The organism is Verrucomicrobiota bacterium (assembly GCA_016200005.1).
GTDB lineage: Bacteria > Verrucomicrobiota > Verrucomicrobiia > Limisphaerales > PALSA-1396 > PALSA-1396.
This window is the reverse complement of record JACQFP010000057.1, coordinates 1-57,671: the sequence shown is the minus strand read 5'-3', so window position 1 is coordinate 57,671 and position 57,671 is coordinate 1. Positions and strand designations below refer to the sequence as shown.

General features: G+C 55.7%; 52 protein-coding genes and 1 pseudogene (1 of these 53 running past the window's edge). 43 read left to right on the top strand and 10 right to left on the bottom strand.

Going from position 1 to position 57,671, the window contains the following annotated elements; genetic code table 11:
- The 3 genes from HY298_20095 to HY298_20085 all read left to right on the top strand — a co-directional run.
- Nucleotides 1-1,697: the 3' portion of a PD-(D/E)XK nuclease family protein gene (locus tag HY298_20095; GenBank protein MBI3852566.1), read on the top strand. It extends 868 nt beyond the left edge of the window; only the last 1,697 of its 2,565 coding nucleotides appear in the window; its start codon lies beyond the left edge, outside the window; its stop codon occupies nucleotides 1,695-1,697.
- Complete coding sequence (locus tag HY298_20090) at nucleotides 1,694-4,756, top strand: UvrD-helicase domain-containing protein (protein ID MBI3852565.1); 3,063 nt, start codon at nucleotides 1,694-1,696, stop codon at nucleotides 4,754-4,756. The genes HY298_20095 and HY298_20090 overlap by 4 nt, the downstream gene beginning before the upstream one ends.
- An 85-nt stretch (nucleotides 4,757-4,841) precedes the next feature.
- Nucleotides 4,842-5,675, top strand: a complete 834-nt coding sequence (locus HY298_20085; GenBank protein MBI3852564.1) for a GIY-YIG nuclease family protein — start codon at nucleotides 4,842-4,844, stop codon at nucleotides 5,673-5,675.
- Between the two features lie 6 nt (nucleotides 5,676-5,681).
- On the opposite strand, the gene HY298_20080 is transcribed toward HY298_20085, so the two are convergent.
- From HY298_20080 to HY298_20045, 8 genes are all read right to left on the bottom strand, one after another.
- Nucleotides 5,682-6,557, bottom strand: coding sequence for a ParB N-terminal domain-containing protein (locus HY298_20080; GenBank protein MBI3852563.1), 876 nt, complete (start codon nucleotides 6,555-6,557; stop codon nucleotides 5,682-5,684).
- Entirely contained in the window at nucleotides 6,554-7,444 is an 891-nt protein-coding gene (locus tag HY298_20075) for a ParB N-terminal domain-containing protein (protein ID MBI3852562.1), read from the bottom strand. Before HY298_20075 ends, HY298_20080 begins: the two co-directional genes overlap by 4 nt.
- Entirely contained in the window at nucleotides 7,441-9,003 is a 1,563-nt protein-coding gene (locus HY298_20070; protein MBI3852561.1) for a recombinase family protein, read from the bottom strand. Before HY298_20070 ends, HY298_20075 begins: the two co-directional genes overlap by 4 nt.
- Before the next feature lie 3 nt (nucleotides 9,004-9,006).
- Nucleotides 9,007-9,189 carry a recombinase family protein gene (locus HY298_20065; protein ID MBI3852560.1) on the bottom strand — a complete coding sequence of 61 codons (183 nt, stop codon included), beginning with the start codon at nucleotides 9,187-9,189 and terminating at the stop codon, nucleotides 9,007-9,009.
- A 198-nt stretch (nucleotides 9,190-9,387) separates the two neighbouring features.
- Complete coding sequence (locus HY298_20060; protein MBI3852559.1) at nucleotides 9,388-9,936, bottom strand: hypothetical protein; 549 nt, start codon at nucleotides 9,934-9,936, stop codon at nucleotides 9,388-9,390.
- Between the two features lie 10 nt (nucleotides 9,937-9,946).
- Nucleotides 9,947-10,465 (bottom strand): DNA-binding protein, encoded by a 519-nt coding sequence (locus HY298_20055; GenBank protein ID MBI3852558.1) that lies wholly within the window; start codon nucleotides 10,463-10,465, stop codon nucleotides 9,947-9,949.
- Nucleotides 10,462-13,785, bottom strand: a complete 3,324-nt coding sequence (locus HY298_20050) for an Eco57I restriction-modification methylase domain-containing protein (GenBank protein MBI3852557.1) — start codon at nucleotides 13,783-13,785, stop codon at nucleotides 10,462-10,464. Before HY298_20050 ends, HY298_20055 begins: the two co-directional genes overlap by 4 nt.
- An 8-nt stretch (nucleotides 13,786-13,793) precedes the next feature.
- Nucleotides 13,794-17,204 (bottom strand): DEAD/DEAH box helicase family protein, encoded by a 3,411-nt coding sequence (locus HY298_20045; GenBank protein ID MBI3852556.1) that lies wholly within the window; start codon nucleotides 17,202-17,204, stop codon nucleotides 13,794-13,796.
- 590 nt (nucleotides 17,205-17,794) lie between these two features.
- Between HY298_20045 and HY298_20040 the strand changes: the two genes are divergently transcribed.
- The 3 genes from HY298_20040 to HY298_20030 all read left to right on the top strand — a co-directional run bounded on the left by HY298_20040 (nucleotide 17,795) and on the right by HY298_20030 (nucleotide 20,831).
- Nucleotides 17,795-18,538 (top strand): type IV toxin-antitoxin system AbiEi family antitoxin domain-containing protein, encoded by a 744-nt coding sequence (locus HY298_20040; GenBank protein MBI3852555.1) that lies wholly within the window; start codon nucleotides 17,795-17,797, stop codon nucleotides 18,536-18,538.
- Nucleotides 18,538-19,455 (top strand): nucleotidyl transferase AbiEii/AbiGii toxin family protein, encoded by a 918-nt coding sequence (locus tag HY298_20035; protein ID MBI3852554.1) that lies wholly within the window; start codon nucleotides 18,538-18,540, stop codon nucleotides 19,453-19,455. Before HY298_20040 ends, HY298_20035 begins: the two co-directional genes overlap by 1 nt.
- Nucleotides 19,456-19,943: 488 nt before the next feature.
- Nucleotides 19,944-20,831 carry a hypothetical protein gene (locus HY298_20030; GenBank protein MBI3852553.1) on the top strand — a complete coding sequence of 296 codons (888 nt, stop codon included), beginning with the start codon at nucleotides 19,944-19,946 and terminating at the stop codon, nucleotides 20,829-20,831.
- Nucleotides 20,832-21,187: 356 nt separating this feature from the next.
- Here HY298_20030 and HY298_20025 read toward each other — a convergent pair whose 3' ends face one another.
- The gene (locus tag HY298_20025; GenBank protein MBI3852552.1) at nucleotides 21,188-21,427 is read right to left on the bottom strand and encodes a hypothetical protein; all 240 of its coding nucleotides are present in this window, start codon (nucleotides 21,425-21,427) and stop codon (nucleotides 21,188-21,190) included.
- Nucleotides 21,428-21,479: 52 nt separating this feature from the next.
- Between HY298_20025 and HY298_20020 the strand changes: the two genes are divergently transcribed.
- The 19 genes and pseudogenes from HY298_20020 (at nucleotide 21,480) to HY298_19930 (ending at nucleotide 35,759) form a co-directional block, all read left to right on the top strand.
- Nucleotides 21,480-21,968, top strand: a complete 489-nt coding sequence (locus tag HY298_20020; GenBank protein ID MBI3852551.1) for a hypothetical protein — start codon at nucleotides 21,480-21,482, stop codon at nucleotides 21,966-21,968.
- 109 nt (nucleotides 21,969-22,077) lie between these two features.
- Nucleotides 22,078-22,611, top strand: a complete 534-nt coding sequence (locus tag HY298_20015) for a hypothetical protein (GenBank protein ID MBI3852550.1) — start codon at nucleotides 22,078-22,080, stop codon at nucleotides 22,609-22,611.
- A gap of 533 nt (nucleotides 22,612-23,144) precedes the next feature.
- Complete coding sequence (gene wecB, locus HY298_20010) at nucleotides 23,145-24,230, top strand: UDP-N-acetylglucosamine 2-epimerase (non-hydrolyzing) (protein MBI3852549.1); 1,086 nt, start codon at nucleotides 23,145-23,147, stop codon at nucleotides 24,228-24,230.
- Nucleotides 24,231-24,293: 63 nt separating this feature from the next.
- A complete protein-coding gene (gene asnB / locus HY298_20005) occupies nucleotides 24,294-27,605 on the top strand; it encodes an asparagine synthase (glutamine-hydrolyzing) (protein MBI3852548.1) in 3,312 nt (1,103 codons plus the stop codon).
- 871 nt (nucleotides 27,606-28,476) lie between these two features.
- Complete coding sequence (locus tag HY298_20000; GenBank protein ID MBI3852547.1) at nucleotides 28,477-29,301, top strand: ABC transporter permease; 825 nt, start codon at nucleotides 28,477-28,479, stop codon at nucleotides 29,299-29,301.
- Between the two features lie 266 nt (nucleotides 29,302-29,567).
- Complete coding sequence (locus tag HY298_19995; protein MBI3852546.1) at nucleotides 29,568-29,828, top strand: DUF433 domain-containing protein; 261 nt, start codon at nucleotides 29,568-29,570, stop codon at nucleotides 29,826-29,828.
- 133 nt (nucleotides 29,829-29,961) lie between these two features.
- Nucleotides 29,962-30,207: a hypothetical protein gene (locus tag HY298_19990; protein ID MBI3852545.1), complete on the top strand. Its 246-nt coding sequence runs from the start codon at nucleotides 29,962-29,964 to the stop codon at nucleotides 30,205-30,207.
- Nucleotides 30,208-30,486: 279 nt separating this feature from the next.
- Entirely contained in the window at nucleotides 30,487-30,858 is a 372-nt protein-coding gene (locus HY298_19985; GenBank protein MBI3852544.1) for a hypothetical protein, read from the top strand.
- A 178-nt stretch (nucleotides 30,859-31,036) separates the two neighbouring features.
- Nucleotides 31,037-31,360 carry a hypothetical protein gene (locus HY298_19980; protein MBI3852543.1) on the top strand — a complete coding sequence of 108 codons (324 nt, stop codon included), beginning with the start codon at nucleotides 31,037-31,039 and terminating at the stop codon, nucleotides 31,358-31,360.
- Between the two features lie 437 nt (nucleotides 31,361-31,797).
- A complete protein-coding gene (locus HY298_19975; protein MBI3852542.1) occupies nucleotides 31,798-32,340 on the top strand; it encodes a hypothetical protein in 543 nt (180 codons plus the stop codon).
- Nucleotides 32,337-32,735 carry a hypothetical protein gene (locus HY298_19970; GenBank protein MBI3852541.1) on the top strand — a complete coding sequence of 133 codons (399 nt, stop codon included), beginning with the start codon at nucleotides 32,337-32,339 and terminating at the stop codon, nucleotides 32,733-32,735. The genes HY298_19975 and HY298_19970 overlap by 4 nt, the downstream gene beginning before the upstream one ends.
- Nucleotides 32,736-32,836: 101 nt before the next feature.
- Nucleotides 32,837-33,040: a hypothetical protein gene (locus HY298_19965; GenBank protein ID MBI3852540.1), complete on the top strand. Its 204-nt coding sequence runs from the start codon at nucleotides 32,837-32,839 to the stop codon at nucleotides 33,038-33,040.
- The gene (locus tag HY298_19960; protein ID MBI3852539.1) at nucleotides 33,037-33,345 is read left to right on the top strand and encodes a nucleotidyltransferase domain-containing protein; all 309 of its coding nucleotides are present in this window, start codon (nucleotides 33,037-33,039) and stop codon (nucleotides 33,343-33,345) included. The genes HY298_19965 and HY298_19960 overlap by 4 nt, the downstream gene beginning before the upstream one ends.
- A gap of 93 nt (nucleotides 33,346-33,438) precedes the next feature.
- The gene (locus tag HY298_19955; GenBank protein ID MBI3852538.1) at nucleotides 33,439-33,687 is read left to right on the top strand and encodes a DUF86 domain-containing protein; all 249 of its coding nucleotides are present in this window, start codon (nucleotides 33,439-33,441) and stop codon (nucleotides 33,685-33,687) included.
- 23 nt (nucleotides 33,688-33,710) lie between these two features.
- Nucleotides 33,711-33,920, top strand: a complete 210-nt coding sequence (locus HY298_19950; protein ID MBI3852537.1) for a hypothetical protein — start codon at nucleotides 33,711-33,713, stop codon at nucleotides 33,918-33,920.
- Nucleotides 33,921-33,979: 59 nt separating this feature from the next.
- Nucleotides 33,980-34,501, top strand: coding sequence for an ABC transporter ATP-binding protein (locus HY298_19945; GenBank protein ID MBI3852536.1), 522 nt, complete (start codon nucleotides 33,980-33,982; stop codon nucleotides 34,499-34,501).
- The gene (locus HY298_19940) at nucleotides 34,498-34,734 is read left to right on the top strand and encodes an addiction module protein (GenBank protein ID MBI3852535.1); all 237 of its coding nucleotides are present in this window, start codon (nucleotides 34,498-34,500) and stop codon (nucleotides 34,732-34,734) included. The genes HY298_19945 and HY298_19940 overlap by 4 nt, the downstream gene beginning before the upstream one ends.
- Nucleotides 34,731-35,033, top strand: a complete 303-nt coding sequence (locus HY298_19935) for a type II toxin-antitoxin system RelE/ParE family toxin (GenBank protein ID MBI3852534.1) — start codon at nucleotides 34,731-34,733, stop codon at nucleotides 35,031-35,033. Before HY298_19940 ends, HY298_19935 begins: the two co-directional genes overlap by 4 nt.
- A 336-nt stretch (nucleotides 35,034-35,369) precedes the next feature.
- Nucleotides 35,370-35,759, top strand: a pseudogene (locus HY298_19930) (ABC transporter ATP-binding protein).
- Nucleotides 35,760-35,994: 235 nt separating this feature from the next.
- Here the strand turns inward: HY298_19930 and HY298_19925 are convergent.
- On the bottom strand, nucleotides 35,995-36,375 hold the full coding sequence (locus HY298_19925; GenBank protein MBI3852533.1) for a hypothetical protein: 381 nt from the start codon (nucleotides 36,373-36,375) through the stop codon (nucleotides 35,995-35,997).
- 1,449 nt (nucleotides 36,376-37,824) lie between these two features.
- Between HY298_19925 and HY298_19920 the strand changes: the two genes are divergently transcribed.
- From HY298_19920 to wcaF, 18 genes are all read left to right on the top strand, one after another.
- Nucleotides 37,825-38,334 (top strand): YdcF family protein, encoded by a 510-nt coding sequence (locus tag HY298_19920; GenBank protein ID MBI3852532.1) that lies wholly within the window; start codon nucleotides 37,825-37,827, stop codon nucleotides 38,332-38,334.
- A gap of 440 nt (nucleotides 38,335-38,774) precedes the next feature.
- Nucleotides 38,775-40,220, top strand: a complete 1,446-nt coding sequence (locus tag HY298_19915; GenBank protein ID MBI3852531.1) for an MBOAT family protein — start codon at nucleotides 38,775-38,777, stop codon at nucleotides 40,218-40,220.
- Between the two features lie 7 nt (nucleotides 40,221-40,227).
- On the top strand, nucleotides 40,228-41,184 hold the full coding sequence (locus HY298_19910; protein MBI3852530.1) for a hypothetical protein: 957 nt from the start codon (nucleotides 40,228-40,230) through the stop codon (nucleotides 41,182-41,184).
- Nucleotides 41,185-42,609 (top strand): ABC transporter ATP-binding protein, encoded by a 1,425-nt coding sequence (locus tag HY298_19905; protein ID MBI3852529.1) that lies wholly within the window; start codon nucleotides 41,185-41,187, stop codon nucleotides 42,607-42,609.
- A 34-nt stretch (nucleotides 42,610-42,643) separates the two neighbouring features.
- Nucleotides 42,644-43,372: a methyltransferase domain-containing protein gene (locus HY298_19900; protein MBI3852528.1), complete on the top strand. Its 729-nt coding sequence runs from the start codon at nucleotides 42,644-42,646 to the stop codon at nucleotides 43,370-43,372.
- Nucleotides 43,373-43,406: 34 nt separating this feature from the next.
- Nucleotides 43,407-44,147 carry a polysaccharide deacetylase family protein gene (locus tag HY298_19895; protein ID MBI3852527.1) on the top strand — a complete coding sequence of 247 codons (741 nt, stop codon included), beginning with the start codon at nucleotides 43,407-43,409 and terminating at the stop codon, nucleotides 44,145-44,147.
- A gap of 12 nt (nucleotides 44,148-44,159) precedes the next feature.
- Nucleotides 44,160-45,263: a glycosyltransferase gene (locus HY298_19890; GenBank protein ID MBI3852526.1), complete on the top strand. Its 1,104-nt coding sequence runs from the start codon at nucleotides 44,160-44,162 to the stop codon at nucleotides 45,261-45,263.
- Nucleotides 45,264-45,274: 11 nt separating this feature from the next.
- Nucleotides 45,275-46,486 (top strand): glycosyltransferase family 4 protein, encoded by a 1,212-nt coding sequence (locus HY298_19885; protein MBI3852525.1) that lies wholly within the window; start codon nucleotides 45,275-45,277, stop codon nucleotides 46,484-46,486.
- Between the two features lie 131 nt (nucleotides 46,487-46,617).
- On the top strand, nucleotides 46,618-47,625 hold the full coding sequence (locus HY298_19880) for a glycosyltransferase family 2 protein (protein ID MBI3852524.1): 1,008 nt from the start codon (nucleotides 46,618-46,620) through the stop codon (nucleotides 47,623-47,625).
- The gene (locus HY298_19875) at nucleotides 47,612-48,241 is read left to right on the top strand and encodes an acyltransferase (GenBank protein MBI3852523.1); all 630 of its coding nucleotides are present in this window, start codon (nucleotides 47,612-47,614) and stop codon (nucleotides 48,239-48,241) included. Before HY298_19880 ends, HY298_19875 begins: the two co-directional genes overlap by 14 nt.
- A 137-nt stretch (nucleotides 48,242-48,378) precedes the next feature.
- Entirely contained in the window at nucleotides 48,379-49,149 is a 771-nt protein-coding gene (locus HY298_19870) for an FkbM family methyltransferase (GenBank protein ID MBI3852522.1), read from the top strand.
- Nucleotides 49,150-49,249: 100 nt separating this feature from the next.
- Nucleotides 49,250-50,260: an NAD(P)-dependent oxidoreductase gene (locus HY298_19865; GenBank protein MBI3852521.1), complete on the top strand. Its 1,011-nt coding sequence runs from the start codon at nucleotides 49,250-49,252 to the stop codon at nucleotides 50,258-50,260.
- A gap of 10 nt (nucleotides 50,261-50,270) precedes the next feature.
- Entirely contained in the window at nucleotides 50,271-51,524 is a 1,254-nt protein-coding gene (locus HY298_19860) for a glycosyltransferase (GenBank protein MBI3852520.1), read from the top strand.
- The gene (locus tag HY298_19855; GenBank protein ID MBI3852519.1) at nucleotides 51,521-52,636 is read left to right on the top strand and encodes a glycosyltransferase; all 1,116 of its coding nucleotides are present in this window, start codon (nucleotides 51,521-51,523) and stop codon (nucleotides 52,634-52,636) included. The genes HY298_19860 and HY298_19855 overlap by 4 nt, the downstream gene beginning before the upstream one ends.
- A 63-nt stretch (nucleotides 52,637-52,699) precedes the next feature.
- The gene (locus HY298_19850; GenBank protein ID MBI3852518.1) at nucleotides 52,700-53,473 is read left to right on the top strand and encodes a class I SAM-dependent methyltransferase; all 774 of its coding nucleotides are present in this window, start codon (nucleotides 52,700-52,702) and stop codon (nucleotides 53,471-53,473) included.
- A 173-nt stretch (nucleotides 53,474-53,646) separates the two neighbouring features.
- Nucleotides 53,647-55,134: a hypothetical protein gene (locus HY298_19845; protein ID MBI3852517.1), complete on the top strand. Its 1,488-nt coding sequence runs from the start codon at nucleotides 53,647-53,649 to the stop codon at nucleotides 55,132-55,134.
- Between the two features lie 350 nt (nucleotides 55,135-55,484).
- Entirely contained in the window at nucleotides 55,485-56,657 is a 1,173-nt protein-coding gene (locus HY298_19840; protein MBI3852516.1) for a glycosyltransferase, read from the top strand.
- 27 nt (nucleotides 56,658-56,684) lie between these two features.
- Complete coding sequence (wcaF, locus tag HY298_19835) at nucleotides 56,685-57,290, top strand: colanic acid biosynthesis acetyltransferase WcaF (protein MBI3852515.1); 606 nt, start codon at nucleotides 56,685-56,687, stop codon at nucleotides 57,288-57,290.
- Nucleotides 57,291-57,671 lie beyond the last annotated feature (381 nt).

The window sequence follows — 57,671 nt, the reverse complement described above, 5'->3', positions numbered from 1 at the left end:
TTGAGAAGCAGGCCGCTACGGAGCGAATCGACCAGGACTTGAAAGACTGGCTGCTCGTCGCCGAGTTTGATGCCAAGGCAGGAGCAAGTGGCCCAAAACTTTCGGAATGCTGTGTGCGAGTGGCCCGTTTGGCCGCGCTCCAGTCGGTTGCTGACGGCGTTTCGATAATCGAGGTGCATCAATTTCGAGCGCTCGCCTCACTCAGTTCCGAAATGGCTGAACTGCTCCAATCACAACCCACCATCGCTCGAAGTCAGTTGGAGCGCTTATTGCATCAAGTCAGCGGAACGGGCTGGCCGGGCGGGTCTGCAATGGAAGAACTCGGCCACATTCACCGTGTGGCGCATCCAAGTGCTGTCAATGAGCCGGTGGACAATGTGGTGTGGTGGAATTTCAGCGAGCCGCTTCCACCGGCCAGATTGCCGTGGACAACTCAAGAACTGGAGCAACTGCGAGCACACGGCGTCGAGTTTCCCACGCCAGAAACCTTGGCTGTCATGGAAACTGAGCGATGGCTTCGCCCAATCTTGTCAGCTAAGAAGCAACTGATTCTGGTTTATCCTCGCGAACGTGCCGGAGAACCAGTCGCCCACCATCCTCTATTAACTCGATTGGTTTCACTTCTTGATAAGGAGAGCAAGCCGTTACCGGTCGTTGATTTGGATCACTTGATTTCTACCGGCAAGGCCGCCGCGCCGTGGCATTTTGTGCAGGTGAACCATCGTCCGCTGCCGGCGTTGAGTCGCTGGTGGAAAACGAACACTTCCGAGCATCTTCAACCTCGGGAGGTGGAGTCATATTCGAGTGCCGAGAAATTTATTTACGACCCAAGCGCGTGGGTGCTGCAATACAAGGCCGGGTTGAAAGCTGGACCAGTTGCCAGTTTGCGCCTGCAAGCCGATTACCGGCAGGAAGGCACGCTGCTTCATCGTATGCTCGATCTCTTACTGGTCGCGGGAAATTCAATCAACTGGCAAACATGCTCGCAGTCAGAATTAGATTCGTGGCTGGAAGGAGTATGGCCGCCACTGCTCGAACAAGAAGGCGCAAACCTGCTGCTTCCGGGAAAGCGTGCCGACGCTCTGGGGCTGCTGGAATTGGGAAGGCAGGCTATGTGGCAACTCTTATTTCAGTTGCGCCAGGCAAAAGTGGTGGAAGCCCGCGCGAATGAAACGCTGCAACCGGTCTCATTTGCCGGAGGGCAGATAAGCGGCATCATTGATTTGCTGGTGCGAAACCAGCAGGACGGTATTGCGGTGGTGGATTTGAAATTTGGCGGAAGGAAAGTTCGGGAAAAGGAACTTCAAGAAAACCGCCCGTTGCAACTGGCAATTTATGGTCATGTTTTGCGCGGTCAGGGGCAGAAGGATTGGCCCGCAAGCGCGTTCTTCCTGCTTCGGCGGCGACGGCTTATCGCGACTGCGAAAACATTTTGCCCGGAGGCGAAAGTTGTCACATCCAAGTTCCCACCAGGCGAGCTTCACCAGTGCTGGACTGATTTCGAGCATGTCTGGCGGTGGCGGCGGCAACAACTCGATGAGGGTTGGATTGAACTCACAACGGTTGGCCTAGATGCGTCTGAAAGTCCTGATGAAGCTCCTGATTCAACTCCGCCGCTCCCCCATTGGGCTTCCAACGAAGACCATGCCAGGTATAACGACTTTGATGCCTTGACCGGCTGGAGGGCGGACGCGTGAAAACGAATATCACGTTCATCAGCGCCAGCGCCGGCAGCGGCAAAACCCACCGTATCACGGAGGTTATTGAGGACCGGCTCTCGAAAGGATTGTGCCGCCCGGGCGGGTTGATCGCAACCACCTACACGGTCAAAGCGGCGCAGGAACTGCGCGAGCGCGTGCGACGGCGTCTCTACAACTCCGGGCACCCTCCATTAGCGGAGCGATTGCACGAGAGCCTGATGGGGACAGTTCACGGCGTTTGCGGTCAATTGCTGGAACGCTTTGCATTTGAGGCCGGCATTTCGCCCCGCATTGAAATCCTCGCAGAAGATGATGCCGCCTCGCTGCTGATTCAAGCCATTGAGACCGCAGTGGACTTCGGCACACTTAATCGGCTACAACGCCTTGCTGATATTCTCGGACAGAAGGACTCCCGAACCTTTGAATACTTTTGGAAGCGACAAGTGCGAGCGTTGCTTGACGCAGCACGCGCCAACGACTTCCCACCAGTTTCGTTGGCAGACATGGGGCGGCAAAGTATTGACGAACTGCTGGCGTTTCTGCCTGCTCCTACGACTGACAACCTTGACGACCAGTTGGCTGCGGCCATCACATCGGCTATGGATCGCATCTCCAAGAATGGAGACGAAACCGGGGTCGCCGCGGACTATTTGGAACTGCTCCAAGATGCTTTGAGGGCGCTCGAAGCGCATCGGTTGCCGTGGAGTGATTGGATCAAGCTAAGCAAAAAGCAGCCAGGCAAGAAAAGTCAGGCTGATGCCGCTGCGGTTACGGCGTTGGCAAATCGCGTCGAGACTCACCCGCAGCTTCACGAGCACATCCGGGATTACACAATGCTGCTATTTTCCGTGGCGCAGCTTTCTTTGACAGAGTTCCAACGCCTCAAAGAAGAGCGTGGCCTGCTGGATTTCTCCGACCTTGAGCAACGGGCGTTTCAATTACTGCGCGACCAAGCACAGGTGCGCGATACTCTCAGCCACGAATTGGATCTGCTCGTTGTGGATGAGTTCCAGGATACCAGCCCCCTCCAACTCGCCTTATTCATGCAATTGGCCACGCTCGCCCGCGAGACTGTCTGGGTGGGTGACGTAAAGCAGGCCATCTACGGGTTTCGCAACAGTGACCCCGACTTAATCAAGGCAGTCGTTGAACAAGTCAGGAAGGTTGGGAGTCAATTCAATAAGGGTAATGGTGCGCTGAAAAAACTCACCAACGACCAGCGCGCTATCACACTTGCCGACGGGATCGTTCAATTGCTCAGTCGCGGAGACAAATTAGTTGTTCAAGACCGACTGAATCGTGAACGCCTCCGCCCGATAGAGCCACGCGACATGGCGGTGTTGTGCCGCACCAATCTGGCCGCTGCAACAATCGCCGCGAAGCTGACGCAACGCGGATATACGGTCACGTTGTCTCAAAGTGGTTTGCTGGCCACGCCTGAAGCCAGGCTCGCTTTGGCTTGTCTTCGACGGCTGGCAGACCCAACCGACTCGCTCGCATCGGCAGAAATCGTTGCGTTGGAAGCGGCCCAGCAACCGGAGGAATGGCTCGAGAGCCGCCTGAAATATGTCGCAAAGGCGCGACAGGAGACTGAGCGAATCAGGAGTGACCGCTGGGGACTTGAAGGAGATTTTGTTCATCCCGCGATTGTGGCCTTGGAGCAGGCCCGCGCCCGGTTGAATGTGCTCTCACCCAGCGAGGCGCTGGATGTCGCCCTGCATGATGGTGGTGTATTCGCGACCGTGTCCGCTTGGGGTTCTACCGTAACACGAGCATCCCAACGCCGTGCCAATCTGGAATCGCTACGCGCCATCGCGGTGAAATACGAGCAGGCAGCGGCGAAGAATCATACTCCGGCCACCATCGCCAGCTTTCTAAATTGGTGCGACTTCCTCGCTGATTCGGAAGCGGATTTGAAGGCAACGGATGCGCAGGTCAATGCCATCTTCGTAAGCACCTACCATCAGGCCAAAGGGCTTGAATGGCCCATCGTCATCTGCACCGACCTGAATACCGAGCCTCGGCCTCGCCTGTGGGAAGTCACCGTAATACCGGCTGACCCGACAAAATCATTCGACCTCAATCAGCCGCTGGCAAATCGTCGTCTCCGATTTTGGCCGTGGCCCTTCGGCCAGCAAGAAACCGGAATCCCGCTGCATACGAACGTGGAAGCTGGCGACATCGGCCTCGCCGCTTTGCGCAAAGCGGTGGAGGAAGAACTCCGGTTGCTCTATGTGGGTTTGACCCGAGCACGCGATTTGTTGGTGCTTGTCCGAGAGAAAGACCAGCCCGCGCCGTGGCTGGAAGGACTGCAAGCTCAGTGGTTGCAACCGGGTAGAGACCAACTCGTCTTGCCTGACAAGACGACACTCAGCTTGCAAACCCTGCAACTGACGCCTCCCGCTGAAATCGCATCAGCCAAGATGGATTCAACTTACGCTTGGTTTCCTGCTCCGTTGACACCGACGCCAAAACTGTCGGCTCGGTTGACGCCATCGCGTCAATCGCAACTTCTAGGAAGTCGTATTGGAAGAATCATTGAGATTGGCCCGCGCTTGCCATTCTCCGGTGCGCTGGAAGAAGCGGACTTGGGAGATGCACTGCACGCCATTTTCGCTGCCGAGTTCGTCAATCCCGGCCATGCTCGAAGACTGGAAACCATCCAGCGTATTCTACTCGGATACGAATTGAGCGATCACCTCAAAGGCGAGGACGTTCTCCAGACGGTGGACCAGTTTCGCGCCAGTCTTGAACAGCAATTTCATCCGAAACAGGTGCTCGTGGAAATTCCGATTGCGACCACAAATGAATCGGATCAACGCATCGAGGGCTTCATTGATATGCTGGTGGAAACAAGCAATGGCTGGATTCTCATTGACCACAAATCATTCCCCGGCAAGCGCTCCGAGTGGCCAACCGAAGCTGTTTCTTACAGCGGCCAACTTGCGCTGTATCGCGAGGCGCTGAAGAAACTGAAACTGCCTGTCGCAAGCGTGTGGATACACTTCGCCGTTGGCGGCGGTTTCGTTGAGGTGCTGCTCGATGGCAATGTATAGCTGCTGTCTGTTGGACACAGCACTATTGATGCTCATAAGCAGCGAGCTTGTCCAGGAAGCCGATTTTCAATTAACATCACCACCCATGAACGAGCGTGCCGATTTCTACGTGTATCTCTATGTTGATCCTCGTAACTTCGAGGAATTCTACTACGGCAAAGGCTGCGGCGGGCGCAAAGAGAGCCATTTGAAAGATAACGGCCCGTCAGAAAAGGCCGAGCGCATCGCAGCAATTCGCAAAGAGGGGCTAGAGCCTATCGTCCGTGTCATCGCCAAGGGGCTTTCGGCTGCCGAGGCGCTGCTTGTCGAAACCACTCTGATTTGGAAGCTGGGACGGAATTTGACCAACCAAAGTGCGGGTCACTATTCCAGCCATTTCCGGCCGCAGCATACGATGCACATGAAGTTGCCCGGTTTCGATTTCCACAACAGTATTTATTATGTCAATGTAAGCGAAGGGCCGCAGCGCTCTTGGGACGACTGTATGTGCTTTGGATTTATTGCGGCTGGGCATGGTCGGAACTGGAGTGAGCAACTCGAACGCCTGCAACCCGGCGATGTTGTCGCGGCCTATCAGCGTCAATGCGGGTTTTTGGGTGTCGGCATAGTGCAGCAACGCTCCCTAGCTGTGAAACGATTCCGTTTCAAAGGGAAACCGCTTCCACGACACAAACTTGCTCAACCTGGGCTTTTCGAGAACGCCGACGACCCAGAGCGAGCGCAGTATCTCGTGGCTATTGACTGGCAGAAAACAGCGCCCAAACCCGGCCACTTCCGAAAAAATAGCGGTCTCTACACACCACAACGCGTGGTTGCTTCGTTAGCAACTCAACCAATTACACGAGCCTTCATCGAAGAAGCTTTTGAGGTCTCGCTTGATCAACTGGCAGCCGACACGCGCCCCGTAGAAGCTGGTTGATTCACATCACAAAGTCTCGGCGGTTGCAATCGCCTCAAATTCAGAGAAAATGTCAGGATAATTCCCATTCAAGAACCTGACAACTTTGGCATTGTCGATGAGCTTTTTAATATAGCCGCGAGCCAGGGTAAGGTTCAGCATGTTTTCTCCGTAGGATTCCTCAACAGCTTTGAGATCGTGCTCAAGAGATTCCATCTCCTGCTCCATCTTGCCAATTTCTTCGGCTGACAAGCCCTCTTTGACCTTCGGTTTCTCAGGTTGCGCCAACTGATCTTTCGGTGTCCCCAAAACCAAAGCCTCCGCATAGCCAGCCGTGTAATTGTTGGCGCTGACCATCAACTCCGCGATTTCGATTTGCCGCACGCAAGTGACTTGTTTAAGCAAATGAATGGCCTTGGGACTGATGGCCTTGTCTTTCAATAAATCAGCGGCCTCCTCGTGAATACCGTCCAATAGTTTCATTGACGCACGTACATTCCCAACGGGAATGTTCAGCGCCGCTGCAATCCGTTCCGGCTTCACCCCATTACGAACTGCTTTTACTATCATTTTGTGTTCCTGAATGGGTGCCAGCCGACTGACGCGCGCATTATAGGTGAAGCTTTCGTCGTCGTTGGCAATGATACAGTCCACTTCGGTCTCGCCGAGTTCTTTCAGCGCAAAATACCGGAGATGACCATCCAAAAGCAGATATGTGCCAGATGTGTCCTTCTGCGGGTGAACCACAAGCGGTTCAACCAGCCCGGCTTCCTTGATAGATGCACGGATTTTTTGGTAGCGCCGGATGTTCTTCTGCGGGTCCTTCAACTGCCGTACCGGAAGAATCACGGCCAGTGAGAGCCGTATCTTCTGCATTTCAAATCCAATTTTTACATCAGTCATGCAGCCTCCTTGTGTTTCGCTCCGAGTTTGGCCCACAGATATTTCGGCATGGTGGGAAGGGATTCGGCCCGCAGAAGGGTCATGAAGTTTTCGTCACTGAGAAGTTTATCCAATGCTGTCACGATGAAGACCAGTTTGGCGTCACAAATCTTGGCTTTCCGTATCATCAGTTTTTGCTTCTGGCTCTCTCGCCGATACGCATTTACCAGGCTCTCGGCGCTGGTAAGTTTCTTCCGCCCGGCGCGATTGCTAGTGTCACGTTGCTTGCCCGCGAAGCGTCGCTGGTCAATTATGCGCTTCACTACCCGGATGGATATATAGTTGAGCTGTTTGGTTTCAAACGCTTTGAGCAATTCACGTTGCGCTTCCACGCTATCCGTCTTGGCGATGTCCATTGCAACGCCGAGGGGAATCCGTCCGCTGGTGGCCGCATCCAACAGTCGTTCCTCTCCCGCATTCTTGAGGGCGATTAAGCCCGCTACCATCGTATTATCAATATCGAGTTTTCTCGCAATTTCAGCATTGTTGTAACCTGCTGCTTTAAGCCGCTCAATCTCACGGATCAGGGCCAGGGGTGCTGGGTATCGCCGGGCCATGTTCTCAATCAAGCTGCGAAGCAAACGTTCCTCTTTTGAAATTTCGACGACTACGGCCGGAATTTCTTTGTGCCCCAACGCAATGAACGCCTCGATCCGGCCCTGGCCGCACACCAAATCGTATCCCGCACCTTCCTCCTCCTGGGCCGACCGCAGGCTGACTTGAATCGGCTTCTTTAATCCCAGATTTTTGATGCTCTGGACAATAATCTCAAATTTTTTCCGGTCGCGATGTCTTGGATTCAGAATACGACTCCGATCAATCGGAATCATTTTAATTTCATCTTTCATGCAGCCTCCTGAATCTTGATGCGCTCGGCCATGCCTAAAAAATAATCCAACGTATCAAACCGGTAGCCATCCAAGTAAACGCCATTCTCTTCTGCGGTGCGCAGATTTTCCCATGTCATGTCGATCGCTGGCAGTAAATAGTAGTCGCGGATGCCTTCATTGTTGGCGTCCATCCGAACAGCGACGGTAATGTCCGGCTTCAGCCCCTCATCCAATCGTACGACCCACCGCGATGAACCGGCGGGTGTAATAATATTGCGGCACATCACGATGGAAATGCGCAGTTCATTATTCAGGTGAAGCAATTGTGTCTGCTCATCAAGGGTGGCGACTGCGCCCAAACCCTGAATTTGCCGAATCACCGACGCGACGATTTCAGGATGTTGTTTACGCAGCTTGCGGTTGATTTCAATGAAACTGTAATCAATGCCCGGATCGTAGCCGATTAACCGGTAGGCGGATACCAAGCTGCCGAAACGGTGACTAAATGCCGTGCTGGAAGGAAGGTCGTCAGCCTCGTCAATCAGCATGCCGCAAATGCGTCCATGCTTGCTCAATACGCCACGCAGTTTGTCCAGCATTTCATCATTGGTGAGCTTCCGGCTGCGAGCCAGAATGATTCCCTGCGCTGTATGAAAAAAACTTGGCTCGACAATCCCTTCAAATATTCCGTCAGCGCGAATCCACTTTTCCTGCGGATTGGCCACATGCTTGAGTTTTAATTTGAAGGAGGTGCGATGATAAACATTGTTGCCAATGTATTTCTCGTTGGTGAGCACCTGATGAACAGTGGCCCGGTTCCATGCGCGTCCAAAGTCTGTGACCAAGCCTTGAACATTCAACGATCTGGCGATTTCTGATTCGCTTTTCCCTTCGTTAATAAAAGTCTGATAAATCCAATGAACAATTTTGACCTCCTCATCCGGGCCGGGAATCAAAATCACCCGGTCTGTTTGCAAGCTTTTGTGTTCGCCCATCTTGAGCGCGGCTTTGTGCTGGCCGTTCTGGTCAATCAACATCCGTCGCAGGCCAAATCCGGCCGTGCCGCCCTGTTTGTAACCCAACTGAATCAAGCGGCAGGCTCCCTGAAACACCTTGGATGACAATTCGCGACTGTATTCACCAGCCATCGCGCGCTTGACGCCTTTGACAATCGTAGAAACAGGGCTGCCGTCATTTTCAAACTGCTCGGCGCAGTAATGAACCGCCACTCCCGCCCGGCGGCAGATGTATTCATAATAGGCGCTTTCGTCGGCATCCTGAAACCGTCCCCAGCGGCTGACATCATATACAAGGATGGAGGAGAAATTTACTTTTCCGTCCTGAACATCCTTAATCATTTGCGCCAACGCTTCGCGTCCTTGGATATTCAACCCGCTTTTGCCCGCGTCAGAATAGTCTTTGGTGATTTGCATTCCACGGCGTTTGGCAAAATCCCTGATGACATCCATCTGGTTACTGGTCGAATACTGCTGGTGTTCCGTGGACATTCGGACATAAGCAGCGGCGTTGACGGGTGGCAGTCCTTGGTCTTCTAAGTTGTTTTGAATAGGCTCCATATTTTATCGCTCAATCGGCTGTTTTGCCGAGTCAAAGTATGCCTTTTCAATTCTCAATCCCCGGTGCTTGGCGTATTTGCGAATCGCACGCGCCTGGTTGCTGATCGAAAATCGTCGGTGTTTCTTGGACTTCCTGACATAAACGGCGGCGCTCTTGGTTGGTAATTCTGTATTTACTGTATTCATACAAATGAATCAGCAGCCGCTGACGATGAGATCACAATTGCGGTTTGCCTGTTCCCTGATTTTTAAAAGCAACGCGCCTTGAACACTTCGTTCGGCGCGCAAAAATGATTTAGTGGCACTTTTCATTGGCGCGGAAAGATTTCCACGGATTGCTATTCAGGAAAATAGCTAAGTTGTGTGGAGCGGATTCACGGCGGCTCATTTCTCGGCACAAGGTGAATGGCAGCGGTAACGACCAAACAGAGTGACACCGAATCTACTCACAAGCATTCCGGTGATTTTTTCGAGGTTGCCGAAAGCCGCGACTATAACCTGCCACCATCCGCCGGAGTCCGGGTGAGGAGGCGAACGCTCCACCACGGACTTTATGACATGGTTAATTTCTGGAATCCATTTAGTGAACCGGTTCCAGTATTGTTGCAGAAGCGAGAGCCATGAAAGTGAGTTCGTGCCTAAAGTCCCGCCGAAAAACTCATTTATCGTGGCATTCAAAACCAGTCGGTATGGTTGTGCGAATGATGGAAGGATGCTGACCGTTTTGCCACAAAGACTACATCGAAACCGCCGCACAAAAATGCGTAAAACCCCGTGTTCTGTGCTGGTAATGTTGCGGGAATAATAACCCAACGCCTTTAGCGCATCCCTCGCATCACAATGAGGGCATTCAACCGGAGGCTCAATACCCTGATGAAAGCTTGTGCTCGCGTAATGATCGGCGCTCACCTGCACGGCACGAATGATCTGCATACGAACGAAATCAATCCTGTGCAGCAATTTTGTGTGCCAAGCGTTGCATCTCGCCGCCGGGGGTGATGTGGGCGAACCAGACTTCATCCGCCAGAGCAGCGATGAACTCGTTGCGGCGGACAGCCAGAGCGCCGGTGACGCGGCGGTCGCGTCCGGTGAAACAGGACAGAATCAAGAGCCGGCCATCGGCCAAAGATTTTTGCCAGCCCGATACGAGACGCATTTTTTCCAGACTGCGGGCGGGGCAGATGATGACGGGCTGACTGCCGCGCAGGAGAATGCGGAGACATTCCTTTTCCACCGGCGAATGAAACCCGCTGATAATGCAGCGACCGGCATCACGCCAGCGGGCGGCTTGGTCGTAGGCAGCGAGGATGGCTTGGCCGGGGCAACGGGTGGAACAAAAAAGCGCCGTTTTCGGCAATGCGAGCAGGTTGAGATTGCCGAAGGCGGACAATTGCGGCAACGAGCCAGAGGCAAAACGCGCAGGATAACGAGCGTCAGTAGCGTTGAGCGCGATGGGTTTCATTCCGCATCGGATTCAGTGTCACGACCGAGGCGGTATTTGATGTCGTAGTTCAGGATGAAGTCCAACTCCTCCGCCGTGAAGCCGTAGTGCCGCGCCAGCACCCGGTCAATTTCGTCGAGGATGGGTTTGGAGAATCGCGGGATAATGCACTGCACCTTTAACACATCATCCTTGAATCTCATTTCGCGTGTTTCCGAAGTCCGTTGCAAACTTTCCGAAAGCGACTTTGCCAGTTTTGTTACGTGTGTTCCTTCCTTCTCAACCACCTGCGAAAGTTCAATAGGCAGCGATAAAACTTCACGACAATTTAAGTTGCGGCAATCGCTGAATGTTGACAAAAACCACCGGAAAAGCGTTGAGTTCAGGGCGCAAAGGGCAGACTCGGAAAACGATTTGGAATCAAACTCCAGTGTTTTCTGTTCCGATGGGTCGCGGAGCTTGCCACGACCGTCGTAAATCTTAGGCACAAAATCCAACACGTTAAGAAACGCGTGAACTTTACGCGTATAGAAAATTCTGAATTTGCCGGTATCGCGCGACCAATTCGTAAGAGTTGTCTTTTTGGCCCAAAGTTTGTCCAGAATATCGACTTCAATATCACCACCAGCTTTTGCAACGCTGCCTTGAAGATATGATCGATGTAATTGCGCGTAGCGCAGGGTGGCAAAAAGATGAGGGCGTTCAATGGACGACCATTTGCGACACATAGTCGTGAAAGGTAATGTGGGCGTGCCTCCCGTTTTGGCCGTTAGGATTATTGTGAGTTGAATATGTTCGAGACCGTCGAAAAGTCGCGACGGGCGGTCATCAAAATTACTCAACCATACCGAACCCAGACCCAATACAAGTTTTTGCAAAGGTTCAAACTTGTCAGTTGAAAGTGATGAAAGCGGAACGATGAAACCGAAGCGACCGTTTTGTATGAGCAGATCAAACGCGCGTTCCGAGCAATAAGCGTATAAATTATTGGTCGTTTCGGTTTCATAGCTCGTAAGTCGGTATTGCGATTCGACCGTGCGTTTTTCAACATACGGCGGATTGCCTATAATGACATCAAACCCGCCGTTGCTGACGATGCCGTAAAATTCCACGAACCAGTGGAACGGCTGGTGCGATTTCACCCACTTGGCGTAGGTGGTTTTGTCACCCGCTTTCACGCCGTAGTCGCCCGCAAGGTAGCGGTTGAGTTCATCTTCCAGCGCCTTCAACTTGGATTTTAGTTCGGCTTTGTCCTCCACGGTCACGCGCCCGCCAAGTTCGGTCTGCTGCTGGCGAAAACTGCGCCACGCGGCATCGGCAATTTGCAGCCGGTCGAGAAAGCGCGCGTAGCTGTTCAACTCGTCATCAACGCCCAGGCGCATCTGGCCGCCGCCAAATTCCTTCATGCAGCGTTTCACCTCATCCGCCGTGGCGTAGCCCACGAGCGTGTTGCCGGCACGGATGTTGAAATCAATGTCCGGCAGCGGCTCGATGCCGAGATTTTCCTTGGCAGCATCCGGCTCGACCTGCGCGGCGAGCTTGAGGAACAGGCGCAGTTTGCAGATTTCCACGGCCTCTTCCATGATGTCCACGCCGAAGAGATTGTTCAGGATGATGCTTTTGAAAATAAAATAGCGGCGGCTGGGGTGCGCGGCCACGCGCTCCAGCACCTTGCGGAAATCAGAAAATTTTTCAGGCCGGTACTTTTCGCCTGAGCGGTCGAGTTCGGCCACAAACGCTTCCATGCGGTCGAGGCAGGCTTCATAAAGCGGCTCAAGAATGTTGAGCGCAGCGAACAGAAACGCACCCGAACCGCACGTCGGGTCGAGGATAGTCACACGTTCAATGGCGTGCCAGAAGGCGCGGAGCAGTTCCGGGCCTTCGCAGTTTTCAATCACGTCCTGCGCGAACTGGCGGATGTCGAGATTGAGCGTGACGAGGTCGTTGATATTGGTGACTTCGCGATTGGCGATCTTTGATTTCAGTTCGGTATAACGACGGCGACGAGCAACGACTTCGCGCCAGATTTCCGTCGGCAATGCAAACTCGACGGGAGCGGGCTTGTTCCAGCCGTCGCGCTTGGACACGTCTTTGATCCCGGCATGGATTTCTTTTGGCAGCGGAATTGTCGCGCCCTTCGTGACCGCGTTGTAGATATAGCGGTCAGGATTTTCGCGGAGCAAATCCCAAATCGTCGGGCCGTTGAAATTTTCAAAAGCGATTTTGCATTTGGGCCGCGCGGCATCAAACAGGAATGGCAACACCGTGTTTTTGCCAATGTATTCGGTAATGTCTTCCTTGGTGTAATACGCCCCCATTTGTTTCTGGTTGATGTATTTCTCGAAGATGTAGCCGAGCACGTCAGGATTGATCTCGTTGTCGGCGCGCAACGGGCGTTCGTCCAGATGCCACTGATATTGGTCGAAGTAATCGAAGATACGCTCGAACGCCTTGTCGGGAATCTGGATTTCATCGCCGTAGCGTTTTTCGATGTCGTGACGCTCGAACATTCCGCCATTGAGGTATGGGATACGACCGATGAGTTTTTCCAAGTCCGCCGCGCGCTCCTTCGGACGTTTGCCGAAGCCTTCATGGAACAGCCGTAGCAAAAAATAGCGGTAGAACGAATAGAAATTGTCCCGGCCCTTTTCCTTCTGGCAACGGTCGAGCCGGTGACGAAGATAATCGCGGTCGCCGTCGAGAAAGCCCTTACGCTGGATAAAATAAACGAACATCAGGCGGTTGAGCATGACGGACGCATACCATTCGTGGTCCGTGCTCTCGGTGATGCCGGTGATAAATTTCAGAAACGCCGTGTGTTCCTTCTGAAAGATTTCGTAGAACCGTTTTGTGACACGCTCGACGTCGAAACCTGCGCGAGCGCGACGGGTCACATCAATCAGCACGAGGGTTTCTTCCTCGACGAGCGTGAACGCGATGACTTCGAGTTTCTGGATCAGAGCGTCGCCTGTTTGCGACTTGTGAAAAGTGTGTTCGCGACAGGCGGCAGGTTTGCCCGGCTCGCGCTTCACCCACTGCCAGATTTGCGTGGTCTGCGCGGCGTCAGTGAAAATAATCAGATGTTCATGCGCGGCCTTGGCGACCTGCTGCTCGATTTTGCGGCGAATAGAGTATTCCGGTAAACGCCCGCCCGCAGGCGTGGGGCAATGCAAAGCGACCATGCCGCGCTTCTGGGCGACGGCCTGAAGTTTTTGCGGCTGGCCGTCGAGTTGAATTTCGAGCGAGGCATTGTGAGTGTCCCAGCCAAGTTCTTCGCGGAACAGCGCGGGAAAATCAAAATTCTTAAGGAGTTGGCGGACGCGATTGACGTTGACTGGCATGGCGTATTTCAGGACGCGGAATTTTCCGGCGCAGCCAGGCCGAGCGAGCAGATAATCCGGGGTTCATGCGTTTGCTCCTCCTCGTGGACGATGCACAGGCGGTCGTCATCGCGCAGGGCCATGACAAGTTCGGCCAGTTTTTCGTCAGAAATGCCGGATCGAAGCTGGCGGTTGAGCGTGTCGGTCGCGGATTGCCGGAGCGGGAATCGGTAAATTTCCTCAATGGTCTTGGCGAGTTGCGGCGTGTCGAACAACATGCCTTTGACCTGTTCGGCATAGCGTTTCAGACGTTCATAGGTGCGGAATCGAGCGCCAGAGGGACGCCCAAGCTGACCGCCGACCGTTTTTTCCTCGGCGACGACAAACTCCACGCCTTTTCTGACGAGCGGATGATGATTTTCCTGCCGGGTCAACGCGGACGTGTCCGGCAAACATTCGGCTGCTTTTAGAATTTCAAATTGCGATTGGGTGACGTTGTTGCCGTCCTTGTCCACCCAGGCGAGTGCGTCGTTGCCCTCGGCGGTGCGGAGATAAACCAGCACACCCGGCGGCTTTTTCTCGGCAGTGGCAAAACTCTTTGTGGAATACACCACTTCCGGCAACGCTTCGATGGCGCTCTTGAGTTCGGGTGATTTGTCGGTGGCGTTTTTCCAAATCTGGTAAGCGAATGATGACAAATCCACTTCGGCATCGGCCTCGCCGTCGAGGATGCCGGCCTTTTCGTGATACAGATCGAGCAGCTTTTGCTTTTCACTTTCATCCTCGAAAAAGGCTTCGTCCGTGCCGACAACTTCACGGTTTTCATGCAAACGTTGGCGAACGCGTTCGCGGAGGCGGATGATGCGATTGACGCCATCAGCAGGCAGGAATGAATAGCACAGGATTTTTTCGGACTTCTGGCCGATACGGTCAACACGGCCCGCACGTTGAATCAAACGAATGATGGCCCACGGTAAATCGAAATTCACGATGATGGCCGCGTCCTGCAAATTCTGGCCTTCGCTTAACACATCGGTTGCCAGCAGCACGCGGAGTTCATTTTCTGGCCGGAATGCCGGATTAGTTTTGTTGGTCTCATGCCGGTTGCTGTTGGGGCTGAATCGCCACGCATAGCCGGTCGGGTCTTCATCTTTACCAGTGACGCCCGCGAATTGCTGCAAGCCGCGGGCGCGAAGCTGGGTTTCGAGATACCGCACGGTGTCGGCGAACTGTGTGAAGACGATGACTTTTTCCTTTGCGTGCTTTTTTGTGAGCAGATTGAACAGCGCGTCGAGTTTTGCATCCGTGTCGGGTTTCCAATCACCGCAGCCAGTGAGGACTTTCAACAAGCTGGCGGCGTCATCGTCCAAATCTTTCCGCAGCGATTTCACAAACAGGTCGGGACGCAGCCAGGTGAACCGTCTTTTGAACTGCGTGGCGTATTGTTGATAAACTTCAGCGGCACGCTGCTTGAAGTCCGCAATGTCGCGGAGATTCAACACCTGCGGGGGCTTTTGCGCTCCGCCATCATCGTCATCAATCAATTCAGCTTCGGCGTTTTCATCGTCCACATCCTCGTCGTAATTGCCCACGTCCAGCAGGCCGGAATCCTGCGTGCCGAGCGGCAGCGACAAATTATTTTCAATGGCGTGAAGGAAAATATGATTTCTCAAAATGTGCCGCTCGATGGACTGCTGAAACGCCTCGCCGCTGCTTTCCAACCGCTTGAACAGATTCGTGCGGCAAAAACCCATGAGGCGCTTGCCCGCGCGGGACAGGTCTTGAAGCTGTTTGGCTTCGGCTGGCGTCGGCGATTTGTGCGGCGTGGCGGCGACATAGTTCGCCAGACCGTAGCGCGGAAGATTCAGCGCGTTGATGGCCGAGACCACATCCGGCGCGTAAAGCCGGGCGTATTGGTCGTTGGAATTTTGCTCGTCAATTTTGAACGTGACCGTTTTCGGCACGCGTTCGGGAAAGTAAGAACGGCTACCGTCCTCAAAGGTAAGAAATTTGCGGCCAGTGGCCGGATCGGGCGTGGCGTAATTATCCTGAATGAAACTGCGTGTGCGGCGCACCATGTAAAGCCGCATCAGTTCGCGCCAATCGTCGGTGTATTCACTTTTCTCAAACGCCGCCAGCGAACGCACGGGGCATTGATGACGGCGGAGGAATTCGGTTTCCCCGATGTCGCGCAACAGTCGTTCTGGGCGGATGCCCAAATCCTTGTCCTCTGCCACAAACAGCCGTAGCTGATTGGACAAATCGAGGTAGGTTTTGTTGTAGGGAGTTGCCGAAAGCAAAATGCACTTGCTCTCGTTTTCCTGAATGTATTCCTGAATGGCGCGATATTTTTTGCCGCTACGATTGCGGAGATTATGGCTTTCATCAATCAACACGACACGGTAACGGCGCAGTTCGGGCAACTCGCGCATGGCTTTTGTGACGGACATCACCTTTGCGAGCAGGCGATATTCAGAAACATAGTCCTCCCACATTTTGACCAGATTTTTTGGGCAGATGATGAGCGTTTCGGTGAAATGATCGTCCTGAAAGATTTTCGCCAGCGCCGTGGCCATGAGCGTTTTGCCCAAGCCAACGACATCGCCGATGAGAACGCCGTTGCGCTTGTTGAGATGGTGTGCGGCAATTTTTACGGCGGCGACCTGGTAATCAAACAGGCGATTTCCGAATTCAGGCGGGATGCGAAATTCCGACAGACCGGCGCGCGCCTCCTGCGCCAGATGATATGCCATCTTGACGTAGATATAATATGGCGGAAGCGCGACTTCGCGCGCCCAGCTTTGTTCAATGACCTGCACCAACTCGGCAGAAATATCCACGCACCACTTGTCGTTCCAGCGGTCTTCAAACCATTTGGTGAGCTTGAGCGCGGCGTCATGGTCAACCACATCCACGTTGAGTTCGCCTTGATTCGACAAGCCGGAAAATGTGAGATTGCTGCTGCCGAGATAACCGATAATCGGACTGACCGGGTCGGGTCGGAAGCACAGGTAAAGTTTGGCGTGAAGCGTATGACGGAGGAACAGTTTGACTACGAGCTTCCCGGAATTGATCTGCGCGGCCAAACGACGCAGCCCCACTTCGTCGGCGTTCGTCGGCACGCCAAAGGTCAATTGATTGCGAAATTCCTCGGCCAGCTTCTTTTTGAGCCGCAGCGCAGTCTGATTGTCGAGTTGGTCATGGCCTTGAGTCAGGCTGAACGCAGCTCGCAAATCTTCCTGCGGCAATCGTTGCATCCCGACCAGCAGGCGGCACTGGTGATCTGCACCACCCGGCCACTGGTCAATACAACCGTCAATTTGTTTCCAGCCGCGAAGATTGAAATAGCCGACGCAAAAGTCGGCGCGGTCAGAAACGAGAAGCGTTTGCTCCAACGCGGGGAGCAAATCGGCTTCGATATTGTCGAAGATTCGAGGCATGGCTGTTCGCTCGCGTGCGAATCAGCCCTGTCTGGTTGACTGTCTCCAAGGGAACGAGTGCCTAAAAACAAGAGGGACGTGCTTAATCACGTCCCACTACAGGCACTGGTATGCCCTTGGAAGAACGCTTTCGGCACGCCCCAGGCGGGGCGTGCGTCGAGCGCTGTCTTCCAAGTTGAAATTACCAGTTTCGTAGTGGACAGCAGCCGAAGCTACGCGAATTGTGTTTTGTTAAAAATTTAGTTGGTCGTCATTTTTGCTATTCTGAACTCGTTGAGATTAGCCGACAAACCAGCACACCGACAATCTTTGAATTGCGCTTCCACGGCAAACTGAAGCCTGGTCGAATCACCGAGACCAGCGTGCCTTGCGCCTGCAATTGTATGGCTCGTTCGCGCCGTCAAGGTCGAACGCCCCTTTGCCCCGCGTCTCCACCTTGACTGCGCTCGCTTCGCCGGGAGGGATGGCGCTTAGGAAGGCACGCTTGGAGTGTGCATGTCTGATTTAAGACCGGGGTGATAATCGCCTTGCCTTGTGCTTGATTTAGGCGCTATTGTTCAAGCGTGGCTTTAACTATTCGCCCTAATCTAATCAAAAGCCTGCAAACGCCTAATCTAATCAAAAGCCTGCAAACGGCCTTCCCGCGAGGGACGCCGTTCGACCATCATGAATTGACGAAGCTGGGCGTGTCGTCGGCGCTGGCGCATCATTATTTGAAGTCGGGATGGCTGCTGCGTCTGGGGCGCGGCGTCTTCATGTATCCCAACGATACCTTGAGCAGGGAGGATTGTTTGAAATTTCTGTCGCGTCAGGTGACGGGCTTTCACGTCGGCGGCAAGACGGCTCTGGCGTGGCGCGGTGTCCGTCACAATCTGCCAGCGCGCGAGCCGCTCTCATTGTGGGGTGGGGACAAGACCAGATTGCCGGAATGGTTTCAGAAACGGTTTCCCTCGCGCTACACGGCGCGAAACCTATTTTCATCCAAGCTGCCAAAACAATTCGGTTTACAGCCGTTGCCGGAAACACCTGGCGGGGTTCTTGTCTCTGTGCCGGAAAGAGCATTGCTGGAAATGTTAAGTGAAGTGGGTCTTCACCAGGGAATCGAAGAAGCCCGCAATATCATGGAGGGCGCAAGGTCGCTGCGACCAGAGGTGTTGACCACGCTGCTGAAGAACTGCCAGCGCGTCAAAGTCGCGCGGCTTTCTGTGCGCTGGGCCGAGGAATTAGGCTTGCCGTGGGCAGCCGCTGCAAAAAAGGCGACGGGAAACCGACAAGGGAACAGTCGCTGGTCTGCTCGCCTTAAAGACGGAACGACGCTCGTGCTGAAGCCGTAATGGACAAAACCTACATTGAACTCGTCCGGCTCTTGCTCGAAAGCGCTCCCGCAATTTTCGAGACGCCGCATTTCGCGATGAAAGGGGGCACGGCAATCAACCTTTTCATCGAGGACATGCCACGGTTGTCGGTGGACATTGACGTGGTTTACACCGACCACCAAGCGACTCGTGACGAGGCTCTGAAATCCATTTCAAAGGGGTTGGAAGCCGTGCGGAAGCGACTTGCCAAAGCCGGTCTGGAAGCTGATGCCTCAGCCACCAAGGACGGCGACGAAATCAAACTGTTCATCCGGCGGGGGCGCAACCAGGTGAAGGTGGAGGTGAATCATGTTTTTCGCGGCACTGTGATGCCGGTGGAAACACGGCAGCTCGGCAACGAGGCGCGGAAGCTTTTCACCACGGAATTGTCCGTGCCGGTTCTGGCCACGTCCGAACTTTACGGCAGTAAGCTCGTCGCCGCGATGGATCGCCAACATCCGCGCGACCTGTTCGATGTTCGCGGTCTCTTCGAGCGCGGCGGACTCATAGCGGAGGTTGTCGAGTGTTTCGTCTGCTATCTCGCCGGCCACAACCGCCCGGTGCATGAAGTCTTGTTCTCGCGCGATGTAGATATGTCGTCGGCTTTTGAGAATGAGTTTGCGGGCATGGCGCGGAATCCGATCACGCTGGTAGAGTTGCAGCAGGTCCGGCGCAAACTGAAAAAGGAATTGCCCGCCGTGCTGACAGCGAGCCAACGAAATTTTCTGCTCGGCCTTGTCGCGGCTGAACCCGACTGGCAGTTGATGAAGTGCCTGCACCTGTCGCACCTGCCAGCGATTCGGTGGAAGCTCCAAAATCTTGCCAAACTCAAGAAGTCCAACTTGGGCAAGTTCACTCAACAGGCTGAGGAACTTCGCGCAAGACTTGCCGTATAATCTGCTGCCATAATCGGATGGAGAACCTTCAGTGAAATCTTCAGTAAGGGGGTTAAAGATAGTTAAAGGTGGTTAGCTGATTTTTATTGAAATCCCCAATGAAATAAGCCATATTTCAACCGTCAACAGGGCATTAGCCGCCCGATTCCGACCTCCGCCTCCAACTTTCAAGTTGCCGAAAGGCAGCCAGTTGCAGAAACCAGAGGAGGCAAGTGCCAGTGGAAGTGCCAGTGAAAATAAAACTGGCCAATACCCAACGATTACTCGGTAAATACTGGTCAAAAACGAGGTCACAACTCGTCTGGCAGCCCGAAAATGCGGGTGTCAGTGCCAGTGGAAGTGCCAGTAGGGTCAAAACCGCTGTAAACATTGAGCAAAAACCCGAAATATCGGGCCACTGGTGAAGACAGGATTCGCAGCCCGTTTGGTGTAGCCGATACACCCAAAGCCGCGCGCGGCCTCATAGCGTCGGACCAAAAGTCTGAGCTATGAAAAATCGTTTCATCCTCTACCGCCGCAAACTCGGCGGCATGTTCTACGTCGAAGATACCCAAACAAAAAAGCAGGAAAGTCTCGGCACAAAAAACCGTGCCGAGGCCACGACGTTGCTCAATGCGCGCAACGAATCCGTGCGCCAGCCGCAACTGAATCTTCAAATCGCCAAGGCATACCTGGCCGGCACTGATTCCGGCGTCTCCAACCGGATCTGGCAAAACGCCCTGGATGCGATTGTCGAGACCAAGAGCGGTTCCACCCAGGATCGCTGGCGCCGGGCCGCAAAGGAGACCGCCTTGGACGGGATTCGCGATCGTATCATCATCGAGACTCAGGCGGAGCAGCTTCTGGCCTGCCTCAAGGCGGGCACGGTCAGCACCAATGTCCATCTGCGGAAACTTCACAACTTTTGCCTTTCGATGAACTGGCTGCCGTGGCCGCTCATTCCCAAGCGTCTCTGGCCGGAAGTTCGTTTCCAGCCGAAGCGGGCCATCACCGTCGAGGAGCACCAGCTCATCATTGAGCGGGAGAAGAACCCGGAACGCCGCAACTTTTACGAGCTGTGCTGGCATCTGGGCGGGTCGCAGAGTGACATTGCCAGCCTCAAGGCGGAGGACGTGGACTGGCCCAATCAAACCGTCGCCTACGCCCGTCAGAAAACCGGCAGCCTCGCCATGATTCACTTTGGCGAGGACATTGAGGCGATTTTGCGCCGCCTCCCCGTCGTTGGCCCGTTGTTTCCCTACCTCCAAACGGTTCGCGCTGGCGACCGTGCCACGGAGTTCAAACAGCGGTGCGTCGGACTTGGTATCAAAGGTGTCTCGCTGCACTCCTACCGCTACGCCTGGGCGGAGCGCGCCAAGCAGTGCGGATACCTATGATGAACTGGTCGAGAGTTTATCGCGCTTGGCCGATGCCGGACTTCTCTTAAATATTGCCGCTCGCAATGATTGGCCAAGCCAAAACTAGCATCAATTCCAACGGGTTCTGGTTTTTGTGCTTCGGTCTGCGGGCGGCGAGCGGGGAAAGTGGAGCGGAGAGCGGAGAGGAGCAGCTAGCGAATCGCAGCCGGAGCGCAACGCCCGCCGCCGAGCCTCAGACGGAAGCCCGCCGTTCATGCGACACTGTGCGGATGCTTGCTCGTGACGAGCGCGCGGTTTACGAAGGGGAACGGGCGTGGTCGAGAGAGGGAAAGGGGCGACCGAAAGCCCGTGGACCGAAGCAAACGGCGCGTTGGTCACGGCGCAAACGGCAGTTTACGCGGCGGTCCGGCTCGCACTAGCCGCAGTGAGAATCCTCGCCGATTCTCAAACGGTTCGACACGCGCTTCGATTTTCAAGAGCGGATAACGGACGGTGGCAAGTCCGTAACTCTTGTAGGTCTGCGCGAACAATTCGGTTTCGACGATGCCCGTCCAGTCGGCGAGCGACGCTCCCCTCCGGGCTTGCGAGCATTTGCGACAAGTTTCACCTGGCATTCAATCGCAGCTTCGGGTTGACATCACCGGCGCGGCTCTGAATCTTTGGGCTGTGTCAGCAATACGTTGGTTCGTGGCCCATACGCGGCCGCGCCGGGAGAAAAAACTGGCGCAATACTGCCGTCGGGTGGCCATTGCCACGACATTGCCTTGTTACGAACTGGCGCACAAGTACCGGGGCAAAACCGTCGTGTTCCGCAAACCCCTCTTTCCCGGTTATGTCTTTTTGGAACTTGATCCGGCGGATCGGAATCTGATCCGCCAAAACGAGCACGTGGCCAATCTCCTTGAAGTCCTGGATCAGGAGACGTTCCAAAAACAATTGCAGGACATTCTGCTCGCGTTGGAGGCGAACGTCGGGGTGCGCCTGGCGCCGTCGATTGGCGAAGGCATGCGCGTGCGGATCCGGGCAGGGCCGTTGCAAGGCATTGAAGGCTGGGTCGAGCAACGTCACGGCCTGAGCACGGTTTTGCTGCGACTCGATTTCATCAACCAGGCTGCGGCCGTCAAACTCGAGGCGGACCTCCTCGAACCTATTTAGCGAAGCCAAGGCTTGGACCCGGCCCTGACATCTAACCCCGGATTCAATCCCAAAATGGTGTTCGATTTTTCTTGAACATACCGATACGAACCGTGTAAAAATGGCAGCCATGAAACCGACTGTTGCGCAAATAAGGCTCACCCCCATTCGAAATCCTCGTAACTCTGACGGGGGTTTGAATCCGCTGGAATCGGAGATCATCACCCTGTTCGTGCAGATGTCCCGCGTGCTGGGCCAGCCGCGCTCCTTTGCCGAGATTTACGGACTGTTGTTTATTTCCGCCCAGCCTCTCGCGCTGGACGATTTGATCCGGCGGCTGGGCATCAGCAAAGGCTCGGCGAGCATGGGCCTTAAATTTTTGCGCGGCGTCGGCATGATCAACATGGTGTACATGCGCGGCGATCGGCGCATTCATTACGAAGCCGTGGCCGAGTTGCGGACCCTCGTGCGGCGCTATCTCAATGACCAGATCCTGCCGCATTTGGACGGCGGCTTGAAGCGCCTCGAACATATCCGTGCCATGGTGAAGCAACTGCCCCCGGCGGAGCGCGCGCGGGTGGGCGGTCGCATCAACATGCTGCAGAGCTGGGAGCAGAAGGGCCGGCGGTTTTTGCCGATGGTCGTGAGCATTTTGGAAGGTTGATTGCGGAGTCCCATGCGCAGGGTAGGCCGCTTCGGTTTTTGAGGGAATGGCGAGGGGTGCCAACGTGGCGCGGGTGTGACGGGAAAACCAGATTGTGCGGATGACAGCGTCAGTATGCTCGAGTCAACTCGCAATGCGAATTGACGGGGCGTAGCCTTATCCACGCCGGGAGTCGCTCCGCCCGTCGGCGCTCCGGGATCCGGTGACCGACTGGTGACCGTGCGGCACTTGGTCGATCCCCAGGAGCGGAGGGGTATCCCTTCCTGGCAACAAGTTTTCCACCGGTTTGAGTCATCGAAAGCGCCATCGCAGCCGGCGAAGAAGAATGGAGCGTCGGCTGATTATGCTGATCGCGGTCTTGGCGATTGGTGTTTTGATGTTGGGGCTATGGATGATTAGCCGACCGGGTCCCGCCGAAACGCCCGGCGCGCCAGATTCCGAGGACGGGTCCATCCAATTCAAGTGACACCGGCCATGCCAGACATCAGAGCCGCAAACCAAAGTCGTCTGGTGGAATGACTGCGAAACGAGCCATGCTGAAAATCATGCATATTGTGGGCGCCCGCCCCAACTTTCCCAAGGTGGCGCCGATCATGTCTGAAATGGCCAGGCGACCTGAACAATTCCAGCAGGTGCTGGTGCATACCGGGCAACACTACGACTACAACATGTCCCAGGTGTTCTTCGAGCAGCTCGAAATACCAACACCCGATGAGTTCCTGAACGTCGGTTCCGGATCCCACGCGGCCCAGACGGCGGCCGTAATGACGGCTTTTGAGCCGGTACTCGCGAAACATCGGCCGGACTGGGTGATGGTGGTGGGCGATGTGAATTCGACGCTGGCTTGCGCGCTGGTCTGTTCGAAACTCGGCGTGCGGATCGCCCATGTGGAAGCCGGGTTACGGTCGGGTGACCGGACCATGCCGGAAGAAATCAATCGTTTGCTGACCGATCAGATATCCGACCTTCTTTTTACCCCTTCGAAAGACGGAAACGCGAACCTTCTTCGCGAGGGAGTCGAGTCGCAAAAAATTCATTGCGTCGGGAATGTGATGATCGACACCTTGGTGAAATTGCTCCCGAAAGCGCAGCAACGGCCGATCCTGAGCCGCCTCGGCTTGGAACCGCGAGAGCATGTGCTGGTCACCCTCCACCGGCCCTCGAATGTTGATGACGCGGGCGCGCTGCGGGAAATCCTGCAGGCGATGGCGGAAATATCACGCCGCCGGTCCGTGGTTTTTCCGGTCCATCCCCGAACTCGGAAGCAAATAGTCGGTCTGGCAATGGCTTTGCCGAATACCACGCTGCGGTTGATCGAACCGCTCGGATACCTGGATTTTCTTGCCCTGATGAATACCGCCGCACTGGTCATCACGGATTCGGGAGGCGTGCAGGAGGAGACCACATACCTGGGGATTCCCTGTCTGACGGTCCGGCCCAACACGGAGCGGCCCATCACGCTCACGTCGGGCACCAATCGACTGGTCGCCAGCCGCTGCGCGAGGATTGTTGAGGCGGCAGCAGAGTCGCTTCGCGGGTCGAAGTCGTCACCGCCACGGCCCGAATACTGGGACGGCCAGACGGCCGGACGGATTGCCGACGTAATGATGGGTTTGTAAGAGGGCAGCAGGCAGAACGATAGGGCCAAGCCCCATGAAGTTGAATCAAACGAAGCACTCCTGATGTGCGGCATTGCTGCCATCTTCAATTATCGTACGGGCGAGCCGATTGACCGCACGGAGTTGACGGCTATCCGCGACGCCATGACCGCCCGCGGCCCCGACGGGTCCGGCACTTGGTGTTCCGCCGATGGCCATATTGGCCTCGGCCACCGCCGCCTTTCGATCATTGATCTATCGCCGACCGGTGCCCAGCCGATGAAGAGTCAGGACGGCGCGCTCGTCGTCACTTTCAACGGCGAGATTTACAACTATCGCGAACTGCGCGCGGAACTGGAGGCGAAGGGGCGACGCTTCAGTTCTCAGAGCGATACCGAAATTCTGCTGCACCTGTATCAGCTTGACGGGGACGGGATGCTGCAAAAGCTGCGCGGCATGTATGCCTTTGCCATTTGGGACGAGCGCAAGAAGGGTCTCTTCATGGCGCGCGACCCGTTTGGCATCAAACCGCTTTACTATTCGGATGATGGCAAAGCGATCCGTGTCGCCTCGCAAGTCAAAGCCCTGCTCGCCGGCAAACGGGTTGATACTGCGCCCGATCCAGCGGGGCACGTCGGCTTTTTCCTTTGGGGTCACGTGCCCGGACCGTACACGCTGCATCGCGGAATCCGTTCGCTGCCGGCCGGAACGACGTTGTGGGTAGGCCAGAACGGCGAGCGTCGGGAACGAACGTTTTGCTCAATTACGGAAATCCTCCGTTCCGCCGAACCGTCCGTTGGAAGATCGAAGATCGAAGATGGAAGGCGGGCACCTCACCCCGGCCCTCTCCCCAGAGCGGAGAGGGAGACTCTCAACTCTCAACCTTCAACGCTGAACGACTCCCTCCGCGACTCCGTCGCGCACCACCTCATCGCGGACGTTCCCGTCGGGGTTTTCCTGTCCTCCGGTCTGGATTCCACCACCCTCGCGGCCCTCGCGGCGGAACAAGGCGGCCGGTTGCGCACCGTGACGCTTGGCTTCGAGGAATATCGCGGCACACCCTACGATGAAACCCCGCTGGCCGAAACCGTCGCCGCGCAATACGGCGCCCAACATCAAACCATCTGGGTCAGCCGCGCCGACTTTCGCGCGCACGTCGAACGCCTCTTCCACGCCATGGACCAGCCCTCCACCGACGGCGTCAACACCTACTTCGTCAGCCTCGCCGCGGCCCAGACCTCCCTCAAGGTCGCCCTGTCCGGCCTCGGGGGCGACGAACTCTTTGGCGGCTATCCAAGTTTCAAACAACTGCCGCGCTCTGTTCGTGCCCTTGGGTCCTTGGGTACTTCGGGTATTTTCGGGAAAAGCTTACGCATCGTCTGCGCTCCCGTCGTGAAACATTTCACCTCGCCGAAATACGCCGGGCTGTTTGAATACGGCGGCACCTATGGCGGTGCGTATCTCCTGCGCCGCGGCATGTTCATGCCGTGGGAATTGCCCGAGATTCTCGATCCCGACCTCGTGCGGCAGGGCTGGTCGGAACTCCAGCCGCTCCTCCGCTTGGAAGAATCGCTCGACGGCTTGCGCAGTCCGCACGCCCGGGTTTCCTGCCTGGAATCCTGCTGGTATATGCGCAACCAGCTTTTGCGCGACTCGGACTGGGCGGGCATGGCGCACTCCCTGGAAATCCGCGTGCCCCTGGTGGACGTGACGCTGCTGCGCGCCCTCGCGCCGTCGCTCACCTGCGCCGCGCCGCCGACCAAGCTCGACCTGGCCCGCACTCCGCGCTGCCCGCTCCCTGCTGCCGTGCTGGCCCGTCCCAAAACCGGGTTTTTGATTCCCGTGCGCGAATGGCTCCTCGAGGAAAAAGAGAAAGCAGAAAGCAGAAAGCAGAAATGGGAAATCGCAAATCGCAAATCGCAAATCGGAAATCAGCAATCGGCTGGGCGCGGTTTGCGCGGCTGGGCGAAGGAGGTTTACCAAAGATTCGCCGGCCCGGACCTGCTGGTTTTAGGCAAACGTTCCCGCTCCCTGCCAATCAACCCTCAACCTCAACCCCGATTGCTGCTGTCGGGGTCAACTCTCAACTCTCAACCTTCCCCCATCCCCGCTCCCCGCTCTCCGTCCGACGGCTACCGTTCTCCGCACTCCGCACTCCCCGGTTCAGTTTCTCAGCGTTTCAGCGTTTCAGGATTTCTCCCCAAACGCATCCTGGTTTTCCGCATTGGCCAGCTCGGTGACACCATCATCGCCCTGCCGGCGATGTGGGCGGTCCGAAAACATTTTCCCGACGCCAGCCTGACGCTGCTGTGCGACCGGCATCCCGGCAAACGGCATGTGCTCGCGGCGGACCTCCTGAAGCGCGCCGGGCTTTTCAATCGCTTTGAATCCTATGTCGTGGACGAGACCACCACCGGCAAATTGCTCCGCGCCCAACGCATGTTGCGGCTGATGCTCAAACTGCGGCGCCGTCGCTTCGATGCGTTGGTTTACCTTGCCCCCAGCAACCGCACGCCGGACCAGGTCGCGCGTGATCGCAAATTCTTCGCCGCCGCTGGCATCCGGGATTTTATCGGCACCAGCGGCTTCTCCGAAGCACCCGCCAAAACGCCGGATCAGCCGCTCGCGGCCATGCCGTCGGAAGCGGACTTGTTGCTCGCGCGCCTGGCGGTGGACGGCATCGCCGTGCCGCAAGCCGGCCACGGCTCGTTGGAATTGAAACTGGGCGACGCGGAAAACTGCGAGGTCGATGACTGGCTGGCGCGCCAAAGCGCAGAGCACGGAGGAAGGAGGACGGAGGACGAAAAGCATTGGGCAGTGGGCGGCAGCATAAGCTCGGATCTCCGATCTCCGGTCTCCGATCTTCGTCCCTGGATCGGCATCGGTCCCGGTTCCAAGATGCCGGCCAAACGCTGGCCGGAGGAACGCTTCGGGCAGGTCGTGAGGGAATTGATCGAACGTCACGACTTCTGGCCGGTGGTTTTCGGTGGCGCCGAGGATGCGGCCCTGGCCGGTCGCCTCCTGCGAATGTGGGGACGTGGTTACAACGCGGCGGGCGCGCTCTCCGTGCGCGGGGCGGCGGCGGCCTTGAAACGCTGTGTGCTGTTTTTCGGCAATGACACCGGCACGATGCATCTGGCGGCGGCCGTCCGGACACCCTGCGTGGCCGTGTTCTCCGCGCGCGCGCATCCGGGTTTGTGGTATCCCTATGGCGTCGAGCATCGGGTGCTGCGCTCGGAGATTGATTGCGAAGGTTGCGGGTTGATGGAATGTCTCGAGCGCCGGAACGAGTGTCTTAGTCGCATTCAAACGAACGACGTTGTGCAAGCCTGCGAGGACTTGATGCGGCGGGAAGACAGGGAATCTGAAATCCTGCCCGGTGAAGTAGCCCGGTGAAGTAGCGAAAGACTTCACGGGCCAATCCCCAGTGGAATACGAAACAGATTCCACGGGTCAGGGGAGACTTCACGGGCCAGAGAAAATTGGAAATTTGGAAAGCAGAAAGCGGAAATCGGAATGGGGAGCACACGCGGCTCTCCGAGCTGTAGTCTCCGAGCCGGAAGCTCGCGTGTCGTTTTACGCGCCCTCGCGGAAAACCCAGATCGGAAAATAAACGTGCTTAACCGCAGATGGACACAGATTAACCAGATGGCGGTCAAGAATTCGCGCAGCGTCTGGAGTGCGCGCGATTTATCGCCGCTGTTGGATTTCAGCTCCAACTTGCCGAAATTGATAGACCCGAAAACGACTCCCGACTTTTAACCGCAGATGGGGGAACATAAACGCAGATACGAATCAAATCCTGAAAGCGGAAAAACTGAAACGCTGAAAAGTGGAAAAGCTGAAAGCTGAAATTTTGAAAACTGAAAACGGCCCCGGAGTTGCAACCGCAGGTGGACACAGATGGAGGTCAAGAATTCGCGCAGCGTCTGGAGTGCGCGCGATTTATCGCCGCTGTTGGATTTCAGCTCCAACTTGCCGAAATTGATAGACCCGAAAACGACTCCCGACTTTTAACCGCAGATGGGAGACCATGAACGCAGATGGCACTCGAGCCCTCGCGGAGCGTCTGGAGTGCGGGCGATTCATCGCCGCTTTTGGTTTTCAGCATTTCAACTATCAACTCTGAACTCTTAACTCTCAACATTCTTAGCCTGAGCCTCGTCACCTCGTCTCCTACGATTTCAGTATCTCAGCGTTTCAGCGTTTCAGTATTTCAGATGTGCTACTTTCTACTCTCTGCTCTCTGCTTTTGATTTCTCTTCTCATGGACCAAGAATTAGTCATTGAACCCGGACGCGCGGAGCGCAACTACTGGCGCGACCTTTGGCGTTATCGGGAACTGTTCTTTTTCCTCGCGTGGCGCGACATCCTCGTCCGCTACAAACAGACCGTCGTGGGCATTGCGTGGGCGGTGATTCGACCATTCCTCACGATGATTGTTTTCACCATCGTGTTCAGCCGCATCGCCAAGCTGCCGGCGCCCGGCGCTGTGCCCTACGCCCTGCTGGTCATGGCCGGCATGTTGCCCTGGCAATTCTTTTCCACCGCCCTCGGCGAATCCAGCAACAGCCTCGTCGGCAACGCCAATCTCATCTCGAAAATTTATTTCCCGCGCTTGATCATCCCCGCCGGCTCGGTCATCACCAGCTTCGTGGATTTTCTCATCACGTGCGGGCTGATGGCCGTGATGATGGTCTGGTATCAATTCCTGCCCGACTGGCGGCTGTGGCTGCTTCCGGCTTTCATCATCCTGGCTTTTGGGGCTTCATTCGGACTTGGACTTTGGCTTTGCGCGTTGAACGTGGAGTATCGCGACTTCCGTTACATCATTCCCTTCATCGTCCAGTTTGGCCTCTACATCTCGCCCGTGGGTTTCAGCAGCAGCATCGTCCCGGAGAAATGGCGGTTACTCTACGCGCTCAACCCGATGGTCGGTGTGATCGACGGCTTCCGCTGGGCTTTACTGCGCGGCCAATCACCGTTGGATTGGTCCGCCGTCCTGTTGTCCGTGGTCATCGTGGTCCTGCTCACGAGCAGCGGCATCTGGTATTTCCGCAAAATGGAGCGGACGTTTGCGGATGTGATTTGAGGGCGAAAGAGCGAAGTTGGGAGATCGTAGATAGAAGATGGAAGATCGAAGATGCAGAATCCGAACTGCTAACTCCTAACTCCTAGCACACAACCCAATATGAGCATGAGCTTTGAGGATCTCGACGCCCGAAAATCGTTTTTGTTCCGAGGTGGATTCCGCCCGGCCTGCGCTGGCGCGGGAGGCGGCTTGACGCCTCATCCGCGAACCAGCATGTTGTCAACATGAGTGCGGTTGCGCAAACATCGTCAACGGAGTTGGATTCCATGATCATCCGTACGCCGGGGATTCTTGGCGGAAAACCCTGTCTTAGAGGACATCGTATTGGGGTCCATCGGGTCGCGGGTTGGTGGAAATTGGGGTTGACCATCGAGGAGATTGGCGAGCGATTGTCCACGCTCACGCCGGCAGAAATTCATGTCGCGCTGGCCTATTACCATCTGCACCGGGAAGAAATTGAGAAATGCCTTGAGGACGAGCGCGCGGTCTGCCGCAGTCTTGAACGCAAACGGTCAACCGAACCTTAAGCTTGAGCGCGCCAAAGCTTCACTTGGATGAAGATGCGGACGCCCATCCTTGTTGAATGCGCTGCGTCATCGCGGATTGGATGTTTCATCGAGCCGGGAGTTGGCACTGTTGTAATGTTCAGACGAAGAGCAGTTGGCGTGGGCTTTTGAACAGGGGCGTGCCATTTACACTTACAATGCGTCTGATTTCTGTCGTCTCCACTCGGAATTCATGCGGCAAGGACGTCACCACGCGGGCATCATCATTGGCGAACAACAAGTCATTTCCATTGGCGAGGAAATGAGGCGTTTATTGAAAATCGCCGATGCCAGGACCGCTGCCGAAATGGCAGACAACCTCGAATTCTTGAGCAACTGGAGCGGTGCCGCTGTTCTCTGACATGTGACCTACGTCCTCCGACTTCCGTCCTCCGTTTTTTCTGCCGCAATGAGTGAAACGATCATTCAGGTCGAGAATCTGGGCAAGAAGCGCCAGAACAAAAAGCTGAAATGCTGAAAAGCGGAAACGCTGAGAACGGCACCGGAATTTCAACCGCAGATGAAGGAAAATGAACGCAGAGGGTGGATTAAGAACTCGCGCTGCGTTTGGAATGCGCGCGATTTATCGCCGCTGTTGATTCCAGCATTTCAGGCTTACGGCATTTCAGCGTTCTAGCGGATGCGCGCCGAAACCAACCAGGCCAAGCTGGAAGCCTTCATGGCGGCGCTCGGCGCGCGGGTGCGGGGCGCCGGCAGCATCTACCTGACGGGTGGGGCCACCGCCGTGCTGCATGGCTGGCGGGACACGACCATCGACGTTGACTTGATGAAATCGGACCCCGAGCCGCCCGGCCTCTTTGAGGCGCTCGCAACGTTGAAGGAGGAACTGGACATCAATGTGGAACTGGCCAGCCCGGACGATTTTATTCCCGCCTTACCGGGTTGGCGCGAACGCAGCCTGTTCATCGCACGACACGGCTGGCTCGATTTTTTCCATTACGATCCCTACGGGCCAGGCCCTCTCCAAATTACAACGCCGCCACGACCGTGATCTGCAGGACGTTCGCTCCCTGTTGCGCACCCAGCTCATCACCAGGGACCGCCTGCGGGAACTTTTCCTCCTCCAGCCGCAACTGATCCGTTATCCGGCGATCGATCCCGCCACGTTTGCCGCCGCCGTCCGGGAATTCTGCCGGAGTGACGCCCAACCCTGAACCCGCCACCCTGCCATGTCACCGGATGATTTGCTCAAAGGGTTGCCGGGCGAAGCGCTCCTGCGGGCGGGCCTGGCCGACTTTCAGGCCGGACGAACCACCATTGCCGCGTGTCTGGTGGGCATCGCGCGGTCGCGCTTGAGCCGGGCGGGCCTCCTACCGTCGGTCGTCGCCAATCCCTTGCCCGAACCGGAACGGCAACTGTATCGCCTGCTCCGGGAGGAGGGCGGCGACGCCTACTCGCGCGACAACGCGTTGCTGCGGGAGCTGGTCAGTTTTGAGCAGGCCCTTGACCGGCGGAAAAGCCGGAATGTGGAATCGCAGCAGACGAGGCTTTAATCAAAAGCTGAAATGCTAAAACACTGAAATTGTAGGAGACGAGGTGATGAGGCTCTAATCAAAACAGTTGAGAGTTGATGGTTGAGAGTTGAGTGTTGGCCCCGACCTCGGCTATCCGGATTGAGAGTTGAATGTTGAATGTTGAATGTTGAGACTCCGAATCGCTGAAAACGGCTCCAGACTATTAACCGCAGATGGAGGAACATGAACGCAGATGTTGGCCAAGAACTCGCGCCGCGTCTGGAGTGCGCGCGATTTATCGGCGCTTTTCAGTTTTCCGCTTTCCCCATTTCTGTTTTTGCATCTGGCGGGTTTGTTTAAAACGGGAACGGACTTTGATTGCCGACTGCCGAACGCGATGTTTTGGATTCTCACTTTCACGATGGCAGCAAATGCTGACGGCCTGAGCATTTTGTAATTCGCATGGAAACGGATTCATGGACAACGCCGCGTTGCAAACTTATCTGGGGAAATTGGACGGCGCGCTGAAGGGAACGGCGGAGATGTGTGTCTTCGGCAGCGCGGCCTGCATGTTGTTGGGCGAAGAAGGCCGCATCAGCCTCGACGTGGACATCGCCGGTCCCTACAGCAAGGTCGATGAGACCCAGTTTCGCCGCGCCGCCGCGCAGATTGGGCTGCCGGTCAACCCGCCGGCGGATTTTGCCGGGGATCATATTGAATGGATCGGCCCGCTGCGTTTGTGCCTGGCCGATCCCGCGATGGGGGGACGGGTGGTTTTGTGGCAGGGAGAGCATCTGACAGTCTTCACGGTGAGCGCAGCGGATCTGACCGCGAGCAAGTTGATTCGTTACGATCCCACCGACCAGGCGGACATACAGTTCCTGATGATCCACGGACGGCTCGGCATGGAGGCCATCGCGCAGGCGGTTCAAAGATTGCCGGACGCCTTTCGGGCGGATATGATGGTCGTGGAAAACTTGAAGAATCTGCACCGCGATTGCCATCGCTGGCTCAAATGAACGTCCGGGAAAAGTTGCAACTGGCCTATGAACTGGCCTTTCATCCCGCCCGCCTGAATGAAATCTGGAACGGGGTGGAACAGGGAACTGCGCACGACCTCGCGGCTCTGCGGGAGGCGGCCGATTGGGCGGCGGCCTTGCATCAACGATTACCAGAAGCGCCGGACGTATCGGCCCGCGCGCTCAAGCGGTTGGCGGGGTATCAGGCCAATGCGCGGCTGTTTCGCATGGTTACGGCGGTGAACCGGTTGCGGGAAGTCCTGGGCAATCGCTCCGCCGTCCCGCCCGAAGTTCCGGCCTGGATGGTGCGCGATATTGCCTTGCCTCCCTTGGGACCTGCCGGTCGTGTCACGCCATCACGGCCAGGCGAGGTGGAATTCACGGCGCAGCATTGAAGTTCACGCCTGGAGCGGAGGAACGCCGATTTACACAGCAAAAGCTGAAACTGTGAAAAGCTGAAAGCCGGCCCCTGATTTTCAACCGCAGATGGCCGAACATGAACGCAGATCGCAGTCGAAACCTCGCGGAGCGTTTGGAGTGCGCGCGATTCATCGCCGCTTTTGCCTGGCCGCTTGGCGAACGTGTTGAAAGTGCGGAACGCGCTTTATCCCAAATTGACACGGCGAATGGAATCAAACATCTTGTGAATATGAACGTTGTTGCAACTCAAGTTGGAATCGGGAAAATGATTTCCCCATGACTTTTCTTTTGGAGAATCACCGTGAGGGAATTGCCGCCGTATGCGGCCGGCTCGGAGTGGAACGCCTGGACGTGTTTGGCTCCGCCGTGCGCGCGGATTTTGATCCCGCTAAAAGTGATTTGGATTTCGTGGTGCGGTTCGCCGGCCCGCACGGCCGCGGCTATGCGGATCGGTATCTGGCCCTGGCGGAAGCGTTGGAAAAACTCTTCGCGCGGCCGGTGGATTTATTGACGGAGCGTTCCTTGCGCAATCCCATCTTGCAGCGGGTGATTGCAGCGGAGCGGCGCACCCTTTATGGAGGTTGAGACGGCCAAACGACTATTGGATGCGTTGGAAGCCGCGCGGCGCATCCGAAAATTCACCGCCCCCTGGACTTGGCACAATTTTCCGCCAGCGAAATGGTTCGTTCCGCCGTGGAGCGACAATTTGAAATTATTGGCGAAGCGCTGGGCAAGGCGGGCGCGGCGGATTCCAGTTTGGCAGAGAGAATTCCGGAGTTGCCGAGGATTGTGGGCCTGCGCCACCGGCTGATTCACGGCTATGACACCGTGGACGACGAGATCATCTGGGATATTGTGCAAAGCAAAATTCCACCGCTGGCGCAACAGTTGGAGGCGGAGTTGAAAGCAACTGGTTATTCCTTTTGAATCCAAAGGAAACAAGCAAATGTATGATAACCAACGAGCAAGAACTCAAGGCGACACAGGATCGCATCGAGCAGTTTCAACAATGGTTGGTGACGTTGCGACGAACCGCCCGCCCGGAAGAATTCGATGCTGTCGCCGGCGGCTATCGCCTTGAGATTGAACGAATGCAGGCGGAGGTAATGGAGTATCTGCTTCATCCGCCTTTCATTGAGCCGCACCTTCAGTCAGCGTAGCTTGTCCGGTTTGATTCCGCCGATTCCAGTTGTCTGCTGTTTTCCTCCGCCACGTTCGGATGAGTGACATCATCATCTCCGTCGAGAACTTGGGCAAGAAATACCGCATTGCCCATCAGCAGCAGGGACGCGGCTACGTCGCCCTGCGCGATGTCATCGCGGAAAAGGCGAAAAGCCTTTTCAGAAGACGGAAGCCGGAAGCCGGAAGACGGAGTTCTGAAGCCGGAAGACGGAAGTCAGAGGCCAGAGGCCAGCCCGATCCGTCCTCCGTCCTCCGTCCTCCGTCCTCCGAAGACTTCTGGGCACTCAAAAATGTGAGCTTTGAAGTGCGCCAGGGCGAAGTCGTCGGCATCATTGGTCGCAACTGGGCGGGGAAAAGCACGTTGCTCAAAATTCTGAGCCGCATCACGGAGCCGACGGAAGGCCGGGTGAATGTGAGAGGACGCATTGCGTCTTTGTTGGAGGTGGGCACCGGCTTTCACCCGGAACTGACGGGACGCGAGAATATTTTCGGCCTGCTTCCAAATCAGCAAACCGAGGCTCGACACCTGGCGTCCAAAAGCCTATCCTTTTTTCCATGAAAGCGATTTCTGAACTCGCCAAAGATGCTTTGGAACTGCCGTCCGACCAGCGAATCGTGCTGGCGCGAATCCTCTTGGAGCTTTCTGAAGACGACCAGGAATTTTCCCCGCAAGCCGAGGCTGCCTGGGAGGACGAAATCTGCCGCCGGATGAAAGCGGTGGAAACCGGCGCGGCCACGACAAGGTCTTTGGAAGATGTGTTTGCCGATCTCGATCGTCGCTTCCCTTCGTGAACCTGGAAATTCTTCAGGAAGCCGAGGCCAAACTGAATGAAGCGGTGGCACGCTACGAAGCAATCGAACCAGGCCTTGGCATACGTTTGAAAGAGGAAGCACGCAGGACAATGCTTTGGATTCGGGAGCATCCAGAACTACCACGCCTGAGGTCAAAAGGTTACCGACGCGTGAATCTCAAAGTGTTCCGCTATTACATCGCCTACCACATTTGGCTCGATACCATCTGGGTTTTGGCTGTCGCCCACGGCCATCGGCGACCCGAGTATTGGATCGGAAGAAATCGCCCGATACTTTAAGACGATGCCTGCCGCCTGATTCCGCTCTCCACTCTTCTTGCCCCCGCACCCATGAGTGACATCATCATTTCCGTAGAAGGTTTAGGGAAGAAGTATCGTATTCGCCACCAGAGTGGCGAGCGCCAGCGTTACGTCGCGCTCCGCGACGTCATCGCGCAAAAATGCGCCGCTCCCTTTCGCGCTTTGTTCCGTCGCGGCGCACCCTCTCCGCCTCGACCGGGGAGAGGACAGGGTGAGGTGTCGAATTCCTCTCAACCCTCTCTCCGAGCCGTAGTCGCGCTCCACGCTGTAGGCTCCGCGCCGGAAGCCGAGCCGGAGGCAACTATCAACTCTCAACCGTCCTCCGAAGACTTCTGGGCCTTGAAAAATGTGAGCTTTGAAGTGCGCCAGGGCGAAGTGGTGGGGATCATTGGTCGCAACGGGGCAGGTAAAAGCACGTTGCTCAAAATCCTGAGCCGCATCACCGAGCCGACGGAAGGACGGGTGCGGATCAAGGGGCGCGTGGCGAGCGTGTTGGAAGTGGGAACAGGGTTTCATCCGGAACTGACGGGGCGGGAAAACATTTTCCTGAACGGCGCGATTCTGGGAATGCACCGGGCGGAGATCAAAAAGAAGTTCGACGAGATTGTGGCGTTCGCTGAAGTGGAAAAGTTTTTGGACACACCGGTGAAACGTTACAGCAGCGGGATGTATGTGCGGCTGGCATTTGCGGTGGCGGCGCATTTGGCCCGGAAGGCCGCCGCGTTATCCAGTTATCATTGCCCGCGTTGCCGAGCTTGAAAAATAAAACTTACTTTTCATTTGATTTATGGCGCAAGGCATGAGTAGTTGTGGTGTTACTCAGAAGCTAACCGGCGGCAGCAATACTTTGACTTTTCACCAACATTTTTTTCAACCACGCGTTGAAACAAAGGGGGCCGGATCGAGTAAGGACCCGGCCCTTGTTACCGACTGCAGCGGGCTACTTGCCGGCTGCGGTGTCCACGGGCGGAGTGGTCGAACTCTTGCGGGTAAGGCCACTTCGCCTCGCACTTTTCGGGATGTACCCCAAGGCGGCGTAGAGAGGCCCGTCCTCTCCCTCCTCCGGATCACCCTTCACGGCGTTGACCACCAGGTTCGCAAGGTCATTACTGACGATGTCTGACTGATGGCGCGTCGTGCGCGAGTTCGTCGCCTGCGTTTGCAGCGTGGACAGGTCCACGCGGGTGCTCAATGATGGTGCGACTCTGGATTTGAAGTCATCAAGAGTCATGCCGGCAAAAGTCTTCGAAGGTCGAAGTCTTTCCCAGCCATCAATCACCGTCTGCAGCCGTTTGGCGATCCGTTTTGGATTAATCTTCATGCTATTCACCTCCTTTCGGATGTTTGTTTGTTTGTTTGTTTACCGAAATTCCCCAACTTCACCGTGAGGCTGGGGAAAGTGAAAAAACGGTGTTTCAGAAGCGGCGCATCCGCGCGCGCTTTGGACCGGCGTTGCCTCCTTCAAGGCGGATCTTCTGAACACCAAGGCGCATCGCGGAACCTTCCGCCCATCGCAATACCTTGGGTACGATGCTTGAACTTTCCACGTCCTGTTGTGGATGCAACAAATATTTTAAATGTCTTACTCGTTCCGACATAAGGCATTATTGCGCGAAATACGTTGGCCTGGATGGCAACAGGCAGTGCCGGGCACGCGCGCGTCAAGATCGCTTTTGATCCGGCTTGGATCGGCCAATGGTTCATGGTCCCGAGGCGCGATTTCGAAATCATAAACAGGGCTGCTCACCTGATTCCCCTCTGGCTCATCGGACACGCTAAAGCGTGAACTCCAACACCGGATGGGATCGCGCGGACTCGGCGGTTCGCGCTCCGAGGCCGGGGTCAACCCTCTACCCCGATAGCTGAGGCCGGGGTCAACCCTCAACGCTCAACTTTGAACTCTCAACTCTGTCAGCTTTTGCTTAGTGCCTCGTCTCCTACCATGCAAGTTGCTGCAAATCAGCCCTTAGCGAGCGCCATGTCCATGGTTGCCAGATGTCAAAGAGCGTTTGTGCGGCGTCCGGCTGACCGTGCGCCCTCGCGCACACCCTTTGTGACTGCCCGAACAAGAGGCGTGCTCATGTACCCACGCGATGTCAACTCAACCACCGGCCTGGTGGCCGACGGCACAGGGCCTGGCGGGCGCCGCACAGCCCTTGTGCACCGGGACACACGCCGTGTGCCGGGCGGCACAACGCCTGTGCCGACACGGGCGTGGCATGCTCGCAAACGTGCACAAGCGGACGGGCGAAGCGCAGAGATTGCGGATGTCATATTGGAAATACTGAGGACGGTCCCGGAATTCTAACCGCAGATGGGGGAACATGAACGCAGATGGCAGTCGAAACCTCGCGGAGCGTCTGGAGTGCGGTCGATTCATCGCCGCGGTCGAATCTCCGCATTTCAGTTTTTCATTGGCCCGTGAAGTTTGTTCCTACTTCACTGGGCAGCGTTTCAGCATTTTGTTGGGTATCTGCGTCCATCTGCGGTTTAAGATGTTCACTTACCGATCTGGGTTTTCCGCGAGGGCGCGTAAAACGACACGCGGGCCGCGTGCGCTCCCCGGTCTGATTTCAGCCTTTGCCTTCTCATGCCTGCACTGATCACCGAGCCGGGTCGCAAACAATGCAGCCACAGCGAGTCGCATACCACCCCTGGGAGGCTGCATCGTTGCCGTTGGCTGATCCGGCCCGGGTATCTATTCTTAATTGTCGCTTTGTTGTGGATGGTCCGCGCTGACTTCCTGACCTGGTGCGCACAAACATGGATTGTGAATGATAAACTGGAAAAGGCGGACGCGATTGTAGTTCTCGGCGGCGGCTTACAACAGCGTCCCTTCGAGGCGGCCCGGCTTTATCATCTGGGTTTCGCGCCCCGGGTTCTAATTGTAAAGGTCAGACGAAACCCAACGGACACCGTCGGCATAACGAAGGGTGAAACAGAATCAATGACCGAAGTGGTGTTGCGGCAAGGCGTTCCTGCAAATGCAATTTCAGTAATCGGGGAATCGGTTTCCAATACCTCCGACGAATCTCTGGCCGTGGCGCGATGGGCGAAAAGTTCTTCGGCCAAAAGCGTCATCATTCCCACGGATCTGTTTCATTCCCGGCGGGCCAAATGGATTTTTACTAAACGACTCAAAACAACAGCGACGAACGTGCGCGTTGTCGCACTGTCCGCGAGCGAATGCGACTCCCTATCCTGGTGGAAAACAGAAGGCGGTGTGCTCAACTTTCAAAATGAAGTTCTGAAATTCATCTACTACGTTTTGAAATACTAGCGCCGCTCCGCTCCTCTCAGCCCAAGCCCTTTGGAGAAATCAGAACGGTGCCATGAAACCCCGATAGGTCATAGACTTGCGCATTGCAATTTTAACGTCCTGACGATTTCACGTCTGCGACCTCGCGAGAGAACTGGACGCTTTGGGACACGAGGTCGCTTTTTATTCCTGCGTCCTAAAACACATCACTTGCAGGTTCGGATTGCTATCGTCTGAAATATTAAAATTACGTGGGACATTTGATAAAACATCCGCCGTAGAAGTAGCATCTCCTTTAGTTCTTGAAGGCAGTGGGCGGCGTGCTGGGCGAAAGCTGCTGGTCTCCACTCTGCGGCGAATCTCGGCTCGACTGGCCCGCTGTGTTGTCGGCTGCGGTCGGTATTGCCCTCCTCCTTGCGAGCGGAATTTTGCATCCCGGAAGAGCGAAAGGATTTTCACTGATGTTATTTAACTCTTTTGACTTCTTGGTCTTCTTCCCGACCGTAGTGCTCGGCTACTTTTTGTTGCCGCATCGGTTCCAGTGGGCTTGGTTGCTTCTAGCCAGTTGCCTTTTTTACATGGCTTTTATTCCGGCCTACATACTGATTCTCTTCGTAACCATCACTGTGGATTACTTCGCCGGGCTACTGATTGAACCCTCATTGGGTTTCCGGCGAAAAACGTTTCTTGGCGCTAGCATATTTATAAACGTCGGCATGCTGGCCGTCTTCAAGTATTACAATTTTTTCGCAATAAATTGGAACGCGCTATGCCTCTGGTCTCATTTCAACTCTAGTCTTCCGGTCCTGGCGATCATACTGCCCATCGGCTTATCGTTTCACACCTTCCAAGCGATGAGCTACACGATCGAGGTTTACCGTGGCGCTCAAAAGGCCGAAAAACATTTCGGCCGATACGCACTTTATGTAATGTTTTTCCCTCAATTGGTGGCCGGCCCCATCGAACGCCCAGGGCACCTTCTTCGGCAGATTCAGGAAAAGCGGCATTTTACCTGGGACAATCTTTTTTCTGGAGCGGAGCACATACTGTGGGGGCTCTTCAAGAAAGTGGTGGTTGCCGATCGGCTAGCCGGCATGGTTGACACAGTGTACAATTCACCGGAAGGGTGGTCTGGCTTTCCCCTGATGCTGGCTACGGTTCTGTTTGCTGTCCAGATCTACTGCGATTTCTCCGGCTACTCGGAAATTGCCGTCGGCACCGCCAGAATCCTCGGCTTCAATCTTATGGTCAATTTCCGGCAGCCGTACTTTTCGAAAAGCATATCCGAATTCTGGAGGCGTTGGCATATATCGCTGATGAGCTGGTTCAAGGACTACGTTTATATTCCATTGGGCGGAAACCGCGTGCCGGTGCCCCGCTGGTGCCTAAATGTAGCCATCGTTTTCTTGCTGAGCGGCTTTTGGCATGGCGCCCACTGGACATTTGTCATTTGGGGCCTGCTCAACGGCGCCTTTTGCATCAGCGAAATGTTGGCAGCAAAAACGTTCAAGTTTCCCAGACTTCCTTCGGTGCTGAAGGTCTTTCTCACCTTTGGTTTGGTGAATATTACCTGGATATTTTTTCGCGCAAGCTCCCTGCATGATGCGACGTACATCCTGACGCACCTCCTCACCCGGGATGAATCGGGCGCATTTTTTGCCTTGGCCCACCCGGACCCCCACGGCCTACCCAGCACATATTTAGGGCTGGCCCACTGGAAATTTCTTTGTTCAGTCTGCCTCGTACCATTTCTGTTTTTCGCCGAGTGGCTTATCGCAAATGGAGCCGTTGCTAGGCTTAAGCGGGCGCCAGTTTGGGTGTCTTGGCCGGTTTATTATGCCACCGCTTTTGCAATCATAGTATTCGGCGTGTTCGAGACTCACCAGTTCATTTATTTTCAATTCTAAATTCCCTTTGCGCAAATCTCTCAAATCCACCTTTTTCTTTATCGTCCTCTTTCTTTTGGGGATGAGCCTTTTTGTTTATGTGGTGGATTTCGGCGTTAAGCACAGCACGTACTCCCAGACGTGGAAGGTGAACTTGATCGCGGAGCATAAGATTGATCCCGAGATTATTATTTTCGGCTCCTCGGTCGGCGAAGCCGGAATCGACCCTCTGATCTTAAATCGCGAATGCGGCTTGTCTTCTTTTAATTGCTGCATCGATGGAACGCGGTTCTCGCAATACAAAGGGCTAATCGACGAATACAACGCTTACTCGGTCAGCAACAAATGTGTGGTGATGGTTGAAACCTATTTCTCGTTCGAGCCGACGTGCAGTTTGACATCCATAGAGCGGTATGCCGCCCACATTAGAAACCAACGCATATACAATGCCCTGGTGGCTGTGCAGCCGGACCTTGCCTGGAAGTGCCGCTACATTCCCTTTTATAAATTGATCGCGGTGTCTCACGTTTATTATAAGAACGCCGCCATTGGTTGGGCTAACTACCTCAAGGGAGTTGATCTCCTTAACGGCTCAAGTGGGCAGGCCCCTGTTGATCGGGGCTGGGACCCCGATCAGGATGAGCACCTCAAGAGCATGAAATTGTTCCAGGCCGAAGTGAACGATCGGGTACTGCAGAACTACCGTGACGCCATAGTTCGAATCGCCGCTAGCGGGAGGAAGGTGGTTCTGGTCCTGCCACCGTTTTACCAGGAGATGCACAACGTAGTGGACTTCACCCTCATGAGAGAAACCCTCCGGTCCCTTTCGACCAACTCCAATACTCTATTCCTCGACTATTCGGAAAGCCATATTACCACGGAAAAACAAAATTTTTATAACGCGGGTCACCTCAACCGCAAAGGCGCTTCCACTTTCAGTCGAGAGCTCGCCGAGGGCTTGATGAGAAATGGGATTGGTCGTTAAATGAGTGATGATGTTATCATCCGGGTGGAGGGACTTGGAAAAAAATATCGTATCAGCCATCAAGGCGAGCGGCAGCGCTACGTCGCCCTCCGCGATGTCATCGCGGAAAAAGCCGTTTGCTTTTTCAAAAAGCTGAAAAGCGGAAAACCTGACAATCTGAAATCCGGCGACACAACCAAACTCATTTCAGAATTTCAGAATGTCAGCGTTTCAGAATTTAAGGATATTTCAGCGTCTCAGCATTTCAGCGTTTCCCGAACCGAGGAATTTTGGGCACTCCGCGCCATAAATTTCGAGGTTCGCCAGGGCGAAGTGGTGGGGATAATTGGAAGAAACGGGGCGGGGAAATCAACACTGCTGAAAATTCTGAGCCGGATTACCGAGCCGACGGAAGGGCGGGTGAAGGTGAGAGGGCGCATTGCGTCTTTGTTGGAGGTGGGAACGGGGTTTCATCCGGAACTGACTGGGCGCGAAAACATTTTCCTGAACGGCGCAATTCTTGGCATGAGCCGGGTGGAGATCAGGAAGAAGTTCGACGAGATGGTGGCGTTTGCGGAAGTGGAGAAGTTTCTGGACACGCCGGTCAAGCGCTACAGCAGCGGCATGTATGTGCGGCTGGCGTTTGCGGTTGCCGCGCACTTGGAGCCTGAAATCCTTATCGTGGATGAAGTGCTGGCCGTCGGCGACGCGGAGTTCCAGAAAAAATGTCTCGGCAAAATGCAAACTGTGGCGGGAAAAGAGGGAAGGACGGTGCTGTTTGTAAGCCACAATATGCCGATGGTGGAATCTCTTTGTGGACGCATCGTTATGTTGGAATGGGGCCGGCTAAAACAGGAAGGACCGCCAGACCAAATAATTCCGCTCTATCTTCAGCAGGGTGTCGCGAATTCACCGGGTGCTGGTGATCTGCGAACCCATCCCGGACGGCGCAATTCGCGGGAGCCGGCGGTGGTTCGTGTGTGGCTCGAAACCGCCGACCACCGGGGCGTTGACAACGTCGTCATGGGGCAGCCCGTGTATTTTTGTTTTGAGTTCAAGTGTTCATCGCCGGTGGCGTCGCCAATATTCGGATTCGGTATCGAGGACAGCATGGGACGGCGGGTGTTTTCACTGAACAACCTGATGACCGGTAACCGGACGTGCACACCTGAATTCGCGGTTCAAGGGGTCGCACGGCTTTATGTCCCGCAGAACCCGCTCCTGCCGGGATCCTATTTCCTGAGCGTGTCACTGATGGAGGACGTGCATGCGTGGGTTGATTTTGTGGAACAGGCATTGGCTTTCACGGTTGAACCTGCAGACGTTTACGGAACAGGCCGGATTCCGCAGTCGAATCACGGCGCGATTTACATCAACGGCGACATTCTCGTTGAACCCACGCCGTCGAGTTGTCCTCCGATTGTAACTGCTGGGCAGGCCGAATGAGCCTGTGCCAATCCAACAACAACGAAGAATCCAAGTGAAATACTCGTCCACGCAGGAATTCATCGCCACCATTCGTCACGCGCCGTATGTGCCGAAGACCGAGTTTATCCGCAGCCGGGTGGCGGGCAAAAAAGTCCTCGACCTCGGCTGTGTGCAACACTCGCTGGATCGGCTTTTTCAGGCGCCTGAACGTTGGTTACACAACGTCATTCGCGCAAATGCCAGTTCTGTGCTCGGTGTTGACATCCTGGAGAAGGAAGTCGTCCAGCTTAACGGCATGGGTTACAACATGATTGTGGCCGACGCCACGACGATGCGGTTGGAAGAGAAGTTCGATGTCGTGGTTTGTGGTGATCTTATCGAACATCTCCCCAATCCGGGAGCCCTGCTGGAAACGATCGCGTACCATTTGCGTCAAGACGGAATTGGACTGGTGACGACTCCGCATCCCCTCGCGGCCGACCGCTTTTTTAACGTGGCTTTCGACGGCTGGACCGGGATCAACCCTGAACACACGTGCTGGTTCTGCCCGCAGACCATCTACCAATTGGCTGAGCGCTGCGGCATGCATGTGGATGACTTTTGCTGGCTGGAAACCATATTTAAGTCACCCACGAAGAGGTGGTTCTGGGGATTTTTCTGCAATACTATTAGCCGCTGGCTGGTACGCCGCAACCGGATGATGCACCTTGATTTCGGGGTCGTGCTGAGCGCCAAACGAACCGCCGACCACGAATTGCTTTCCGTTCCTAGCACGCGATGACATCCGCCCAACAGCCGCCACCGCAATGATTCTGATGTATCATCACGTTGCCCCGGTGGAAGCCGTGCCGCCCGGATGGGAGGCCAACGAAGGCTGGCGGTTTATGCATACGCCCGAAGGATTCTCACGACAACTCCTCGAATTGCGGCGGCGCGGCTACCGCTTTATCTCGCTGGCCGAACTCGTGGACGACATCCACAAACGCGGGGCTGAAGACCCAAAGACCGTTGCGGTGACGTTTGACGACGGGTGGTTGGACAATTTCATCTTCGGGTTGCCGGTACTCAAGGAGCTTTCGGTGTCGGCGACGTTTTTTGTGACGAGCGGGCATCTCCACCGAGGAAAAGATGATGCCGAAAAGATGAACACGGCGCAGTTGCAGGAAATGTTGCGTGCGGGCATGACCATCGGAGGCCACACGCGCACCCACCCAGATCTCACCAAGTTGTTACCAGAGCAGGCCCGGGACGAGATCGTTGGTTGCAAGGAGGATTTGGAAGGTGCGCTTGGAGTCCCTGTCCAGTTTTTCGCCTATCCGGGAGGCGCGTTCAATCGCAGTGTCGCTCGCCTCACGCAGGAAGCCGGTTACGTGGCCGCTTGTTCCGTGCTCGGCCCAGCCCGCAATGACCAATCCTCTTTGTTCTGGCTTTACCGCGACCTGCTGAGCGAATCCATGAATACGCACCATGACCGTTATCGCCTCAGCCCAATTGCCCGTCGGTTGCTTTCCTTTCGTGTCCGCAGGCGGTTGTCCCGAATACTCGCGGCGAATTGACACAAGATGCTGGTGCAGGAAACCAAAAACAAACCGCGCGATCCGGCTGTCAGCGTCTTGGTGGCCGTGTACAACTGCGCTCCATATTTGCCTGCCGCGCTGGACAGCGTGCTGTGTCAGTCCTTTGCCGACTTTGAGATTCTCGTGGTGGACGACGCAAGCACGGACGAGACGCCGGCCATTTTGAGAGCCTACGCGCAGCGCGATAACCGGTTCGTTCTGCGTCGTAACGAGCGCAATCTGAAACTGGCGGCTTCCCTGAACCGCGGACTCGCGGTGTGCCGCGCGCCGCTCATTGCGCGTGCGGATGGTGACGATCTTTGCCATCCAAGGCGATTGGAGCGACAAGTGGAGTTTCTCAGTCAACACCCGGAGGTTGGGGCCGTTTCTAGCAGTTATAATCGTATCGCCGCCGACGGTCGTGCTATTGGGTTCCAGCCCTTGCCGACCGAAAGCGCGATGATCAAGTTCAGGCTACTTTGGGAGAGTTCCCTCAGTCATGCCGGGGTTCTCTACCGGGCGAGCGAGGTGCGTGCGGTGGGCGGTTATGATGGAACTTTCATTACCGCTCAAGACTACGATCTCTGGGCGCGCTTGGCGGAGCGGACGGAGTTCGCGAATCTTCGCGAGCCGTTGCTGACGGTGCGCACCCATGCAGCGTGCGCCACCACGGTGCGTGCATCGGAAACGCAGAAATCTGCCAGAAGCGTGTCGCGTCGGATGCTTTCGCGCTATCTTGGACGCGTCGTGGACGAGCACAAGGCCGCGGCTTTGCGGACGCTGCTCTGCGCGTACGATGCAATTGCGGCGGATGAAGTTTCACCCGCGTTGGCTTTGCTGGAGGAAATGCTGGAGCGTGCCCGGAAAAATGAAAAGCTTGCAACCTGGCGATGGGCCAAACGCGAACTTTGCGCGTCGCTCCTCAAGCAGGCGCATTACCTGACATACACCGATCCGACTAATAGTTGGCAGTTGCTTCGCAAGGTTGCGACGGTTCATGCGCGAGGTTTGTGTTCAACCGCGGGAACGTCGCAGATTGCGCGGCTACTCCTCCGTCATATGCGCCGGGCGAAGTTCCCGGCCAGCGCGGGAGCTTCGAAGAGGGCTGCGCTCTGAACGATTGGTAAATGTCCACCCAGGAACGCAAATCAAAACTCTTGTTCGTATCGCCTTCTGGAATCGGCGGTCTTCAATCCTTCTGCATTGATTTGAGTGAAGCCTTTCGCAACCTCGGCTACGAAGTGCATATCCTTTTTGAGCAGCGCGAAGCGGCGAGCGAGCCGAATCCTCCCGCCCCGACCGGTGTCACCGCAGGTGTCTTTGCCCACTCGCCATTCGATAACTGTTATCACGTATTTACCCGGATGGCTGACTTCATCCGGGATGGAGCATTCGACATCGTCTATCCCAACACCAGTTCCGTGGCCTACCGCGCGATCGGTCTGCTCGGCCCCCGCCGCCCGGTCGCCGTCGGTGCCTGTCATGGTTACAACGAGCACGACTTCGCGTGTAACACGGAGTTTGTGGGATACCTGGACCACATCTTTGCCGTCAGCAACCTGGCAGCAGAGGAACTCCGTCGCCGCCTTGCGGGTGCGGACATCGGGGTCACCGCAATTCCCCTCGGACTGCCCTCCATGCGCGCGGCGCCCCCGCACACTTTTGCCGGGCCTCTCCAAATTGCGTTTGCGGGCCGCCTCGCGCACATCAAACGCATCGGTGACATGATCGAAGTCGCGCGTCGCTTGCGCGAAGCGGGTCTGGATTTTCGATTACGTATTGTAGGCGGCGGACCGTTGCGTGGTGAGTTGACACGGCAAGTGGCGGCTTGCGGTTTGGAAGGCCACGTTGGGTTTACTGGCTTCTTGCCGAGATCCGAACTGGACGGATTGTGGCAGACGGCGCACCTCACCTTTCTCCTGTCAGAATCCGAAGGCTTCGGCCTGAGCGTGCTCGAAGCGATGAGATTCGGGTGCGTGCCCATCGTCACGGAAACCTGTGGTTGCCGCGAGGCGATCCGAAACGGCGACAGCGGCTTTGTCGTGCAGTTGGGCGACGTGGACAAAGTCACGGCCTTGGTTCGGCAGCTTGATCGTGACCGCGACTACCTCGGGCGCATGTCTGCCGAGGCGGCCTGCACGGTGCGGGAGGAATATGCTTTCGAAAAGGAAGTGGCGCGGCACTTGGAGGCGATCCGACAGGCGCAAGACCACCACCGACGTTACGTGGCAGAGGCGGTTTCGTGGAAGTTCCAGCCAGCCAGTTTTATCAATCACCCCTGGGTACCTAATTGGCTCGCCAAGAACTTGCGCCGTGCGCAGCGCCGCCTTGGACGATGAGCCTCTGACTTCAACTTTCTAATTTACTGATGATTTATGCTTTTTGACAATGCAAGCCGTCCCGTGCTCTTGGAGCAAGCAGTCTGGTGTTCTGATTTCCAATTTCTGCTTTCAGATTTGAACTTTTCCCCATGAGTAACCCCCTTGTCAGCGTCCTGATGACAGCCTACAACCGCGAGCAGTACATCGCGGAGGCCATTGAGAGCGTGCTTGCGCAGACGTTCACCGACTTCGAACTGATCGTTGTGGATGACGGCTCAAAAGACAGATCGGTTGAAATCGCTCGGCGCTACGCCTCTGACCAGCGCGTGCGCTTGTTTGTCAACGAGATCAATCTGGGCCAGTTCCAGAATCGAAATCGAGCGGCCAAACTGGCTCGAGGCAAGTACCTGAAGTATCTCGACGCGGATGACATGTTGTATCCTCATTGTCTGGACGTGATGACCCACCAGATGGAGATGTTCCCGCAAGCCGGGCTGGGGTTTGCCAATCAACCAAGGGAGGAGTGGGCTTATCCGGTAGCGTTAGGCCCCAGAGATGCTTATCGGCTCAATTTTCTGGGCAGCGGCGGGTTGGGTCACGGTCCTACATTCGCCATTGTTCGCAAAGACACTTTCTGGGAGGTGGGCGGGTTTCCGGTCATGCACCTCTCCAGCGACATGGAATTCAATCTGACTGTCGCCCGCCGACATCAGATTCTTTTCACCATCCAAGGCTTGGTGTTTTACCGTTACCATGCTGGGCAGCAGGAAGGGGGAGTTCTAATTGAAAGGGGGTGGTGGTGCCGAACAATCGGGGCCCAGGCTGAATCGTTTCGGATTCTAAGAGATGCCTTGTTGCATCCGAACTGTCCCTTGTCGGAATCGGAGCGGACCTTAGCAATGCGAAATCTCGTCGGCATCCATCTGCGCCTCCTGGCCCGATATATTCTGCGTGGCTGGTTGAAGGACGCAGTTGCGCTCTGGCGACTCTCAAATTGCGAATTGGAAGATATGCGATGGGCGTTGTCGCCAAGCCGCTTCCCATACGCCACGGCCATGGGTAACATCGAGCCGCGAACAGTCGCCCCGAACTGGAAGGCTTATCCACACATTGAGAAGCCAGGCGGCATTGAAACCAAGTCACATGAACCGAGTTGAAACAATTTGGCGCCGTTATGGGTGGCGCGCGCCATTCGTCGTCCTCGTGTTGGCTTTCCGACGGTGGGTCTGTCTTCGTGAGCGCTTCGTTCTGCTTTATATCAAGTGCTGCACGAAGGGTCGGAAGGGACGCAGAATCCGTCTGGGGCGCGATCTTTTGGTGACGCCGGGAGGCTTTCTGAGCCTGGGGGACGACTCGTATCTCGGCGACCGCTGTATGTTTGAAATCGACGTCAATCCTGAGGCCCGGGTCACCATTGGGAACAAGTTCTGGATCAACCGCGACTTCCATTTGCACAGTGGTGGACAAATCTCGATCGGAAACAATGTGCTCATCGGCGAATTCGTTTCAATCCGGGATACAACCCACGTTTTTGAGGATCCGCTTCGGCCAACCAAAGAACAACCGGATGTCAGCAGCTCCATCATCATCGAAGATGACGTGTGGATTGGGCGGGGCTCTCTGATTCAAACCAAACCGCCAGAACGTCTTGTTATAGGGCGCGGGGCCGTCATTGGGGCCAACACCGTGGTCACCACGTCCATTCCTGCGATGGAGATCTGGGCTGGAGCGCCGGCGCGCCTCATTCGGAGGAGAATCAGGTCTGGCTGTTGATGCATCACTAGCACCTGAACGAGGCAGCATTTCTCAATAAAGGTCCGTCCCAATTCCCCGGTTTATCGGGACGACAAGTCTCTCAGGGACCGCCGACCGACATCGATGTCTTTTGTTATTGCTTGGAACACACTAAAATGAACAGGCTCCGAAGAATTGCCGACGCGATGGTTCTACTGTTGGGTTGTCGCTTGGTACGCGTGTCGCCGAAGTTTTTTGTCCCTGGAACCGTTGAAAGGCCAATCGCCAATCTGGGGATGTTTCTCGAAGACATCCGAGCGCGCGGATTTCGATGTCGCGGAATCATTGACGTCGGGGCTAACACCGGAGGGTGGACGCGGATGGCGATGCAGAGTTTTCCAGAAGCAGATTTTCTATTGATCGAGCCTCAAGTTGAAATGACGGCCTGCCTTGATGCGTTATGCGGCGAGCATCGCAATGTCGAGTATGTGCTCGCAGGAGCTGGAAGCGAAGAGGGTGAACTCGTCCTGAGCGTTTACCGCGATCTCATGGGTTCGTCGTTTCTGCCGAAAGCAGATGATTCACTTCTTGGCACCGGTAAGCAACGGAAAACAAAGATCGTGACTCTGGACGGCCTGTTGTCAAAACGGGAGATATGCCCCGACCTCGTCAAACTGGATGTTCAAGGATTTGAATTAGAAGTTCTCAAAGGGGCTGCGACATGCTTTGGCCGAACGGAGGTGTTTATTCTCGAAACTTCTCTTTTTCGCTTTGAAAGTGCAGCGCAACCTATGACGCGAGAGCTCATACAGTTCATGGCAGAACGAGGCTATGAGCTTTACGACATCACAGAATTCTATCGGCGGCCCTTTGATGGTGCCTTGGGCCAGGTCGATTTGGCGTTCGTGCGAGCGAACGGTGTTTTCCGCAAGTCCAATCAATGGTGAGATTCCAAAACCGACGGAGGCACGCTCGAAGGTATCGTTGGGCACGGCAGGAGTTTTGCTCGCCGGCTGAATTCGCAAAAGTTACACGAGGAAAATCAACATGATGAAAGCATTGATCACCGGCGGAGCCGGTTTCGTGGGGCGACATGTCTGCGCGCGGCTGGCAAAAAGCGGATATGAAGTGACGTTGGTGGACAATCTTTATCCCGGTTCAGGCTGCCAGCCTCTCGAAAATTGGATGCCTCATCTGCGACCGGAACCATCGCGAGTCGAGTTGATTCGGGATGACTGCCGCAACTTCTTCCGGCGTCCTCCGTCTCACACGCCTCAATACGACGTGGTGGTGCACTTGGCGGCCGTAGTCGGGGGCCGACTGGTGATCGAAAACGATCCCCTGGCCGTGGCCGTGGATCTGTCCATCGACGCCGAGTTTTTCTACTGGCTGTCGCGCTTGGCATATCTCCCGAAACGTGTCCACTACTTCAGTTCGTCCGCCGCGTATCCGGTTGCCCACCAACGGCACGATCATCACAGGGAACTGACCGAGGATATGATCGAGTTCAAAGGCGAGTTTCTCGGTCAGCCGGATCTGACCTACGGCTGGTCTAAACTTACAGGCGAATACCTGGCTCGGCTGACCCACGAGCGACACGGCCACCACATCACTTGCTACCGTCCCTTCTCCGGCTATGGCGAGGACCAGGACATGACCTACCCGTTTCCCGCCATCTTGACGCGCGCTGTGCGAGGCGAAACCCCCATGACCGTCTGGGGTAGTGGTCGCCAAATGCGTGATTTCATTTACATCGAGGATTGTATTGACGGCGTGCTGGCGGTATCAGAAAAGGTGGCTGATGGCCGTGGCGTGAATCTGTCCACCGGCATCGCGACCAGTTTCAACGACTACGCATCGCTGGCCTGGGAGATCGTGTATGGCAGCCGCAACGGGCTTGAACTGATGAACACGGCCGATAAGCCGGAAGGGGTGTTCGCACGTTATGGCTCTACACAACTACAGGAATCGCTTGGTTTCCGCTACCGCACCGCATTAACAGAAGGCATTCGACGGTGTTTGGATTACTGGCAGCGCTACGCAATGAAGGCGGCTTAGGACAACCGGTATGGAAAATTTAAAAGTAAAATATGAGCGCAGAGACCGCAAGAGTTTCCATGGTGATGCCCTAAACCGGGCAACGCGTATACTGTTTGTCACCCGGCCGCCCGTCGAGATTCTTCCGCCTACCCTCCACCAGGCAAACATCCTCGCTGAGGAAGGCTTTCGGGTAAGCATTGCCTGCTGTCGAAAGCCAGGTTTGCAGAATGCAGCAGCGGGCTTGAACAGTGCGATTGAGCGTTTCTCCTTAGGCGAGAATTTCGGCGTGCGGCGACCTCTGTCGGCCCGGATGCTGGAAGTGTGGCGCTTGCACCGCCGCGTTCGGCGGCTGGTTCGGGGGTTGCATCCGGGCGTTGTAATCGCTAGCGACGCGGATGCGGCACTCGCGGTGGGGAATTCGGCTGGGCGGAATGGGGCGAAGCTAGTCTGGCATTTTCATCACATCCCGGAGGATCACAGCGAAAGTTGGAGCGTGGCACTGGCCAACCGTTACGTCTATCGCAACGCAAAACTCCCGGATCTGATCACGAATTGTGACAAATCCCGCGCTGAGGTCTTTGCTCAAAAAGCAGGAATAGACCCTGAAAAAACTCTGATTGTTCCAAATTGCACGCGCCCAATCCTGCGGCTACCGGAGCCGACTTTGCGAAAGACACTGGCCCACGCAATTCCCGAGAATTCTGGAATAGTCCTGTACCATGGTTGGGTCGGGCCCACGCATGGCCTTGAACTGGCAATACGTTCGATGCCGCAATGGCCGAATAATAGTTTCTTCGTTATCAAGGGCAAGGCCGGCCCCGAATACGCTGAGGGCTTGAAGCAGATGGCGCTCAAGCTGGGGGTCGCCGGGCGGGTTATTTTCCATAACCCAGGCTTTCAGTCTTTCGAGGAGCATTACGCCACCATCGCCGGCGCCGACCTTGGGTGGACCGTGTTCGAGCCGGTGAACATCAACTGGAAGTACCAGGCGATGGGTTCCAATAAGCGCTTCGAGTGCATGGCATTGGGTCTGCCTCAGATTGCGGACCGCAATCCGGGGGCCGTGGAGTTCATCGAAGGGGAGGGCTTCGGGTTGTGCATTCCTTGGGATTCGGTGGAAGGCGCGGCAGCCGCGGTGCATCGCCTGCTGGATGACAAAACACTCCACAAACGGATGGCGGAGCACGGCCGCCGGCTGCACTTGGAGCGCTACAACTACGACGAGCAGTACCGACCCGTAGTGCGGAGGCTACGATCCATGCTGGGAGGAAACCAGCCATGAAATTCATTCCAACAGCATCCGAACCGGTAAGCAGAATGCATGAGGAGCGTTATGGCAATGAGCCAGGTGGTCGTCTGATACTGTTTCTCGGCGCTGGCTGGTGGGGATCGGACGCTCGGGCCCTGGCGGCGGCCTTGCGCCGAAGGGGGCATGCCCTCATTGAGGTGAGTTCCGAGGATTCCTTCCCTCTGAACTGGTCAATCTTCAGTTTGCGTATCTTGCGCCGCCTTTGCCGTCCCCAGTTCGTTGCGAATTACAACCGGGCCATTCTTCGGCATCTGGAAAACCCGGCCATTGATTTTCTCCTGGTATTTAAGGGCACGATGCTTCGCGCCTCCACGCTTGAGGCCTTTCGCCGGCGGGGATTTGCTCTCTATTGTTTTTACCCCGATGTCAGTTTCCTGGACCACGGTCCGGAAATCTGGTCCTGCCTTCCGCTCTATGACTGTCTTTTCACGACCAAATCATTTCATGTTGATGATCCGGCGCTGAAATCCCGGGTTCGAGCGCTCCGGTTGGTCATGCACGGTTTCGATCCGGAAGTCCATCGCCCGATACCGCTTTCCAAGGAAACGCTCGCCCACTATGGTTGCGATGTTTCCTTCGTTGGGTGCTGGTCGCCCAAGAAGGAAAAGTTCCTCGGGGCCATCGTGCAGGTTTGCCCCGGCAACGACGTCCGCATTTGGGGGCCCGGCTGGGAACGTTCGGCTGCAAACCTACGCAGGTGCTGGCGGGGAGGCGGAGCCTACGGCGACGAACTATCGGTCATTTATGGAGCTACGAAGGTCAACCTTGGCCTCCTGAGCGAACCCGGTGGTGGTACGCGCGTCGGTGATAGTGTCACTACCCGCACTTGGCAGATTCCGGCGGCCGGTGGCTTTTTGCTGCACGAGGATACGGTCGAACTGGGCCGTTTCTTCAGCGCCGGTCACGAGGTGGCGGTCTTTCGGTCGGAAGCCGACTTGCCGGAGAAAGTCAAATACTACCTGGCCAATCCTGAGGAGAGGCTTCGTATACGAGCAGCGGGTCACCGGAGGTGCCGGGATTCTCGTTATACTCGGGATGGCGCGGCAGACGAAATCTTGGCATTCCATGATGGCCGTGGCCGCTAAGTCAGGGTCTCATTAGGGCTCGTCCGGGCCGTGCGGGATTTCGGTTCGGCCCTGAACAGAACCTTGAGCGAGTTGATGAAGGAAGAACCAAACAGAATCAGTAGGCCGCTTTCCGTGGCAGATGAGGCGTACGAAAGGTACGTCAGCACCAAGATTGGTGATGTTGTGGGCTGCGACGAGAAGTCTCTGAACCGGTTCGCGCGGACCTACGCCCATTATCTGCGTGACTGGCTGCCGCCCGCCAAAGATGCCGCGATTCTGGACGTCGGGTGCGGGCATGGAAACATGCTGTATTCGCTTAAAGCCTGGGGCTACACGCGTGTGGCCGGGTTGGATCGTTCCGCTGAGCAGGTGTCCCTGGCTCGGAGGCTCCACCCTGAAGCGATTGAGGCTGACGCGCTCCAGTACCTTGCACAACACCCAAATAGTTACGATGTCGTGCTGGCGATCGATCTTTTTGAGCATTTGTCATTGGACCAAGCCAGACAGTTCCTGAAGGATTGCCACACGGCTCTGCGCACGGGCGGCCGGCTGATCATGCAGTTACCGAACGCCGGATCTGTCCGGGGAGGTGAGTTGGTTTGGGGAGACATCACCCACTGCCGTGCCTACTCCGCACCTGCGATTCAGCAGTTCCTAAAATTGACTGGATTTGTCCAGATCGAATTTCGGGAGACCGGGCCCGCCATTATTGGGCTGAGGAGTCTTCTGAGATTAATTCTGTGGAGCAGCTTGCGAACCGGCTTGCGCGCTTTCGATCTGATCGAGGGTGGGAGAGCCTCCCCAATCCAAACGCGCACCTTCTTAGTCAGAACCATCAAGGGTACCCAATGCTAAAAACCTCTCGCGCACCACGCGCCGCAGCCCGGCGTGACTCTCGTGTTTCGCCGGTCTCGACCAGGGTGTCGAACTTCTTTAATATGCGTTGCTTGACTGTCGGGCTGGGTGTGGCGCTCATTATTTGTCTGCTAGGGCTGTCCCACTCGGTGGGTTATGGACGTGTCGCGATAATGTCCACCGTCTTCGGGCTGCTGGCTTGCGTTTGTTCGATTCCGCTTTACTGGGGCCTTGAGACCACCGGTAACCTGAGATGGCTGAACCCGGCATCGTGTGTGTCGGCGGCGTTCGCTTTGTATTACGGCATAGGTAATGTGCCGTGCAGCCTTTGGGCATACGACGATATGCTTATCAAAAACACGGGCTCTTACGCGTACTATCCCATAACTGCGGTGTATGCCGCCGCCTGTCTTTTTGCGCTACTGCTAGGGTACAAAAGCGCCATTTCCGGGAACCTACCTGTCGGTTCGGCGCAGACGTGGAACGTCTCGCAACTGGTCGCGGCATACTGGATTTACGCGACCGTGCTTCTGGGAGTTACTTACGCGACAGCGGCGGAAATATTGCCAAAATTGTTTCTTTCAACAATGAAGGAATTTACTCCGACCGGGTACATGGTTCTGGGTGTGCTAGGCTTTGGGATTCGATGGCAAGCAGGCAAGGGCGGCAATGCCAACCGCTACTTTTTGACGTATGCAAGTTCCATAATCCTCCCGGTGCTCTTCTTCGTCCTCTGCAACCGAAGATTTTATGTGCTCGCTATGACCATTTTTCCCCTCCTGCAGAGTCGGCGCCCGGGGTTCAGATGGAAGCTGAGACATTACGTTCTGTGTGTGGTCGGTGTCGTTACAGTTTACTTAACTACCACAGTGGGATTGCGTCAGCGATTGAGCGGCGGACCCGATGATCCAGACGATGTTGGTTACAACGACCTTAGGCAAAACATCCAACTGTTGCCGGGTGCGTTTCACTCGGTGCTATTTTTTGATCCGGCGCTCCATAACGAATTCGTTGGGTCTCTTGAACAAGACAGCGCGTTCCGCATGGCCGGTCTAGAAGAGCCGGCCGGAATAGTCGCGGCGAGGGTTAGAGAGGAAGGGCGGTTCTTGTTGGGAAAGTGCGCTTGGATCAGCGCCAAGAAAATGATCCCGAAGTTGTTGTGGCCCTCGAAACCAGGGATCGGTGGGGGTGAGTACGACGTTCCAGATGAAGAACGTACTATGATTCTGGAATATAAGCTAGCGTTTGAAGACCAACTCTCAACACCCATAGCAGCAGTTTATGCTGACTTTAATTGGTACGGCGCACTAGTCTGTATGGCGGGAATGGGCGCTGTTATAGGCTGCGTCTGGAGGCGCTTGCAGTACGGAGAGATTACGGCAAGATCAGTCATATTGGGCGTACCTTTCTCGTTTAGTCTCTTGATTTTCTTTGAGCGTAATTATGTGGAGTGGCTAGTCAATCCTTTACGAAACCTTGTGATAGTTTATCTAGGCGTGCGAATCCTCGACTTGATATGCGGGGAAGTTAGTCGGCGGGAGAGGCTGCGGAATGGGGGCGGAGGGTTGTCCGTTATTGCGTGTAAGAGATTGAGTTCGGGTGGGGATGGGTTACAAGTAAGCGTCGTGTCAAAGAAAGCCACACCGGGTACAACGAATTAGAGGCGAACGATGGCAGAAATTGGGCACTTTATTCTTTGTACGAGTACGGCCGTGGCGCGCTCCTTGCCTGCGGTGGTCACTTACGCTGTGACTTTGATTCATCGTGGGTATCGGACCACCTTTTTCAACTTGCCGAAAGGTATGGACGAAGAAACGGTCCGGCTGGAACTGGGAATAAGGCTACCAGCAGGATCGAGTCTTCGCAGCGGAAGTCCTGTGTGCCTCGCCGTGCTGCCACTGCAGATCCAGACAAGCAGCGCCGGTTTGGCCGATCCTCCACGAGTGTTTGCAATGGCGGTCCAGACTCACCGAATTCATGCACACCAGGTTTGGAAAGCAGTCCAGTTAGGATGAAGGTGGCTCATGTTATCCCCTACCTCGGTCGGGCGCAAGGCGGTCCGGTTTTTGCGCTTGCGGCGTACGCCGCAGGCTTGGCCGAAGCCGGGTGTCACGTAGAGGTTTTTAGTGTCATCCACCCAGATGATGGCCTACCCATTGTTTTCGCTCCTCGTGTGCAGACTTCGACATTTGGCCGCTCCCGGTGGGGAACCTTCCGCCGCTCCCCTAGACTCGCCCGCGCCCTTGCTCAAGCGCCGTGTGAGATCATCCATTCGCACGGCCTATGGACGGATGTGCATCGTTCTGCATACCTCGCCTCACGCTGCCGTGGGTTACCTCATCTGGTGGCTACTTGTGGCATGTTGGCCCCGACTGCACTGAGTTATCATTGGTGGAAAAAGTTACCCGTGCGCATCTGGTTTCAGGCGCAGGCGTTGCACGAGGCCCAGTGCCTCCATGCGAAGTCAGAACTCGAACACCAGCACCTTCGTCAGTTCGGACTTCGTAATCCCGTGGCAATCATCCCCAACCCGGTCGCGCCGTCGGCCGTCTCGGCTGTTTTGTCCAGCGCAGAGTTTCAGAAGGGCGCCGGCGTCCCTGCCGGGAAGGACATTTTGCTTTATTTAGGAAGAATGCATCCCGTTAAAGGATTGCCGCGTCTCATTGAAGCTTGGGCGGCCTTGCGTGAACATCATGACCGGTGGCTGCTGGTGCTCGCCGGCCCGGACGAACGGGGTTACAAAAGTAAGCTTGAAGCCCTAGTTCGCCAAGTGCGCTGTGTTGACAGCGTTCTGTTCACAGGAGAACTAAATCAGGCAAAAAAGTGGGCCGCCCTCGCCTCGGCAAAACTTTTTGTGATGCCCAGCGATTTCGAGAATTTTGGGAACTCCATCGCCGAGGCTCTTCTGTCAGGTCTCCCGGTCATTACTACCACCGGTACGCCGTGGCAGGAGTTACCCGGGAGAGGTGCCGGGTGGTATATCCCGCCTACGGCGACAGCGTTGACCGCTTCACTGCGAGAAGCCATGGCATTGCCGGAGCAGAAGCGTCAAGAAATGAGCGTCAAGGCGACGACATTCGCGAGCCAGTTTAGCTTGGAGACGACGATCGCAAACTTGATTCAGGTTTATGAGTGGCTGCTCGGGCAGGAGAATAGGCCGAAGTGTGTTCACCTGAAATCCTGAGATACGGAAATTGGAAACACTGAAATGATGAAAGGCGGCAGCCCAGAGGTCACTAGTTTAGATCCCGAATTGCGGGTTGATCTATCAAAGTTCACGACGGGCGGGTTTGACCGCGGGGCGAGCGCGTTCAAGGAGCCCCTGTGGCTTATCGTAAGCATCATTCTATTCCAGCTTTGCCCGCTGAAGTTGTCTCGGTTTAAATGCACGGTGCTGCGGTGGTTCGGAGCAACGGTGGGGCGTGGGGTGGTCATCAAGCCGCACGTTAAGATTACCTTTCCATGGAAGCTGGCCCTCGGCGATCACGTCTGGTTAGGTGAAGAATGTTGGTTGTTGAATCTGGAACGCATCACTATTACTGACAATGTTTGCATCTCGCAGCGCGCCTTTCTCTGTTCAGGAAATCATAACTACAAGTCTCCAAGCTTCGACCTGATCACAAAACCCATTCAAGTGGAGCAGGGGGCGTGGATTGGCGCGGCCTGCTTCGTCGGCCCCGGTGTCAGCGTCGGTTCTCATGCCGTGCTGACCGCCGGTTCGGTTGCGACTAAGAGCTTGGAACCGTTCGGCATTTATCGTGGCAACCCGGCGGAACTTATCAAGCAACGCGTGATTGCAGCGCAGGGCGAATCATGAAACGCCGTCGTCTGACCTCCGTCTCTCCGTCCTCTAACGGTTCTTACTCTTACTCTTAATCTTAATCAGCCGTCTTTCGCGTGCTTCGCGTATTTCGCGGTTAGATCTCAATTTTCAGTTTTCCCAATTTCAGCTTTTTGCTTTGATCCGTGTTCCGCTTTTCACGCATCACGCATCACCCATCACGCATCACGTTTCACGTTTCACGTTTCAGCTTTTCAGTATTTTAGCCTTTGATCCGTAATACAATGACGAAGGTTCATGCATTTTTGACAAAGAGTTTAGGCGGCCAGAGCCATGAGTTTCTCCACGTCGGCCTGGCGGGCGGCCAGCAACGCCGTCACGATCTGCCGGCCTTGGCGGGTCAATTGATATCGGTAG

Bases quoted from the DNA above. Each gene is read 5' to 3' on its own strand.
- HY298_19965 (MBI3852540.1), top strand. From the start codon at position 32,837: ATGAACGCAGATCGCAGTCGAAACCTCGCGGAGCGTTTGGAGTGCGCG.
- HY298_19975 (MBI3852542.1), top strand. From the start codon at position 31,798: ATGGACAACGCCGCGTTGCAAACTTATCTGGGGAAATTGGACGGCGCG.
- HY298_19950 (MBI3852537.1), top strand. From the start codon at position 33,711: ATGATAACCAACGAGCAAGAACTCAAGGCGACACAGGATCGCATCGAG.
- HY298_19955 (MBI3852538.1), top strand. From the start codon at position 33,439: ATGGTTCGTTCCGCCGTGGAGCGACAATTTGAAATTATTGGCGAAGCG.
- HY298_19860 (MBI3852520.1), top strand. From the start codon at position 50,271: ATGGAAAATTTAAAAGTAAAATATGAGCGCAGAGACCGCAAGAGTTTC.
- HY298_20055 (MBI3852558.1), bottom strand. From the start codon at position 10,465: ATGAAACCCATCGCGCTCAACGCTACTGACGCTCGTTATCCTGCGCGT.
- HY298_19885 (MBI3852525.1), top strand. From the start codon at position 45,275: ATGTCCACCCAGGAACGCAAATCAAAACTCTTGTTCGTATCGCCTTCT.
- wecB (MBI3852549.1), top strand. From the start codon at position 23,145: ATGCTGAAAATCATGCATATTGTGGGCGCCCGCCCCAACTTTCCCAAG.
- HY298_19995 (MBI3852546.1), top strand. From the start codon at position 29,568: ATGATCATCCGTACGCCGGGGATTCTTGGCGGAAAACCCTGTCTTAGA.
- HY298_19925 (MBI3852533.1), bottom strand. From the start codon at position 36,375: ATGAAGATTAATCCAAAACGGATCGCCAAACGGCTGCAGACGGTGATT.
- HY298_19985 (MBI3852544.1), top strand. From the start codon at position 30,487: ATGCGCGCCGAAACCAACCAGGCCAAGCTGGAAGCCTTCATGGCGGCG.
- HY298_20035 (MBI3852554.1), top strand. From the start codon at position 18,538: ATGGACAAAACCTACATTGAACTCGTCCGGCTCTTGCTCGAAAGCGCT.
- HY298_20045 (MBI3852556.1), bottom strand. From the start codon at position 17,204: ATGCCTCGAATCTTCGACAATATCGAAGCCGATTTGCTCCCCGCGTTG.
- HY298_19970 (MBI3852541.1), top strand. From the start codon at position 32,337: ATGAACGTCCGGGAAAAGTTGCAACTGGCCTATGAACTGGCCTTTCAT.
- HY298_19915 (MBI3852531.1), top strand. From the start codon at position 38,775: ATGTTATTTAACTCTTTTGACTTCTTGGTCTTCTTCCCGACCGTAGTG.
- HY298_20015 (MBI3852550.1), top strand. From the start codon at position 22,078: ATGAAACCGACTGTTGCGCAAATAAGGCTCACCCCCATTCGAAATCCT.
- HY298_19905 (MBI3852529.1), top strand. From the start codon at position 41,185: ATGAGTGATGATGTTATCATCCGGGTGGAGGGACTTGGAAAAAAATAT.
- HY298_20000 (MBI3852547.1), top strand. From the start codon at position 28,477: ATGGACCAAGAATTAGTCATTGAACCCGGACGCGCGGAGCGCAACTAC.
- HY298_20030 (MBI3852553.1), top strand. From the start codon at position 19,944: ATGAAAAATCGTTTCATCCTCTACCGCCGCAAACTCGGCGGCATGTTC.
- wcaF (MBI3852515.1), top strand. From the start codon at position 56,685: ATGAAAGGCGGCAGCCCAGAGGTCACTAGTTTAGATCCCGAATTGCGG.
- HY298_19895 (MBI3852527.1), top strand. From the start codon at position 43,407: ATGTATCATCACGTTGCCCCGGTGGAAGCCGTGCCGCCCGGATGGGAG.
- HY298_20050 (MBI3852557.1), bottom strand. From the start codon at position 13,785: ATGCCAGTCAACGTCAATCGCGTCCGCCAACTCCTTAAGAATTTTGAT.
- HY298_19845 (MBI3852517.1), top strand. From the start codon at position 53,647: ATGTCCACCGTCTTCGGGCTGCTGGCTTGCGTTTGTTCGATTCCGCTT.
- HY298_20070 (MBI3852561.1), bottom strand. From the start codon at position 9,003: ATGGAGCCTATTCAAAACAACTTAGAAGACCAAGGACTGCCACCCGTC.
- HY298_19940 (MBI3852535.1), top strand. From the start codon at position 34,498: ATGAAAGCGATTTCTGAACTCGCCAAAGATGCTTTGGAACTGCCGTCC.
- HY298_19880 (MBI3852524.1), top strand. From the start codon at position 46,618: ATGAGTAACCCCCTTGTCAGCGTCCTGATGACAGCCTACAACCGCGAG.
- HY298_20080 (MBI3852563.1), bottom strand. From the start codon at position 6,557: ATGACTGATGTAAAAATTGGATTTGAAATGCAGAAGATACGGCTCTCA.
- HY298_19855 (MBI3852519.1), top strand. From the start codon at position 51,521: ATGAAATTCATTCCAACAGCATCCGAACCGGTAAGCAGAATGCATGAG.
- HY298_19960 (MBI3852539.1), top strand. From the start codon at position 33,037: ATGACTTTTCTTTTGGAGAATCACCGTGAGGGAATTGCCGCCGTATGC.
- HY298_20075 (MBI3852562.1), bottom strand. From the start codon at position 7,444: ATGAAAGATGAAATTAAAATGATTCCGATTGATCGGAGTCGTATTCTG.
- HY298_20025 (MBI3852552.1), bottom strand. From the start codon at position 21,427: ATGCCAGGTGAAACTTGTCGCAAATGCTCGCAAGCCCGGAGGGGAGCG.
- HY298_19870 (MBI3852522.1), top strand. From the start codon at position 48,379: ATGAACAGGCTCCGAAGAATTGCCGACGCGATGGTTCTACTGTTGGGT.
- HY298_19980 (MBI3852543.1), top strand. From the start codon at position 31,037: ATGTCACCGGATGATTTGCTCAAAGGGTTGCCGGGCGAAGCGCTCCTG.
- asnB (MBI3852548.1), top strand. From the start codon at position 24,294: ATGTGCGGCATTGCTGCCATCTTCAATTATCGTACGGGCGAGCCGATT.
- HY298_20065 (MBI3852560.1), bottom strand. From the start codon at position 9,189: ATGAATACAGTAAATACAGAATTACCAACCAAGAGCGCCGCCGTTTAT.
- HY298_19945 (MBI3852536.1), top strand. From the start codon at position 33,980: ATGAGTGACATCATCATCTCCGTCGAGAACTTGGGCAAGAAATACCGC.
- HY298_19840 (MBI3852516.1), top strand. From the start codon at position 55,485: ATGAAGGTGGCTCATGTTATCCCCTACCTCGGTCGGGCGCAAGGCGGT.
- HY298_19875 (MBI3852523.1), top strand. From the start codon at position 47,612: ATGAACCGAGTTGAAACAATTTGGCGCCGTTATGGGTGGCGCGCGCCA.
- HY298_20060 (MBI3852559.1), bottom strand. From the start codon at position 9,936: ATGCAGATCATTCGTGCCGTGCAGGTGAGCGCCGATCATTACGCGAGC.
- HY298_20085 (MBI3852564.1), top strand. From the start codon at position 4,842: ATGAACGAGCGTGCCGATTTCTACGTGTATCTCTATGTTGATCCTCGT.
- HY298_19865 (MBI3852521.1), top strand. From the start codon at position 49,250: ATGATGAAAGCATTGATCACCGGCGGAGCCGGTTTCGTGGGGCGACAT.